This is a genomic window from Streptomyces sp. NPDC096311 (assembly GCF_044763085.1).
Taxonomy (GTDB): domain Bacteria; phylum Actinomycetota; class Actinomycetes; order Streptomycetales; family Streptomycetaceae; genus Streptomyces.
This window is the reverse complement of sequence record NZ_JBIWFN010000019.1, coordinates 1-55712: the sequence shown is the minus strand read 5'-3', so window position 1 is coordinate 55712 and position 55712 is coordinate 1. Positions and strand designations below refer to the sequence as shown.

The 55712-nt window shown below is 70.3% G+C and carries 57 protein-coding genes and 2 pseudogenes (1 of these 59 running past the window's edge); 39 read left to right on the top strand and 20 right to left on the bottom strand.

The window, feature by feature from the left end:
* Positions 1–1727: the 3' portion of an AAA family ATPase gene (locus tag ACIRA5_RS38390; protein WP_403698973.1), read on the top strand. Its footprint begins 1282 nt before the window's first position; only the last 1727 of its 3009 coding nucleotides appear in the window; its start codon lies beyond the left edge, outside the window; the stop codon is at positions 1725–1727.
* 845 nt (positions 1728–2572) lie between these two features.
* Positions 2573–3544, top strand: a complete 972-nt coding sequence (locus ACIRA5_RS38385; RefSeq protein WP_403698971.1) for a hypothetical protein — start codon at positions 2573–2575, stop codon at positions 3542–3544.
* Between the two features lie 345 nt (positions 3545–3889).
* Here the strand turns inward: ACIRA5_RS38385 and ACIRA5_RS38380 are convergent, their stop codons facing one another.
* The 3 genes from ACIRA5_RS38380 to ACIRA5_RS38370 all read right to left on the bottom strand — a co-directional run bounded on the left by ACIRA5_RS38380 (position 3890) and on the right by ACIRA5_RS38370 (position 7241).
* Positions 3890–4828 carry a sigma-70 family RNA polymerase sigma factor gene (locus ACIRA5_RS38380; RefSeq protein ID WP_403698969.1) on the bottom strand — a complete coding sequence of 313 codons (939 nt, stop codon included), beginning with the start codon at positions 4826–4828 and terminating at the stop codon, positions 3890–3892.
* A gap of 10 nt (positions 4829–4838) precedes the next feature.
* A complete protein-coding gene (locus tag ACIRA5_RS38375; protein WP_403698967.1) occupies positions 4839–6023 on the bottom strand; it encodes an NAD(P)/FAD-dependent oxidoreductase in 1185 nt (394 codons plus the stop codon).
* A 261-nt stretch (positions 6024–6284) separates the two neighbouring features.
* Positions 6285–7241, bottom strand: coding sequence for an ankyrin repeat domain-containing protein (locus tag ACIRA5_RS38370; RefSeq protein WP_403698965.1), 957 nt, complete (start codon positions 7239–7241; stop codon positions 6285–6287).
* A 255-nt stretch (positions 7242–7496) separates the two neighbouring features.
* Here ACIRA5_RS38370 and tap point away from each other — a divergent pair, with 255 nt between their 5' ends.
* The 5 genes from tap (at position 7497) to ACIRA5_RS38345 (ending at position 12265) form a co-directional block, all read left to right on the top strand.
* Positions 7497–9770, top strand: a complete 2274-nt coding sequence (tap, locus tag ACIRA5_RS38365; RefSeq protein WP_403698963.1) for a telomere-associated protein Tap — start codon at positions 7497–7499, stop codon at positions 9768–9770.
* 16 nt (positions 9771–9786) lie between these two features.
* Positions 9787–10365 (top strand): telomere-protecting terminal protein Tpg, encoded by a 579-nt coding sequence (gene tpg / locus ACIRA5_RS38360; protein ID WP_403698961.1) that lies wholly within the window; start codon positions 9787–9789, stop codon positions 10363–10365.
* A 410-nt stretch (positions 10366–10775) separates the two neighbouring features.
* Positions 10776–11327, top strand: a complete 552-nt coding sequence (locus ACIRA5_RS38355; protein WP_403698959.1) for an AAA family ATPase — start codon at positions 10776–10778, stop codon at positions 11325–11327.
* A 159-nt stretch (positions 11328–11486) separates the two neighbouring features.
* Positions 11487–11729, top strand: a complete 243-nt coding sequence (locus tag ACIRA5_RS38350; protein WP_403698957.1) for a hypothetical protein — start codon at positions 11487–11489, stop codon at positions 11727–11729.
* A 95-nt stretch (positions 11730–11824) separates the two neighbouring features.
* Positions 11825–12265 (top strand): hypothetical protein, encoded by a 441-nt coding sequence (locus ACIRA5_RS38345; RefSeq protein ID WP_403698955.1) that lies wholly within the window; start codon positions 11825–11827, stop codon positions 12263–12265.
* Here ACIRA5_RS38345 and ACIRA5_RS38340 read toward each other — a convergent pair.
* On the bottom strand, positions 12217–13656 hold the full coding sequence (locus ACIRA5_RS38340) for a transposase (RefSeq protein ID WP_403698953.1): 1440 nt from the start codon (positions 13654–13656) through the stop codon (positions 12217–12219). The two genes, ACIRA5_RS38345 and ACIRA5_RS38340, sit on opposite strands and share 49 nt — an antisense overlap.
* Positions 13657–13755: 99 nt before the next feature.
* Between ACIRA5_RS38340 and ACIRA5_RS38335 the strand changes: the two genes are divergently transcribed.
* Positions 13756–14352 (top strand): GNAT family N-acetyltransferase, encoded by a 597-nt coding sequence (locus ACIRA5_RS38335; RefSeq protein ID WP_403698951.1) that lies wholly within the window; start codon positions 13756–13758, stop codon positions 14350–14352.
* Positions 14353–14698: 346 nt separating this feature from the next.
* On the top strand, positions 14699–16669 hold the full coding sequence (locus tag ACIRA5_RS38330) for a SpoIIE family protein phosphatase (RefSeq protein WP_403698949.1): 1971 nt from the start codon (positions 14699–14701) through the stop codon (positions 16667–16669).
* Positions 16670–17029: 360 nt separating this feature from the next.
* Here ACIRA5_RS38330 and ACIRA5_RS38325 read toward each other — a convergent pair whose 3' ends face one another.
* From ACIRA5_RS38325 to ACIRA5_RS38300, 6 genes and pseudogenes are all read right to left on the bottom strand, one after another.
* Positions 17030–17947 carry an NADP-dependent oxidoreductase gene (locus ACIRA5_RS38325; protein ID WP_403698947.1) on the bottom strand — a complete coding sequence of 306 codons (918 nt, stop codon included), beginning with the start codon at positions 17945–17947 and terminating at the stop codon, positions 17030–17032.
* 54 nt (positions 17948–18001) lie between these two features.
* Complete coding sequence (locus tag ACIRA5_RS38320; protein WP_403698946.1) at positions 18002–18295, bottom strand: nitroreductase family protein; 294 nt, start codon at positions 18293–18295, stop codon at positions 18002–18004.
* Positions 18292–18570, bottom strand: a complete 279-nt coding sequence (locus ACIRA5_RS38315; protein ID WP_403698944.1) for a hypothetical protein — start codon at positions 18568–18570, stop codon at positions 18292–18294. The genes ACIRA5_RS38320 and ACIRA5_RS38315 overlap by 4 nt, the downstream gene beginning before the upstream one ends.
* A gap of 354 nt (positions 18571–18924) precedes the next feature.
* Positions 18925–19206 (bottom strand): DUF6510 family protein, encoded by a 282-nt coding sequence (locus tag ACIRA5_RS38310; RefSeq protein WP_403698943.1) that lies wholly within the window; start codon positions 19204–19206, stop codon positions 18925–18927.
* Between the two features lie 29 nt (positions 19207–19235).
* Complete coding sequence (locus ACIRA5_RS38305) at positions 19236–19991, bottom strand: ferredoxin reductase (RefSeq protein ID WP_403698941.1); 756 nt, start codon at positions 19989–19991, stop codon at positions 19236–19238.
* Positions 19961–20197 (bottom strand): annotated as a pseudogene (locus ACIRA5_RS38300) (molybdopterin-dependent oxidoreductase); the annotation flags it as partial. The pseudogene ACIRA5_RS38300 and the gene ACIRA5_RS38305, both read right to left, overlap by 31 nt.
* Between ACIRA5_RS38300 and ACIRA5_RS38295 the strand changes: the two are divergent.
* A complete protein-coding gene (locus ACIRA5_RS38295; protein ID WP_403698939.1) occupies positions 20198–21877 on the top strand; it encodes an APC family permease in 1680 nt (559 codons plus the stop codon).
* On the opposite strand, the pseudogene ACIRA5_RS38290 reads toward ACIRA5_RS38295, so the two are convergent.
* Positions 21842–22267 (bottom strand): annotated as a pseudogene (locus ACIRA5_RS38290) (TetR/AcrR family transcriptional regulator); the annotation flags it as partial. The gene ACIRA5_RS38295 and the pseudogene ACIRA5_RS38290 sit on opposite strands and share 36 nt — an antisense overlap.
* Before the next feature lie 168 nt (positions 22268–22435).
* Between ACIRA5_RS38290 and ACIRA5_RS38285 the strand changes: the two are divergent.
* The 3 genes from ACIRA5_RS38285 to ACIRA5_RS38275 all read left to right on the top strand — a co-directional run bounded on the left by ACIRA5_RS38285 (position 22436) and on the right by ACIRA5_RS38275 (position 25602).
* The gene (locus ACIRA5_RS38285) at positions 22436–23467 is read left to right on the top strand and encodes a medium chain dehydrogenase/reductase family protein (protein WP_403698937.1); all 1032 of its coding nucleotides are present in this window, start codon (positions 22436–22438) and stop codon (positions 23465–23467) included.
* Positions 23468–23561: 94 nt separating this feature from the next.
* Positions 23562–24152: an ester cyclase gene (locus ACIRA5_RS38280; protein ID WP_403698935.1), complete on the top strand. Its 591-nt coding sequence runs from the start codon at positions 23562–23564 to the stop codon at positions 24150–24152.
* Between the two features lie 259 nt (positions 24153–24411).
* Positions 24412–25602: a PP2C family protein-serine/threonine phosphatase gene (locus ACIRA5_RS38275; RefSeq protein ID WP_403698933.1), complete on the top strand. Its 1191-nt coding sequence runs from the start codon at positions 24412–24414 to the stop codon at positions 25600–25602.
* 10 nt (positions 25603–25612) lie between these two features.
* Here the strand turns inward: ACIRA5_RS38275 and ACIRA5_RS38270 are convergent, their stop codons facing one another.
* The 3 genes from ACIRA5_RS38270 to ACIRA5_RS38260 all read right to left on the bottom strand — a co-directional run bounded on the left by ACIRA5_RS38270 (position 25613) and on the right by ACIRA5_RS38260 (position 26963).
* Positions 25613–25873 (bottom strand): hypothetical protein, encoded by a 261-nt coding sequence (locus ACIRA5_RS38270; protein WP_403698931.1) that lies wholly within the window; start codon positions 25871–25873, stop codon positions 25613–25615.
* Complete coding sequence (locus tag ACIRA5_RS38265) at positions 25860–26126, bottom strand: DUF6400 family protein (RefSeq protein ID WP_403698930.1); 267 nt, start codon at positions 26124–26126, stop codon at positions 25860–25862. Before ACIRA5_RS38265 ends, ACIRA5_RS38270 begins: the two co-directional genes overlap by 14 nt.
* Positions 26127–26258: 132 nt before the next feature.
* Entirely contained in the window at positions 26259–26963 is a 705-nt protein-coding gene (locus ACIRA5_RS38260; RefSeq protein ID WP_403698928.1) for a GAF and ANTAR domain-containing protein, read from the bottom strand.
* Positions 26964–27221: 258 nt separating this feature from the next.
* On the opposite strand from ACIRA5_RS38260, the gene ACIRA5_RS38255 reads away from it, so the two are divergent.
* The 4 genes from ACIRA5_RS38255 to ACIRA5_RS38240 all read left to right on the top strand — a co-directional run bounded on the left by ACIRA5_RS38255 (position 27222) and on the right by ACIRA5_RS38240 (position 28987).
* Entirely contained in the window at positions 27222–27482 is a 261-nt protein-coding gene (locus tag ACIRA5_RS38255) for a WhiB family transcriptional regulator (RefSeq protein ID WP_403698926.1), read from the top strand.
* Between the two features lie 113 nt (positions 27483–27595).
* Positions 27596–28030, top strand: coding sequence for an ATP-binding protein (locus tag ACIRA5_RS38250; protein WP_403698925.1), 435 nt, complete (start codon positions 27596–27598; stop codon positions 28028–28030).
* Positions 28031–28127: 97 nt separating this feature from the next.
* Positions 28128–28526 (top strand): hypothetical protein, encoded by a 399-nt coding sequence (locus ACIRA5_RS38245; protein WP_403698924.1) that lies wholly within the window; start codon positions 28128–28130, stop codon positions 28524–28526.
* 125 nt (positions 28527–28651) lie between these two features.
* On the top strand, positions 28652–28987 hold the full coding sequence (locus ACIRA5_RS38240; protein WP_403698922.1) for a hypothetical protein: 336 nt from the start codon (positions 28652–28654) through the stop codon (positions 28985–28987).
* A gap of 36 nt (positions 28988–29023) precedes the next feature.
* Here ACIRA5_RS38240 and ACIRA5_RS38235 read toward each other — a convergent pair whose 3' ends face one another.
* Entirely contained in the window at positions 29024–29482 is a 459-nt protein-coding gene (locus tag ACIRA5_RS38235; RefSeq protein ID WP_403698920.1) for an ATP-binding protein, read from the bottom strand.
* 402 nt (positions 29483–29884) lie between these two features.
* Here ACIRA5_RS38235 and ACIRA5_RS38230 point away from each other — a divergent pair, with 402 nt between their 5' ends.
* The 3 genes from ACIRA5_RS38230 (at position 29885) to ACIRA5_RS38220 (ending at position 32407) form a co-directional block, all read left to right on the top strand.
* Positions 29885–30679, top strand: coding sequence for a lamin tail domain-containing protein (locus ACIRA5_RS38230; protein WP_403698918.1), 795 nt, complete (start codon positions 29885–29887; stop codon positions 30677–30679).
* 133 nt (positions 30680–30812) lie between these two features.
* Positions 30813–31406 carry a helix-turn-helix domain-containing protein gene (locus ACIRA5_RS38225; protein ID WP_403698916.1) on the top strand — a complete coding sequence of 198 codons (594 nt, stop codon included), beginning with the start codon at positions 30813–30815 and terminating at the stop codon, positions 31404–31406.
* A gap of 92 nt (positions 31407–31498) precedes the next feature.
* The gene (locus ACIRA5_RS38220; RefSeq protein WP_403698914.1) at positions 31499–32407 is read left to right on the top strand and encodes a class I SAM-dependent methyltransferase; all 909 of its coding nucleotides are present in this window, start codon (positions 31499–31501) and stop codon (positions 32405–32407) included.
* 81 nt (positions 32408–32488) lie between these two features.
* On the opposite strand, the gene ACIRA5_RS38215 is transcribed toward ACIRA5_RS38220, so the two are convergent.
* The 3 genes from ACIRA5_RS38215 to ACIRA5_RS38205 form a co-directional block, all read right to left on the bottom strand.
* On the bottom strand, positions 32489–32893 hold the full coding sequence (locus ACIRA5_RS38215; protein WP_403698912.1) for a hypothetical protein: 405 nt from the start codon (positions 32891–32893) through the stop codon (positions 32489–32491).
* 71 nt (positions 32894–32964) lie between these two features.
* Positions 32965–33363: a hypothetical protein gene (locus tag ACIRA5_RS38210; RefSeq protein ID WP_403698910.1), complete on the bottom strand. Its 399-nt coding sequence runs from the start codon at positions 33361–33363 to the stop codon at positions 32965–32967.
* A gap of 172 nt (positions 33364–33535) precedes the next feature.
* The gene (locus ACIRA5_RS38205) at positions 33536–34426 is read right to left on the bottom strand and encodes an LLM class F420-dependent oxidoreductase (RefSeq protein ID WP_403698909.1); all 891 of its coding nucleotides are present in this window, start codon (positions 34424–34426) and stop codon (positions 33536–33538) included.
* Between the two features lie 141 nt (positions 34427–34567).
* On the opposite strand from ACIRA5_RS38205, the gene ACIRA5_RS38200 reads away from it, so the two are divergent.
* From ACIRA5_RS38200 to hypE, 16 genes are all read left to right on the top strand, one after another.
* Positions 34568–36199: a family 43 glycosylhydrolase gene (locus ACIRA5_RS38200; protein WP_403698907.1), complete on the top strand. Its 1632-nt coding sequence runs from the start codon at positions 34568–34570 to the stop codon at positions 36197–36199.
* A gap of 160 nt (positions 36200–36359) precedes the next feature.
* Entirely contained in the window at positions 36360–38171 is a 1812-nt protein-coding gene (locus tag ACIRA5_RS38195) for an enoyl-CoA hydratase-related protein (RefSeq protein ID WP_403698905.1), read from the top strand.
* A 49-nt stretch (positions 38172–38220) separates the two neighbouring features.
* Positions 38221–39309, top strand: coding sequence for a hydrogenase expression protein HypE (locus tag ACIRA5_RS38190; RefSeq protein ID WP_403698903.1), 1089 nt, complete (start codon positions 38221–38223; stop codon positions 39307–39309).
* 83 nt (positions 39310–39392) lie between these two features.
* Positions 39393–41177, top strand: coding sequence for a nickel-dependent hydrogenase large subunit (locus ACIRA5_RS38185; RefSeq protein ID WP_403698901.1), 1785 nt, complete (start codon positions 39393–39395; stop codon positions 41175–41177).
* Positions 41174–41785: a hypothetical protein gene (locus tag ACIRA5_RS38180; protein WP_403698900.1), complete on the top strand. Its 612-nt coding sequence runs from the start codon at positions 41174–41176 to the stop codon at positions 41783–41785. The genes ACIRA5_RS38185 and ACIRA5_RS38180 overlap by 4 nt, the downstream gene beginning before the upstream one ends.
* On the top strand, positions 41782–42438 hold the full coding sequence (locus ACIRA5_RS38175) for a DUF5947 family protein (RefSeq protein ID WP_403698898.1): 657 nt from the start codon (positions 41782–41784) through the stop codon (positions 42436–42438). Before ACIRA5_RS38180 ends, ACIRA5_RS38175 begins: the two co-directional genes overlap by 4 nt.
* On the top strand, positions 42435–43133 hold the full coding sequence (locus tag ACIRA5_RS38170) for a DUF6084 family protein (protein ID WP_403698896.1): 699 nt from the start codon (positions 42435–42437) through the stop codon (positions 43131–43133). The genes ACIRA5_RS38175 and ACIRA5_RS38170 overlap by 4 nt, the downstream gene beginning before the upstream one ends.
* Positions 43130–44572: a hypothetical protein gene (locus ACIRA5_RS38165; protein WP_403698894.1), complete on the top strand. Its 1443-nt coding sequence runs from the start codon at positions 43130–43132 to the stop codon at positions 44570–44572. Before ACIRA5_RS38170 ends, ACIRA5_RS38165 begins: the two co-directional genes overlap by 4 nt.
* Complete coding sequence (locus tag ACIRA5_RS38160) at positions 44569–45129, top strand: hydrogenase maturation protease (RefSeq protein WP_403698892.1); 561 nt, start codon at positions 44569–44571, stop codon at positions 45127–45129. The genes ACIRA5_RS38165 and ACIRA5_RS38160 overlap by 4 nt, the downstream gene beginning before the upstream one ends.
* A gap of 11 nt (positions 45130–45140) precedes the next feature.
* Entirely contained in the window at positions 45141–45245 is a 105-nt protein-coding gene (locus tag ACIRA5_RS38155; RefSeq protein ID WP_388393894.1) for a DUF6893 family small protein, read from the top strand.
* A gap of 186 nt (positions 45246–45431) precedes the next feature.
* Positions 45432–45827 (top strand): hydrogenase maturation nickel metallochaperone HypA, encoded by a 396-nt coding sequence (gene hypA, locus ACIRA5_RS38150; RefSeq protein WP_067360395.1) that lies wholly within the window; start codon positions 45432–45434, stop codon positions 45825–45827.
* A 3-nt stretch (positions 45828–45830) separates the two neighbouring features.
* Positions 45831–46601: a hydrogenase nickel incorporation protein HypB gene (hypB, locus tag ACIRA5_RS38145; RefSeq protein WP_403698889.1), complete on the top strand. Its 771-nt coding sequence runs from the start codon at positions 45831–45833 to the stop codon at positions 46599–46601.
* On the top strand, positions 46598–49078 hold the full coding sequence (gene hypF / locus ACIRA5_RS38140; RefSeq protein WP_403698887.1) for a carbamoyltransferase HypF: 2481 nt from the start codon (positions 46598–46600) through the stop codon (positions 49076–49078). Before hypB ends, hypF begins: the two co-directional genes overlap by 4 nt.
* Positions 49079–49098: 20 nt before the next feature.
* Positions 49099–49407 carry a HypC/HybG/HupF family hydrogenase formation chaperone gene (locus ACIRA5_RS38135; protein ID WP_054232499.1) on the top strand — a complete coding sequence of 103 codons (309 nt, stop codon included), beginning with the start codon at positions 49099–49101 and terminating at the stop codon, positions 49405–49407.
* Entirely contained in the window at positions 49404–50528 is a 1125-nt protein-coding gene (gene hypD / locus ACIRA5_RS38130) for a hydrogenase formation protein HypD (RefSeq protein ID WP_403698885.1), read from the top strand. Before ACIRA5_RS38135 ends, hypD begins: the two co-directional genes overlap by 4 nt.
* The gene (gene hypE, locus ACIRA5_RS38125) at positions 50521–51609 is read left to right on the top strand and encodes a hydrogenase expression/formation protein HypE (protein WP_403698883.1); all 1089 of its coding nucleotides are present in this window, start codon (positions 50521–50523) and stop codon (positions 51607–51609) included. Before hypD ends, hypE begins: the two co-directional genes overlap by 8 nt.
* 127 nt (positions 51610–51736) lie before the next feature.
* Here hypE and ACIRA5_RS38120 read toward each other — a convergent pair whose 3' ends face one another.
* On the bottom strand, positions 51737–52531 hold the full coding sequence (locus ACIRA5_RS38120; protein WP_403698881.1) for a hypothetical protein: 795 nt from the start codon (positions 52529–52531) through the stop codon (positions 51737–51739).
* Between the two features lie 272 nt (positions 52532–52803).
* On the opposite strand from ACIRA5_RS38120, the gene ACIRA5_RS38115 reads away from it, so the two are divergent.
* Entirely contained in the window at positions 52804–53325 is a 522-nt protein-coding gene (locus ACIRA5_RS38115) for a VOC family protein (RefSeq protein WP_403698880.1), read from the top strand.
* Complete coding sequence (locus tag ACIRA5_RS38110; RefSeq protein ID WP_403698878.1) at positions 53322–54158, top strand: SDR family oxidoreductase; 837 nt, start codon at positions 53322–53324, stop codon at positions 54156–54158. The genes ACIRA5_RS38115 and ACIRA5_RS38110 overlap by 4 nt, the downstream gene beginning before the upstream one ends.
* A 49-nt stretch (positions 54159–54207) precedes the next feature.
* Here the strand turns inward: ACIRA5_RS38110 and ACIRA5_RS38105 are convergent, their stop codons facing one another.
* Positions 54208–55194, bottom strand: coding sequence for an LLM class flavin-dependent oxidoreductase (locus ACIRA5_RS38105; protein ID WP_403698876.1), 987 nt, complete (start codon positions 55192–55194; stop codon positions 54208–54210).
* A gap of 67 nt (positions 55195–55261) precedes the next feature.
* Here ACIRA5_RS38105 and ACIRA5_RS38100 point away from each other — a divergent pair, with 67 nt between their 5' ends.
* Complete coding sequence (locus ACIRA5_RS38100) at positions 55262–55573, top strand: DUF1330 domain-containing protein (protein ID WP_403698875.1); 312 nt, start codon at positions 55262–55264, stop codon at positions 55571–55573.
* Positions 55574–55712 lie beyond the last annotated feature (139 nt).

Here is a 55712-nt window from a genome sequence, read left to right as displayed (position 1 = left end):
GCCGCACCCTCGAAACCCGGCGAGAAGCCGCCCGTCAGGCCGAAGAAGAAAGCCGCCGCCACCAGACCACCCTGGACAGCCTGAAGACCCGCCTCGAAGCCGCAAGCCGCCGCGACACCCACCTCGCCAAGATCGCCGAAGCCGAACAGCAGCTGGCCGATGCAGAAACAGCCACCGATAAGACCGGCCACACGTACCTCATCGTCCGCCGCCGACGCACCGAAGGCATGGCCGCCGAACTCGCCTCCACCCTCACCGACGGCACCCCCTGCCCGGTCTGCGGATCCTGCACCCACCCGGCGCCCGCCGCTCCCCAGGACGGGCAGCCCACACGCCAGGACGAACAGGACGCCGAAGCCCTCCACGAGCAGGCCAAGGCCACACAGAAAGCCGCCGCAGCCGTGCTCCACGGGCTCCGCGAACAGGCTGCCACCGCCACCGGTGAAGCCGGCGACACCCCACTGACCGACCTCCAAACCCAGCACGCCGCGCTCACCACGGAGTTGACCGACGCCTTGGACCGCGCTGCCGACCAGGGCACCGTCCAAGAAGAACTCCTCACGCTCGACGGCGAGCACACAGTCCAGACCCAGCAGCACAGCACCGCCACGGCCGGCCTGTCCGCCCGCAACGCCCACTACGACACCCTCACCCAGCAGCTCACCGAATTGACCGCCAAGCTCACCGCAGCCCGCGGTACCCATCCCACCGTCGCCGCCCACGCCGACAACCTCACCCGCACCGCCGACCGCCTCAAAGACACCGCCGACGCCTCCCGCAGCCTCGCCGCCGCCGTCCAGACCCTCACGCACCGCACCGACCAGGCCACCCTCGCCGCCAAGGACCAGGGCTTCGACACCCTGGCACTCGCCCAGCAGGCCCTGCTCAAAGACGAAGACCTGCGCGCCATCGAAGAAGAGATCACTCAGTGGCGCGAGGCCTGCGCCGCGCACACCGCAGTCCTGGAGAACCCGGCACTGCAGCAAGCCGCCGCGCAGCCTTCCGCCGACCTCGACGCCGCCACGGCTGCACGGGCCGCCGCAGATGACCAGCACGCCGAGGCGGCCGCCGCCGCCAGTGCCGCCCACACCCGCAGCCAGGCACTCACCGCCCTAGCCGCCGACCTCGACGCCGCCACCCAGCGCCTGCACCCGCTCGAGCAGGCTCACCACACCGCCCGCCACCTGGCCGAACTCGTCACCGGCAACTCACCCAGCGCCCGCGTGCGCATGCAGCTGGAGGCCTACGTCCTGGCCGCCCGCCTCGAAGAAGTCGTCACCGCCGCCAACACCCGCCTGTACATCATGTCCGAAGGCCGCTACACCCTCTCCCACTCCGACCACCAAGCCGCCCGCGGCGCCCGCTCCGGCCTCGGCCTGGAGATCACCGACTCCTGGACCGGCCGCCCCCGCAAGACCGACACCCTCTCCGGCGGCGAATCCTTCTTCGCCTCCCTGTCCCTCGCCCTCGGCTTGGCCGACGTCGTCACCCACGAAGCCGGCGGCAACCCCCTGGACACCCTCTTCATCGACGAAGGCTTCGGCACCCTCGACGAAGACACCCTCCACAAGGTCCTCGACGTCCTCGACTCCCTGCGCGCCCACGACCGCACCGTCGGCGTCATCAGCCACGTCCCCGAACTCAAGCGCCGTATCACCCACCGCCTCCACGTCCGTAAGAGCCCTGTCGGGTCCAGCCTCGCCCACCTCACCGAGGCCTCCGACTGACCCACCCCTCCACACCACCTGCTGCCCCAGGTGCCTCTACGGGGAGATCCGCTGCGGCAAGGCCGAGGACCCGTGGGGCGAATCTCCGGCCTGCCGCAGCGGTACCGGAGATGCCTGCTCCGGCTGCCGGCCTCGCGGCGATGGACGTGTGAGTGATGCTGCGGGGGCCCGGCGTACCGACGGCGCAGCCGCAGCCTGCGTCGTTCCTGTTTGGCGTCCGCCTGAATGGCGGTGGAGGAGAACGCTGTTGTGTGCTGTGGACGCTGGGGCCGTCCGTCGATCGCGCTCAGGCGGGCGAGCGCGGTCACATACGACTGTGAGCCCCTTGAACAGGTGTATGTGTAGGGGGGTGTGCAGGTCACTGCCGGAGAACCGTTCATGTGAGTGCACCGAAATACGTTCGGCTCGGGCATGCTGCGCTGTGAAGCGGCGGGCACGGTGACATGTCACCGATGTCGGCGTCATCGGGGGAACAGGTATGAATCGACGTGCGCGTGGAAGCAGTTGGCGCAGGCTGTCCGTCAGCTCAGCTTGCTGCGGGGGAATCAGCGGCACCCGGGCGTGCCTGGCAGCCAGTCCGGTGGCGAGCTGCAGGCAGAGCGGATGAACGCCCGGTGCACTCAGCCGAGGGTAGGTGCGGCGGCTTGCACAGCGGCAGGTTTGCCGCCTTCGCCGCAGGCCCTGCCGGCTGCGGGAACACGGCTGCAAGAAGTCCGTGTCTTGGTCGCCGACTTCACGCCACCACTCCCGCCGCTGTAGCGATGACGGTCCATGCCTTGGTCGAATTGTGCTGTTGACCGCGCTGCCGCACTCGGCTGCAGCCGGCCCACGAAAGGATTCCTCCCATGATCCTCATCTATGCCTTCCGTGATGAACGCGGAGCCTGGCACGGCGATCCGGATGCCGTCATCCTCGAGACCGAACCCCGCAAAGGCACCCTGACCGTCCCGGCCGGCCCCGGGGAGGCGACCGGCGTGTTTGCCGGCCAGAGGCTGACGGTTCTCTACGCGGACTGTGAACTGGAGGCCAGCCACAATGCCTACCGGCTCGACGGGGGAGAGCGCTTACCGGCCTCCTGGCACGTCCACGAACTGCTGGCCCCCGCCTATCAGCCCGACAGCCCTGCAGCCAAGGCCCTGCCACCCGCCCGCACGCCCCGCGGTACTGCTGCACCCGGCGTCAAACTGGAAATCGGCGATGCACACCGCCGCTACTGCCTCAGCGCGGACCCCGTCGACGATGGCCGGGTGGAACTGACCGTCATCATCTGCTCGTCCGACGGGATCATCCACGGCGAACTCACCGGCGAGATCGACAGCGGTGACCTCGACAGTGTCGCTCGCCTCATCACCTCCGCGGCGAGCGCCTGCCTCGTTCCCGTCCTGCCCGCTGCACCGCCTTCTGTTCCGGCCGGAGTCAAAGCGGCCCACCCCGGTGCTCCCTGGACGCACGAGGCCGAGCTGTACCTGCGCGAGGGCCACCACGCAGGGAAGAGCCCTGCCCAGCTGGCTCAGGAGCTCGGACGCAGCGAGAACTCCATCCGCTGGAAGCTGTATGGCCTCAAACTAGTCCCCTACCCCTCGGACCTCGTGCCCGCCCAGAAGGCCGTGACGGCACCCGAGCAGCCCAAGGCCTACACGGTGGAGGAGAAACGACAGGCCCATCCGCGCGCCTACGAACGCTGGACACCGGAAGAAGACGCGCGGCTGAGCGAGCTCCACGCCTGCAATACGCCGGTGAGCGACATGGCACGGGAACTGGGCCGCAACGAAGGAGCCATCACCTCACGGCTCGAACGCATCATCTCCCCGTTCTGAAACCGGCACCGGCCCTCCGTCAGTGGCTGCCTTCGGTAGCCACTGACGGCTGCTCAGGGAATCGAACCGGCCACCGGCCGACAGGACCTCCGAGCCGAACGAGAAGTTGACTTCGAGAGATAGGTGGCCAGGGGCGCTCGGATCCGCCCTGGTCGGCCCTCCGTGACGATTCGTAGTCGGCCACTGTGTCGACCGATAGTCGGCCATCGGGGATCCGAGCTGCATGGCCGAGTCCGAATCGGGAGACCGACGTGCTTAGGCCCCGCGCTGCTGTGCGGCGCGGGGCCTAAGGGGCGCAGCGCAGTCCTCGCTCCGACTCAGGTCACTGGATTCCGGTGGCTCTGGTCACCATGCGTTGATGACCGGCGCGTCGGGTTCGTGCTGCCGCCAGGCCTCGTTGAGGCGCGCGAGCCGGTCCGCGGCGGCGATGCCGTGCAGGGACGCGACCTTGCCACCGCTGACTTCGAACGCCACGGCGCCCACGACCCGGTCGTCGACCACGGCGAGGACGGCCGGGGAGCCGTTGACCAGCGCGATATGCATCGCGGGCGAGCCGCCGGCCAGCCGCCGCTTCGCCGGCGTGGGCTTGAAGCCGGCCCGCACGTAGGAGGCGACCCGCTCGCGCGTCTTGTACCGCAACAGCCGCTTGCCCAGTCCGGCGCCGTCCGAGACCGCCGTCACGTCGGCGGTGAGCAGCGCCACCAGCCGTTCGGTGCGCCCCGACGTGGCGGCGGCGAGGAACTCCTCGACGACCCGGCGCGCGGACGCGGGGTCGGCCTCGCCGCCGGGGCGGCGCTCGGCGGCGACCCGGATCCGGGCCCGGTGGACATGCTGCTGGCTCGCGGACTCGGTGATGTCGAGGATCCCGGCGATCTCGGCGTGGCTGTACGAGAAGGCCTCACGCAGGACGTAGACGGCCCGCTCGACCGGCGAGAGGCGCTCCAAGAGGGTCAATACGGCCAAGGACACCGATTCGCGCTGCTCGAAGGTGTCGGCCGGGCCGAGCATCGGGTCGCCCTCGAGGAGCGGCTCGGGCAACCAGGCACCGGCCGCTCGCTCGTGACGCGCCTGCGCCGAGCGGAGCCGGTCGAGGCAGAGATTGGTGACGACCTTGGTCAGCCATGCTTCCGGCATCTCGACCCGTTCGCGGTCTGCGGCCTGCCAGCGCAGGAACGTGTCCTGCACGGCGTCCTCGGCGTCGGCGGCCGAGCCGAGCAGACGGTACGCGAGCGAGGCCAGCCGGCCCCGGCTGGCCTCGAACCGATCGATGGCTGCGCTGTCCATGCGGAACAGCCTATGCAGCCGCCCTTGCACCGGCCCGGTCAGGCGCGGTGGCCAGGCGGCGCTTGCGCTTCGGCATGCCGAAGGTCGGGTGGGCGATGCCCCACCCGGCCCCCTTGAGCACGCCCGACTTGAGCCGCGCGGCGGTCCGGCCGCCCAGGTACCAGGACTTCGACCGGACGTCTCCGTCCACCATCTGGAAGATCGCGTCCCGCCGCCCGAGGCTGATGTGGTTGCCGTAGTACTTCAGCCCGGTGGTCGGGACCCCGCTGCCCGTCAAGCGCGCGATGATCGCGGCGGTCGCCTGCATGTTGGTGAAGCCGGCCGAGGCGCAGGACATCGGCAGCGGCCGGCCGTTCTCGCCGATCGCGTAGGCGCAGTCACCGGCGACGTAGACGTCCGGGTGCGAGACCGAGCGCATGGTGCGGTCGACGACGATCTGGCCGGTCTCGGCAACCTCCAGGCCGCTGGCGGCCGCGAGAGGGTGCACGGCGAACCCGGCCGACCACACGGTCACGTCGGCCGGGATGGACGTACCGTCGGCGGCGATCGCCCGTGTCGGCTCGACGGCTTCGATGCCGGTGTGCTCGTGGACCGTGATGCGGAGCCGGTCGAAGGCCTGGCGCAGGTGACGGCGGGCCCTCGGGGAGAGCCAGGCGCCCAGCTCGCCGCGGGCCGCGAGCGCGACCGAGAGGTCGTGCCGGGACTCAGCGAACTCGGTGGCAGTCTCGATGCCGGTCAGCCCCTCACCGACGACCAGCACGGTGCCGCCCTCACCCAGTCCGGCCAGGCGCTCGCGCAGACGCAGCGCCGAGGACCGGCCGGTCACATCGAAGGCGTACTCGGCCACGCCAGGGACGCCATGGTGGGCTACGGAGCTGCCGAGCGCGTAGAGAAGCGTGTCGTACGCGAGCTCGCCGTCCTCGCCGGTCACGGCGACGGTCCTGCGCTCGGGGTCGACGCCGGTGACACGCGCCAGGCGCAGCCGCACCCCGGTGCCCTCGAATACATCGGCGAGCTTGCGGAACGCGAGGTCCTGGCCGATCGCGAGCTGGTGGAGCCGCATCCGCTCAACGAAGTCGGGCACGGCGTTGACGACGGTGATCTCGATGTCGGCGGGGGAGAGCCGGCGGGCCAGGTTCCCGGCGGCGAAGGCCCCGGCATATCCGGCGCCGAGTACGACGATGCGGTGCTTCATGGCGTTGCTCCTGTCTCGTTCGCGTGCCCTTCGAACGAGACGGCGCCCGGATTGCTGACAGGAGTCAGGTGTGACGCGGGTCACCGAACCAGGACGAGTGACTGAGCCTCCGCCAGACGCATGGGCCTGTCCTGGGCAGTCGAAACGGGGCGATGGCCAACTACGGATCGAGATGGCTGTCCCGTGCCATCGAACTTTGAGTGCGTGCCACCGAAATCTGAGCGACAGGTGTGACAGCACGGCGACGATGGTCTGTTTGAGTCAGTGGCTCCAGTAGTCGCGGCGGGGCAGTTCGCCCCACACATCGGGAGGCCCGACCACGGCACGCCTGTCGGCCAGACGCAGTCCTGCAAAGGCGCAGGCGTAGGCCACGGCGCTGTGCTGGTAGAGGTATGAAGCCAACACTTCCTCGGAGGTGTCGTTCTCGTGCGGTCCCCCGCCCCGGTGCAGGTCCCAGCCCTCGACAGTTCCATGACGGGCGATGCTGCCTTGGTTGCCACTCTTGGGATTGGCGTACAGGCCGTAGCAGACCGTGCCGGCAGACATCCGGGTCAGCACGCCCAGCATTTGCGGCGCGTACCCCCAGGGCTGTGTTAGGACGCAGCCGCCCGGCACGGACGTCACGCCGATGATCTGCAAGCTCTCGTCCCTGTCGTACTCGTACGGATCTTCCAGCAGCTCATCGATGACCTCGTCCTCCACCGGCGCCGCCTCCAGACGGCGCACCGCCTCGGCCGCGTCGATTCCGGCCACGCAGGCCAGCCCCGTACCGTCGTAGTCGAACGCGCCCAGCGCCGTGATGAGCCGATTGGCCTCCTCCGCTGCCGCATGCTCCGTGTCGGTCAGGCGTACCCATTCCGGTACCGGGAACAGGCCCGGCGTCGGTCCAGCCAGGCTCAGCCGCCCCGGTGACCAGCCGCCGATCGACAGCCGCCAAGGATCAGCCCCGGCAGCGGCGAGGGCTCGTGCGCTTTCCGACTTCCTGGACACGACGGCCTCCCAAAGCGCCGTCACCCCGTTCTCCAGCGCGTCCACATCCGCAACTCGACCAGCCAACTCCGCGACGACCTCCGAGGACCCGAACACCGCTGCGCGATGCAGCGGTCGGCCCCCGCTCCATTTCTCTGGATCGGCGCCTTCGCCGAGACGCCGGCGAATGTCGTCGACATCCGTCCAGTCCCAGCCCATGCCAGCCCAGCTGTCACTCACTGCTGCCACCGACCCCCCTCCAACACGTCGCATGCTTTCGCGCTACACGCTCGCACACGGGTCCGACACCAGGGACCGACCAGCGCGATCAAACTTCGATGACACGAACGCACGTCCACTCAAAGTTCGATGGCACATGGTCAAGGTTCGGTGGCACCGGACAATGGCCGACTATCGGTCGGCGTCACAAGAAGGCGCGCGCCACACTCTGAAGGGTTAAGACCAAGGCTAAATCAGAAGTTAAATCCTGCTAGGGTCGTGGGTATGCCGACCGAGGAAGAGCTGTTCGCGGCCGTCGACCAACTGTTGCAAGGTGAGGCGCAGTTGCCGTCACCCGCGGAGCGCGCCCGGCTACGTGAGGCGGCCGGCGTGACGCAGGCCCGCCTCGCCCAGGCGCTGAAGTCGACAACACAGACGGTCAAGAACTGGGAGGCCGGACGAAGCGAGCCTCGCCCGCCCCGTCTCCAGGCATACCTGCGACTGCTGGAAGGCTGGGCTGCGCAGCACCCTCCCTCCACGGTAGGCGAGCCGAGCCCGGCCAGTATCACCGCGGCCGCGGCCCCACAGACGTCCATCTCGGCAGCTCCGTCCCCTGCGGACCGTACGGCAGCCGAAAGCCCCACCGCGTCCTATCCAGCCCTGAACCAGGCCCCAGCGGCAACCACCCCAACAGCAACCGCAGCCAGGAACACGCCCCGCACATCGACCTTTCGGCGTCCGGCGACGACGAGGGCCGCCGGGCCCGCCGCTGATCCGCGGTTTCCGAACGGGCCGCTGGCCGTACTGGACGGCGACGGTACGGCCTACTGCCTGGGCGGCGTGCTGCTGGAATGCCCGGCGACGACGGTTCCGCAGCTGGTCGACTGGGTGCTGGAGGAGGCCGGGATCGGCGCGCCACGGCTGAACAAGAACGGCAAGGACTCCGATCCGCTGATCGTGCTGACCGAGGCGGCCGCCCTACGGTTCGGGCTGCCCGCACGGCTGGAGGGCCCGGAGGCCCGCCGCAGCCTGCGGCTGCCGCAGGACCACCCGGTCGTCAAGCAGATCACGAAGGCGAAGTGGCAGCTCACCCAGCGCGGCTTCGGCCCGTGGGCCCGCATCTACCGCCCCGCCAAGGGCAACCAGCGCCAATGCGTACAACTGGCGATCCTGTCCTGGGACGCCCTCGACACCCGCGCCTGGGGCGACGCGGCAGACCTGCATCCTGCGGACCTGGCCCGGGTGCTGGGCGTGTACGCGTCCCGGGTCATCACCCCGCGCGGCTCCACAGCCGTCTCCGGGCTGGAGCTGATGACCGCGACCCGGCCGCCCACCCGCGCGGTCAAGGACGACACGACGGGGGAGTGGATGCCCGGGCCGAACCCAGGTGCGCTCACCGAGCCCGTCGACCCGGCGCCGCCAGAAGCCCCGCTCGAACATCCCGTCGCCCAGGGCTGGGACGGTGGCTTCCTGGACGAAGAGGCCTACCAGTGGGTGCGCGACCCCGAGCTACTCACCGGCGACGAATGCACGCTGCGCTACGCGGTGGGCCTCGACATCAATACCGCGTTCCTCGCGGCCGCCGCCCGACTGACCGTCGGTTTGAGCGAGCCGGTCCACATCACCTCCCCGGCCTTCGACAAGAAGATCCCCGGCAGCTGGCTGGTGGACCTCTCCCACATCGAGCTGGACCCACGCCTGCCCTCGCCGTTCACCCCCTCCGGGCAGCGCCCGGAGGGGCCGGCCTGGTACGCCACCCCAACCGTGGCGTATGCCGCCGAACTCGGCTACGAGGTACGGCCGATCGAGGCATACCTGCGCCGTGAGACCGGTGCATACCTGGACCCCTGGCACGACCGTCTCAAAGACGCGTACGTGACGACGACCGCCGACATGGGCATCCCCGTCGACAAAGACACCGACGCGACCGCGTTCCTCACCGCGATGGCCCTGCACAAGGCCTACCGCGCCGCCAACGACGACAACCTCGAAGCGCTGCGCACCGTACTGCGCGAACTCGCCGCGGACCACACCGACTTCCTGCATCTGGCCGACCAGAGTGACGAAAACCTGGAGGCGGCCATCCGCCGGCACCGGCAGGGCGCGATGGTGCTCTCGGCCATCAAGTCGACTATCAAGGGTGGTATCGGCAAGCTCCGCGAGCGCCCACAGGGACGCCACTACACCGACGGTGAGCGCTGGCCCGCGCTGGAGCGCCCGACCTGGCGCCCGGATGTCCGGGCCGCGGTCATCGCCAAGGCGCGGGTGAACATGCACCGCAAGATGGCCAAACTCACGGCCCTGACGGGCCGTTACCCTCTCGGAGTGCTGTCCGACTGCGTCGTCTACGCCAGCGAGGGGGCCTCGCCGCTGGACTTCCTCCCACACACCAAAGACGGCAAGCCGGTGCTCGGCACGTTCCGCCTCGGTGCCACCCCGGGCCTGGCCAAGGTGGAGGGCGTCCAGGAGATGGCGTGGGCGGTCGACCTGATGGAGCAGGGCTACAACCCCGCCCGCCACATTAAGGGCGGCGACGCCGTCATGGACGAAGGGGAGTAGAGCCGTGGTGCGACGGATGCGAACGAGCAACGCCGGTGCCGACGACACCCTGGTCAACGACGCCATCGAACGCGCCAGCCAGGAAACCTTCACCCGCGAGCCTCCCAAGACCCTCCAGGCGCGCATCAAATTCCTGATGAGGAAGCTGAAGACGACCAAAGCGGTCGCCCAGGAGATCGGCGTCACCGCGGACTCCGTGAACCGCTACCGCCGAGGCGCCCGCAAGAATCCGCCCGACGAGATCGCCGCCAGGATCGACCTGGCGGTCCGCGCCCGCTGGCAGCCCCAGGTCCGTAAGCGGAACCGTAAGAAGGCCGCCACCACGACAGGGATCACTGTGGAGACCCGAGCCCGGTTCGGCTACACCGCACCCATCGGCACGACCGACGACGGACGTCAGCGCCGCATCACCGTCCACCTCCCCGCCGACTACGCCCGGCGGCTCTTCGACGCCCAACAGGGCATCGGCGACCAAACACCCAATGAAGTCATCGCCGAAGGACTTCAGGAAACGTATTTCAAAGACCACGGAAGGCGCGCCGACAACCTCGAAGTCGAGTTCACGGACATCGACTACATCGACTTCTCGTTCTAAACAGCTTCGTCCACGCCCTGCCCATCGATGTCCGTTGAGCCGAAGCACGACAGTCGACACAGAAGCAGGCTTGTTGATACCCGATAGGCCACCGTAGTGAGCAGGGCCGCGCATTCGGGCCGGTGCCCGGGGCGGCGGTCGGCCCGGGCACTCAGGTCCGGATATCTACTCCATTGAGCCCAGGACCACATCGCCTGCGACGGAACACGGGCCAAGGCTTGCAGGTTCCGCTGAACGTGGGTGGCTTCGACAACGTGAGCTGGTTCCGCTCGGCGGCGGGTTTCGGCCCCACTTAGCGATCTTTCGGACCTGATCTGGGAGTGGAAGTTGGCCCCACCCAGACCGCGCGGCATGCTGATCCGACATGCCGGGCCCGACACGGGGCATGGCAACAGGGTGGGAGGATCGCGTTGATCGTCTGGGTGAACGGTGCGTTCGGCAGCGGGAAGACCACCCTGGTGGATGAGTTGCGTCCGCGCTGGCCCGAGGTGCTGGTCTATGACCCGGAGATGGTCGGCTATGTGTTGCGGGAGATCGTGGAGGTGCCGACCGGCGACTTCCAGGACCTTCGGCTGTGGCGACGCCAGGTCGCCGACCTGGCGGTGGGACTGGTCGAGGAGCATCGCCGCCCGGTCCTGGTCCCCATGACCTTGGTCAACTCTGGCTATGTCGGTGAGATCTTCGGCGCGTTGAAGGACGCGGGAATCGACGTCCACCACTTCTTCCTCAAGGTCTCCGGAGAGGTTCTGGAGCAGAGGATCGACGGCCGCAGTTTCACCCCGGACAGCCCTGAGCAGGACGAGAAAGTTCGGCGCTGGTGCAAGGACAGGATCGCGCCGTGCATGGCCGCGGCCGACACCTTGCCCAGCGACACGGTGTTCCTGGACGGCGAGCTCACTCCGCAGGAGCTGGCCGACCAGGTGCTGGCCCGGGTCCGAGCCGGAGGAACGTCCGGGGACTGAGCGCGGCCGTGGCCGCTGCAGAGCAATGATCTGGACCCGCGGGCGAGGACCGCCCGGCTCGGCGAGCGCCCGCATCCGGTCCCCTTGGACCCGGCGTCATGGACAGTGCTGGAACGCTGTCTGGCTCACCGTGAATCTCAGCGGACCGACAATCCCCACATGATGGTCACCCGCCAAACGAAGTCCGGCCGGGGGGCGGCGTCCACTGCCTATGCCAGCCACGTTCTGGATGCCTGCGGCTTCCCGCCCCGCATGATCCGATGCACTCGGCTGCTCGACCTGGTCAACACTATGGATCCCAAACTCGTCGCCGCCGCCTTCGGTATGGACCCCGAAGCCACCATGATCTACCTCGCCGATCGCATCGATCCAGGCCGTCTGCCCGGCCCGGAATCACGGTGACGGCGGGTGACCTCTGACCTACTGTTCAGCCGGTGAGTATCTGTCCGCTCTCGCCGCCGATCTCCGCCACTTCTGCCACGAGAATTGCAGCGATCATGGCTGACCTGCCGACGAATGAGCGTCTCTATATCTGGGGGCGGAACTTGTTCCAGCAACAGCAAGAACCCGTCGTTTGGGCAGGCAGCGTTCTTGCTGCTACGGCCCGGAAGATGGGGCGGTCACCAGAGATCGACGAGGCCCTGATCCTGGCAGAACGTGAAGACCAGTGGCCGCGGGGCCGCGAAGTCTTCGACCGAATCCGGCGACGGAGCCTGAGCAGAGAAGACCCGCTGGCTGAGGAACACGCTCTGTACTTTGCACTCGCGGAACTGGTGGCCAAGCTCGCGCATAACGCAGCGGGACAGCAACCGCCTTTCGATCACGATTCGGGTTGGCGCGTCGGTCCGACTGCCTATCGCCTCGCCGCGACGACGGACGATCCGGAGCTTCACGAGCGTCTGGCGCAGGCCCTGGGCGGATGGCCACAGGACGTCTGACTACGAGAGCTCCCGCTGTGCCTCGTCGAACCTGCCGCAGTTCGGCAGCACCTTGCACGGGTTCGCCGGAACATGTGCGCTTTGCTGAAACTCTCGTTCGAGGCGATGGCGACGCTGTTCTTCTCCTCGCGCTCCGTCAGAACCTGGAACAGCAACTCAGCGCCCCTGCGGTCCAGCTCCATATCGCCCAGCTCATCAATGCAGAGAAGATCGACACGGCCGTAGCGGGCGATGGTCTTGGTCAACTGCCGTTCGTCGGCGGTCTCGACGAGTTCGTTGACGAGTTTGGCCAGCACGTAGCGGACCCTGAAGCCCGACATGGCGGCCTCGGCGCCCAGCGCGATCAGCAGGTGCGACTTGCCGGTGCCGGAGTCACCGATCAGGCAGAGCGGCTCGCCCTTCTTGATCCACTCGCGGGAGGCCAGGGTGTGGATGGTGGCCGGGTCAATGTTCGAGTCGGCCTCGAAGTCGATGAGGGGGAGTTCGCCCTCATGGTCGATCCGCGCGGAGCGGGTGGTCAGCCGGGGGTGAATACGGTCCCGGCCCAGGGCCTGCGCGGAGCCGTACCGGTCTGTGACCTGCACAGTCGCCGCGTCCGGCTCACCCCAGGTGTCCGGCTTGGCGAAGCGGAACTCCTTGCCGTGCTTCGGGGGTCGTCCGCCCTGCGGCAGCGAGATCCACGGGGCAGGGACGGGCTTGCGCATCACCCGGTCCGAGCGCATCCGGCCGAGCACGTCGACCGGGAGGCCGCCGAGGAGGTAGGCCGTGCGCGGGGCGTCATAGCCGGCATCGAAGACGATCAGGATGTCGGCGTCACCGTCTTCCCACTGGCCGCCATCGATCAGGTCGGTGATGACGCGGCGGACCTGGGCGGCGGTGACCTCGGCGACATCGTCGTCGGGGCCGAGGCGGACCGCGTCCAGCAGCTGGCACCAGGACGTGCGGCCCGTCTCCAGGGCGGCGACGAACGAGTAGGGCCAGCCGGGGATGACCTGGTCGCTGGAGCGTCCGTTGCGCCCGTAGACGTGGCAGAACAAGCGGTCTGGGCTGGTCGGCGCGTCTGGGCACAACCAGTTGCTCACGTCGACTGCGAGGACGAGCCGGTTGTCGGCGACCTTCGGCTGGGGCAGCACGGCCAGCGCGCGGCGAAGCCCGTCCACGTCGATACGGCCGCGGTTCAAGGCGTCGTATAACGCGCCGTGCCCACGGCGGTGTTCAGCCAGCAGCGTCAGGTCGACCGGCGAGGTCACCGGCCCGTTCTCGCAGAGCATCGCGTCCGTGAGCTCGAACAGCGTGTCACCGCGCCGGGTCAGGCACGCGTAGAAATCCTCCCGGAAGTGTGACGCGAAGTCGAACGCGTCTCGCTGGGCATCGTGATGCAGCAGACTCATTCCCCCACGGTCTTCGTACTGGTCAGGTGCATCTTTGGTCGGAGCACAGGATCAGTCGAAGGCCGTGTTCACGTCCGGGAAATCCCCGTACGGGCGATCATGTTCGGCGCATTGTTCGAGGCTCAACCGTCACGGGCGGCCTCAGGGCAGAATGACTTGGTCATGGACACGCATCCCCTCCAGCTCACCGCCCACGGCCTCGTGCTTCGTGAATGGACGAGCGATGACCTCGCCGTCATGCAGGAGCTGTTCGACGACCCTGATGTCGCATACCGGACCCCGTTGGCGTCACCGTTCGGTCAGGCCGCCGCACTGCGATACCTGCACAGCGCAGAACGAGCCCGACGGGACAACGACCGGATCCACTTGGCCATCACCACCGATGGGCACCAGGCACTGGGAGAAGTCCTGCTCAACCGTGCAACTGGCAGCATCGGCTACATCGTCGGCGCCGCCCACCGGGGGCAACGACTGGCCGTGCGCGCCCTTCGAACGATGACCGAGTTCGCGCACACCACCCTCGCCCTGCCGAAGGTGATCCTTGAGATCGAACCTGACAACCAGCCCAGCATCGCCGTCGCACGATCGGTCGGCTTCCACCCGTCCGGCTCGGCCCCCGAATCCGTCACCGACAAGGGCCGGACCTACGGCCTACTCGCCTGGGAACACAACCTGATCACCGCCGATCAAGGTTAAAAAAACAAGCGTAGAGGCCGTTCTCAAACCCGTAGTAGAGGGTTTGCGTGACTCCGGCCGTTAGCGCTGCCGTCACCCCGACGATGAGGATTCGCAGCAAGCTACGGCGCCTGGTGAAGCTGCGCAGGCCCCTCCGGTGCACACGGACGGGAGGGGTCAGGGGAGCCCGGGCTGCAAACGCACCTGCTATTACGGCCGCAGTGATCACGATGGGCGAACCACAGCGACGACGACAAGCTGGCGGAGCCCGGCCGGGTGCCTCGATCGGGTTATGCGGAACCCCCGGAGAGTCAAAGTAGGATAAATAAGGACATAGCGTCGCTCGCCGATCGTCAGGGAGCGGTAGATGGACGCCTCGGACGAGCTCCTTCGAAGCACCGCCCCGTCGGCTCTTCTGACCCTGGACGGCACCATCCGCAGCCTCAATGCCGCGATGGCCAGTTCCCTGGGCAGGCCAGCGAACCAGTGTGTGGGTCGTGACATCGGTGATCTGTTGCCCGCAAGTCAGCGGATGTCAGCCAAGAGTCTCGTGGCCCACGCCGCCACCACGGGAACGGTCGCCATGCGGGTGCTGGAGTTCCCCGGGCCAGGCCATGCGTCCGTTGTCTGCTTGATCGAGGCGCAGGCAGTGAAGGATCCCGCCAGTGGCGAGCAGCTCGTTTGGGTGCACTCGTTGCGCGCCGAGAACGACCTGAGCGGTCTGCTGATTCCGTTCCGATTGGCAGCCAAGGCCGCCAAGCTCGGTCTGTGCATGTGCTCCCCTGAGGACCGCCAGGTGGAGTGGATGGGCGGCGCACCCGCCCTGGCGATGCTGTTCCCTGAGGGCTCAGTGTCCCTGTCCGGCGTGGTGCGGCGAGCCCACCCTGACGACCGGCAGGCGCTGCGCCGGCTCATACGTACGACCGCCCCCCAGTCACCCTGGATCAGGTTGCGGTACCTCGCTGAGCACGATGACTGGCACCATCTGGTCTGCCAGGCCCGTCGGATCCAACTAGGGTTCGGCGGCCCTGTACGGACTTTCGCAGTGGTCCGGGACGACACCCAGCAGGGAGCGCGACGACGGAGAGCGTTGGTCGCGCTGACTGCCGAGCGGCAGCGCGCCGACGAGGGCGCCGAATTCTCCTCCGCCCTGATCACTGCAGCCACGGAGCAAGAACTGCAGCAGGTCGTCCTGACACGGCTCGCCGCGACTTTCGGTGGTACCGGCGCGGTGCTGGCGTTCGTCGACGACGGCCGGCTACGCGTTCTCTCCGATGCCGGGTACCCGCTACCGCTGGCCAAGGCCCTGCAAGATCTGTCGCTGGATGCCCCGAGCCCGCTGTCCCATGCCATCCGAACCGGCAAGCCGCAGTTCATTCCCAACCAGAGGCAATACATCCGCCACTGGCCACAAGGAGTCATATTGCCGTGGATCGACCAGCTCGGGGCCGACTTCGCTGCCGTGGTCAGTCCCCTCAGCCTGCTGGGCGAACAACCGGTCGGAGCCTGGTCGGTCACCTACGACAGTGAGCACCACTGGTCCCCGCACGAGCGTGCCCTCATCAGTACTCTGACCGACCTGGCAGGCCAGGCACTGAAGCGCATCAGGTTGCAAAGGGCACGAATCGAGCTGGCCACGGCGCTCCAGCAGACCATGCTCCCCACGCTTCCTGAGCACCTCCCGGGCCTGGAGGTCGCCGCCCGCTACCGACCGAGCCAGGACGGGCTCGACATCGGCGGCGACTGGTACGACGCCTTCACCATGCCCGACGGCGCGATCGCCCTGGAGATCGGCGACGCCCAAGGGCACGACGTGGACGCCGCCGCCTTCATGGGACAAGTGCGCTCGTCCATGCGCGCGATCGCCGCCCAAGAACCAGATCCGGGAACCGTGCTGACACGCACCAACGACTTGCTCATCACGATGGGCACCGCACGATTCGCCAGCTGCACCATGCTGCACATCGATCCACACGACGGCCAGGTCACTGGTACCAGCGCCGGCCACGTGCCGCTGCTGTCCGCGCACAAAGACGGCAGCCACAACGTCTGTGAGCTGCCGGGCGGCCCGGTCCTGGGAGTCGTGCCCGACACCGACTACCACGAGGTGACCTTCACCCTGGACAGGGACAGCGCGCTGGTCATGGTCACCGACGGCGTGGTGGAAGGGCCAAGCTTGACGTTGGATGCCGGACTGGAGCAGATCGGAACACTGGCCGGCGAAGCCCTCCACGACGGACTGGACGCCGAGGCGACCGCCGACCGAATCCTCGACGCAGCCGTCCCGGTGGGCCATATCGACGATATGGCCCTACTGGTCGTCCGACGTACAGGATGACGTCCGCTACAGCGCGGAGCGCAGGCCGCGAGACTTTTCCATACCGACCGATGCCCGAGACGTTACCCCTTGACAGAGCTGGGCACGGACGGCGCTAGCCTGCGGCCCCTTGACCGACGCGGCGGCACATACGCGTATGGCATCCGCACCGGTGACATCAGGTCCCCGGCACAGCGTGCCGATCTGCTGACGGATCGTGGGCGGGGCCGGTCGCGGGTGCAGCCGACCCCGGCGTCCCGCCGGAACGGGACCTGCCCGATGATCTACGCCATGGTCATCGGCCACCGCCCGGTGCACGTACCCGAACCGCCACGCACACCAGGCCCCTGACCATCCCGTCGGACGGTGGCCATCCACTCCCTACGGGCGTACGCGGATGACTGTCTTCCCGTTGCGTCGCGTGGTCGGGTTGAGGGCACCGATGGCATCATCGAAGCTCGCGACGTGACCGATGTTCGTCCGCAGCCGTCCGTCCCGCACCCGCTGCACGATCTCACCCAGTTCGGCACGATCGGCCTCGACAACGAAGTCCACCGCCAGACCGTCGGTGGGCCGCGCCTCGACCGGGCCGACGACGGACACCAGCGTTCCTCCGGCCTTGATCAGGGCAGCGGACCGCTTCTGAACGTCGCCGCCGATGACATCGAAGACCAGATGGACGCCGCCGACGTCTTTCAGCGCGTCGTTCTCCAGGTCGACGAACTCATGCACGCCGAAGTCGAGTGCCTTCTCACGGTCGGCGGCGCGTCCGGTGCCGATGACGTAAGCGCCGGCCTCACGTGCTAGCTGGGTCACCATCGTCCCGACTGCCCCGGCCGCGCCATGGGCGAGGACGGTCTGGCCGGCCTGAAGGCGGCCGTGCTGGAACAGCCCCTGCCACGCGGTCAGACCTGAGATCGGCAGGGACGCGCCTACCGTGAAGTCGACATCGCCGGGCAGCGGTGCGAGGTTGCGTGCTTCGATCGCCACGTACTCCGCGAGGGTGCCGTCGCGGTGCCAGTCGCCGAGGCCGAACACCCGCTGCCCGACCGACAGCCCCGTCGTGCCGTAGCCGAGGGCGGTGACCACTCCGGCCAGCTCGTGGCCGGGGATCGACGGTGTCTTGTCACGGCCGGCGCGATCGGTCCAGGTCGATGGCCACTCCATCTCAGTCGGGACGAAGCCCGATGCATGAATCTGAACGATGACGTCGTTGATCGCTGCGGACGGCTCAGGCCGCTCCGTCAGCGTCATCCCGGCCGTTCCCGCTGCCTGGTCGGTCACCACAATGGCTTTCATGGAGATGGTCCCCTTCCTCGTAGGTGTGGTGGGTTTTGGTTTCCGGGTGGGTTTTCAGATGAAGGTGAACAGCTGGTCGGGGTTGAATCGCGAGATGGGGCTGGTGCACACCCTCTCCGGGTCGGGGTAGCCGAGGGCCAGCAGCACCGTCGTGCTGTGTCCGGTTTCGCGGATCTTGAACGCCTTGTCGACACTGGTCGGGTCGAAGCCCTCCAGCGGCGTGGCCTCGACGCCGAGCTCAGCGGCCGCCATCATGGTCAGGCCCACCGCCATGTAGGTCTGCCTTTCCATCCAGTGGTTCAGGTCCTTGTAGCCATAGTTGCGCAGGTTGAGGAAGTCCCGGGTCATCGACTCCCACAGCTCCTTGACGGGTCGGGGAACCGGCCGTCGGCCTTCTCCTTCGTGAACACCGCCTCGAGGTGGCTGTCAGGCAGATCTGCCCGGGTGGTGAGGATGATGGTGTGCGACGCGTTCAGGATCTTCTCGGCGTTGTCCTGGAATCGTTCGCCCAGGTTGTTGGCGAGCTGCTTCTTCCCCTCGGGCGTGGCGAGGACGTAGTGCAGGTCCATGTACGCCGGCACCTCGGAATCGTCGGCGACCGGTACTTCGCCCAGCCGGCTCACCGGGACGCAGCTGTGACCATCATGGCGGTAGAAGGCCTGCCCACGGGTATCGACCCGGCCGTCGCCCTCCGGCAGACGCGACGGAACATCCTGCTCCGAGGCGTGGACATCGACTCCTACGTCGGCTGGACTGTCGAACTCGACACCGGCGACGGCCCCGTTGCGTTCGCCGTCAACCGCGCTGCACGGCCTTGTGCGTGGATGGATGCCGTCATCGGGCCCGGGGCGCAGCGTGCGCTGCGGGGTAAGGGCGGCGTACGGTGCACGCCGCTGCCAGACGGCGTGCTCCGTGTCGGTAGGGCAGGCTTCCGCGCAGTCGGACCGACCGTCGCCAGCACGGCGGCGCCCAGGCCCTCAGGCCTCCCCCAGTGGAATTGCCAGCGAGGCCGCGCCGCTCATGTCGAGCCATACCGCGTCCCTCGTGCGCGTCGTACGCAGCACGACTCTCCCGCACTGCTGGCAGCGTGCGACGAGGCCCGATGCGTGCCTGTACACGTGCAGGCACGCAAGGGGGCCCGTGCAGCCGCAGTGGCCGCATCGGCTCGTCGCGGCGGTCACGTCAACGGCGAAGACCTCGGACAGGGGCCCTGCCAGCGCGTTTCCGTCGACATACCCGCCGTGGGCACCCCCCCTCATTTGGGCCGCCGGCCTCTTCGGACGCCATCTCAACCTCCACTGCCGCCGAAGCGCTCGGTACGTACTCGCTCAGGTGCATGTCCCAGGAGCACCAGGTAGGCAGCCGTCTTCTCGACGAACGCCGTGGGCCCGCAGACATAGCAGGTCGGCTCGAAGTCGGGGGGCCAGCCGCCACGGACCAAGTCCTCGGGGGCGATGCGCCCCGGCGGACGCGGTGAGTCCGCGGGGGCCTCTCTGCTGTAGAGGAACGTCGTATCCAGCCCCGGCGCCCCCTCGCGGAGCTCCGTGCGGTACAGCAGGTCCGACGGGGTCCGCAGTGCGTACAGCAGCCGGAACGGGGTCCGGCTGCCGGCCGCCTCCCGCGCGCGGATCACGCACATCACAGGCACGAGTCCCGATCCGGCCGCCACCAGCAGAACCGGCTCGGTCTGCTGCTGCCTCCAGACGAACCAGCCGCCGACAGGCCCGCGCAGCTCCAGCTGGTCCCCCACCACGAGCTCGTCCACGAGGTAGGGCGACACTTCCCCGCCGGGCGTGCGTTGGACCGTCAGGTCGAGGCCCCGGCCGTTGGGGGCCGAGGCGATCGAGTAGCTGCGCTGGGTGCTGTAGCCGTCCTCTGCGGTCAGTCTGACGTCCACATGCTGGCCGGCCAGGTGCCCGGGCCAGCCCGGCAGGTCCAGTGTCAGGGTGACGGCCGTCGCCGACTCCACGCGCCGGCCCGTTACCTCGGCGGTCCGCCACCGGAGCCGGTCGCCTAGTCTCCCTGGTACCGCTGCTCTCGCCATGGGTCTCCGTAGTTGTGGTAGCCGGCGCTCTCCCAGAACCCGGGCACGTCGCTCTGCCCCAGCTCGATCCCGCGCACCCAGTTCGCGGACTTCCACAGGTACAGGTGCGGGACCAGCAGCCGAGCGGGGCCACCGTGTTCGGGTGCCAGGTCGCTGCCCCCGTAGTAGGCAATCCACGCCTTGCCGTCGAGCAGGTCGGCGAGGGGGTGGGCACTACCGAAGCGGCACCCGCCACGCAGGCCGGACCCCCCGGCCTGAGACGAGAAGTCGGATTCATCGGGCTGATCTGGGCCTCGGAGGGGTCGATCATCGGCTCCGGCTGGCTGTTCGGCGCACAGGGCGCCCTGGCGGCGGCGGGCCCGGCCGCGATCATCTCCCGGGGGATCGGCGGCGTCGCGATCCTCATCCTGGCCCTGGTGCACGCCGAACTCGGCGGCATGTACCCGGTGTCCGGCGGTACGGCCCGCTTCCCGCACTACGCGTTCGGCGGCGCGGCGGGAGCGTCGTTCGGCTGGTTCTCCTGGCTCCAGGCGGCCACGGTGGCGCCGATCGAGGTGCTGGCCATGATCACGTACGGCCAGCACTACTCATGGGCGAACGGCTGGATGAAGACCCAGGGGGGCCAGCACATCCTGACCGCTTCCGGGATCGCCGTCGCGGTCGGGCTGATGGCGGTGATCACCGCCGTCAACTTCCTCAGCATCCGCCTGCTGGCCCGCACCAACAGCGCGGCGACCTGGTGGAAGGTCGGCATCCCGCTGCTGACGATCTTCGTGTTCGCCCTCGCCCAGTTCCATGTCGGCAACTTCACCGCCGCCGACGGGTTCAACCCCTACGGCGCCAAGGGCATCCTGTCCGCGGTCTCCTCCAGCGGCATCATCTTCGCGCTGCTCGGATTCGAACAGGCCGACCAGCTCGCGGGTGAGAGCGCCCACCCGAAACGTGACATCCCGCGTGCGGTGATCGGCTCCATCGTGATCGGCGCGATCATCTACATCCTGCTTCAGGTCGCGTTCCTCGCCGCGCTTCCCGCCTCCCAGATCCAGGGCACCTGGGCCACCGCCGCCTTCAACACCCTCACCGGTCCGTTCGCGCAGGTCGCCACGCTCATCAGTCTGGGCTGGCTGGCCACGGTCCTCTACCTCGACGCGGTGGTCTCGCCCGCGGGCACCGGCCTGATCTACCTCACCGGCTCCTCGCGGGTCTCCTACGGACTCAGCCGCAACGGCTATGTGCCGTCGGCCTTCGAGGCGACCAACCGGAGCGGGGTGCCGTGGGTCGGTCTCATCGCCGCCTTCGTGGTCGGCTGTGTGTGCTTCCTGCCGTTCCCGAGCTGGCGCTCGCTCGTGGGGCTGATCACCAGCGCCAGCGTGCTGATGTACGCCGGTGCGCCCCTGTCCCTCGGGGTCTTCCGCCGCCGCCTCCCGAACGTCGACCGTCCCTACCGGCTGCCCGGCGGCTGCTGGATGTCCCCGGCGGCCTTCGTCGTCGCCAACTTCCTGATCCTGTGGTCGGGCTGGACCACGGACTGGAAACTGGGCATCGCGATCCTGTTCGGCTACGTCATCCTCATCGCCAACCGCGTGTTCCGGATGAACCCGATCACGCCCCAACTCGATCTGCGTGCCGCTCAGTGGCTCCCCGCCTACCTGATCGGCATGGGCCTCATGGTCTGCGCCAGCGACTTCGGCCCCCTCAAGCATCCGTGGTTCCCCTTGTGGTGGGACATGGCGGCGGTCACGGTCCTCAGCCTCGCCGTCTACTACTGGGCCATGGCGGTTGCCCTCCCCACGGAACGGATCCAGCGCATGGTCGACCAGGTGGTCGTTCCGGAGGAGGCCGCGCTTCACGGCGCAGGTGTCGAGCAGGGTCGTCATGATCTCTGACGTGATCCCGGTGACGTCGTCGGGCGCGTGGTAGCCGGGGACGGGCGTGCCGTAGGCGAGGAAGTACCGCTGGGGGTCGTCCAGGGCCCACCCGCGCAGGGCATGCGCCAGAGCGGCCAGTCCGGGACCGGACCCGAGGGCCGCGGTCGCGCGGAAGGCGTCGGCGAGGCTTCGGTACGCCTCCCTGACGAGCTCGGTGATCAACTCGTCGCGCTCGGCGCAGTACCGGTAGAGCGCGGGTCCGCTCATGCCCATCTGCTTGGCGATCGCGTTGAGGGAGAGCGCGGAAGCCCCCGCGGCGGCGATCTGCTCCCGTGCGCGTTCCCTGATCTCCGCACGTACGTGGGCGCGGTAGCGCTCGCGCGGGGTCTGCGTGCCCGTGTCGACCATGACCAGCAACCTTTCCGCGGTCGCGAGGTTTCCGCAGTCACGAAGATAGAGGCTCAAGGTGTAGTTAGAAGGTATCACTAAACTTCTTGACTCTCCCCTTCACGTTGCGTTATAACTTCTCACGAACGCAAAAGTGAGTAACCAACGCGGAGAGCAGTGGAGGTCGTCATGAACGCCGAAGGACTCGTCGAGGTCGTACTGCCGGGCAAGGTGGAGCCGGAAGGGCTGGAGATCCGGCACGGAGCCGTGCCCGTCGCGGGCCCCGGCCAGGTCGTGATCCGGATGGAGGCGACCGGGGTCTCCTTCGCGGAGCAGCAGATGCGCCGCGGCCGGTACTACGACCAGCCGGCGTTCCCGTTCGTGCCCGGCTACGACCTGGTCGGCACCGTCCTCACGACCGGCGAGGGCGTCGAGCCCGCTCTGGCCGGCACCCGGGTGGCCGCACTGGTCAAGGTCGGCGGCTGGGCGAGCCACGTGCTCGTCGACGCGGCGGACGTGGTGCCGGTGCCCGAGGGGATCGGCGCGGCGGAGGCGGAGACCGTGGTGGTCAACGGCATCACCGCCTGGCAGATGCTGCACCGCAAGGCACGCGTCCGCGCGGGGCAGACCATCCTGGTCCACGGTGCCAACGGCGGCGTCGGCTCGGTCCTGGTCCAGCTCGCCCAGGCCGCGGACGTGAAGGTGATCGGCACGGCGTCCGCGCGTCACCACGACGCGCTGCGGGAGCGGGGCGTCATCCCCGTCGACTACCGCACCGAGGACGTGGCCGCACGGGTCCGCGAGCTCGCCCCCGCCGGGGTGGACGCCGTCTTCGACCACGTCGGCGGTCGCAGCGCGGTCGACTCCTGGCACCTCCTCGCGCCCGGCGGCACGCTCGTCTCGTACGGGAGCGCCTCCACCCGGGACGACGAGGGCTCCAAGCAGTGGCCCGTGCTCAAGCTGCTCGGCCGGGTGTGGCTGTGGAACGCGCTGCCCAACGGCCGCCGCGCCTACTTCTTCAACGTCTGGGCCGGACGGGCGCTGGCCAAGAACCGGTTCCGGGCCCAGCTGCGCGCCGACCTCACCCAGGTCTTCGGAGCCCTCCAGCGCGGTGACGTCACCGCCCAGATCGCCGCCCAACTGCCCCTCACCCGCGTCGCCGACGCCCTGCGACTGGCCGAGTCCGGCACCGTCGCCGGGAAGGTCGTACTGAACCCGTAGCAGGTTCTTCCGCAGCCGCCGATCGCGCACCTTGCCGCCGATCGCACACCTTGCCCCTGCCGTCCCTCCCTCATCCGAAACGCGAGGAACCGCCATGACCGCCACCCTCGCCACCCACACCGCCACCCCGAAGCGTCGCCGGGCACGGCTCCTCGTCCCCGCGGCGATCGCCGCCCTCGCCTTCACCGCCACGACAGCCGCCGCGGACACCTCACCGACCCCCGCGGCCGGGCGGACGGCCACGGCCCACGACCGTCGGGCGGCCGAGCACGAGCCGAAGGCGATGCTCGACGCGTGGCTGCGGCTCTGGAACGGCGATTTCGCCCAGGCCCCGGGGATCGTCTCCCCCGGCTTCCGGGTCCACGCCGCCCTCCTCGACGGCGGTGACGGCAGCTCCATCCGGGGCGTCGACGGCCTGGTGGCCTGGATCGGCCAGACCCGCGCGGCATTCTCCGACCTGCGCTTCACCATCGAGGTCCCCCCGCTGGTCGACGGCCGCTACGCATCGGTGCGCTGGACGGCCACCGGCACCTACGCCGGCGGCTTCCCCGGCGCCAAGGCCCGGCCGGGGACCGTGGTCACCTTCACCGGCACCGACACACTCCGCATGCGGGACGGCAGGTTCGCGGAGTACTGGGTCAACTCCGACACCCTGAGCCTGCTCACCCAGCTCCAGGCACTCTGAAGCACGCACTCCCCGAGGCAGGGGCGGTGACGGGTGTCGTCGGCACGGTCCGGTGCCTGACATGCCGCTGAGTGGAGCAATGACGGGTACGCCGTGCCGAGGCGCAGCAGGCTGGGCGTCTTGCCGAAACCGTGTGCCAGGAGTTCCGTGTGAACAGGCTGCATGAAACGAGCCGTCAGTCGTGTCGTCCGCTCTCGGTGCACCCCCCTGCCTCGCTGGTGTCAGAGCTTCCGCCTCTCACACAGCGTCCCGGGACACCGTGAGGTGGCGAGGCCGTGGCGCGGAGGCGGAGAACGCCGCGCCGCACCCGAACAGCACGGGCCGCTCGCTGCCGGCACCCCCCATGTGGATGCGCTGGCTCCCCGTCTTCTACGTCGCGGCCGTCCTTGTGATCGAGCCCATCACGCCCGTGGAGTGGCCGGTGAGCTTCCTGCTGATCGCTCTCCCGCTGGTGGCCGCCTTCGCCCACGGCCCCGTGATGGTCGTCTGTGTCACCGTCTTCGCCGTGGCGTTCGAAGGGGTTCTGGCCGGTACCCCGTGCTGTGCGGGACGTTCCGTCGGCTACCTGTGGGACCGCCACTACGTGGCCGCCTACTTCTGCACCGCTCTCATCGGCACCCTGGGAACCATCCTGGCCGTCAGCCGGATGCGACGGGAGCGCACGCTGGCCACCGTGCGCTTCGTGGCCGAGATCGCCCAGCGCGTCCTGCTCAGGCCCGTTCCGCACCGCGTCGGTGACATCCTGGTGGAGAGCTTCTACCTCTCCGCCGACGCGGAGGCACGCGTCGGAGGCGATCTCTATGAGGCGGTGCCCACGACGCACGGCCTCCGCCTCGTGATCGGCGACGTCCGGGGCAAGGGTCTGTTCGCCGTGGAGACCGCCGCCACCCTGCTCGGCGCCTTCCGCGAAGCCGCCCACGACGAACCCGACCTCGCCGCCCTGGCGGAACGGGTGGATACCAGCATGAGCCGCCGGGCCGCCGACTACGCCAGCAGCGACATGGCCGAGCGCTTCGCCACCGCGGTCTTCGCCGAAATCGTGAGCTCCGACCGTGTGGTGCGGATCGTCAACTGCGGCCACCCGCCCCCGCTGCTCATCAGCGCCGCCGAAGTCACCGAACTGGAGACGGACCAGGCCTCACCGCCCCTCAACCTCGGCGTGCTCGTCGCAGAGCCCTACCGCGCCGAAGAACATCCCTTTCGGCCGGGCGATCAACTCCTGCTGTACACCGACGGCGTCACCGAGACACGCGACGAGGACGGCGCCTTCTACCCGCTCGTCCAGCGCATCCGCTCCTGGGGCGTCCTCCCGCCCCGGGAGCTCCTCGACCGGCTCCACCACGATCTGCTCGCCTACAGCGACAACCGTCTCAACGACGACACGGCCGCACTCATCGCCTGCTACATCCCCGACGAACCGCGGGCACCCACCGACCCGCACGCGCTCTGAGCCGGATCGATCAGCGAGGGTCGGGGCGGCCGCTCGTGATGCGGTTCCACAGGGAGCGGGTGGCACCGAAGCCGCTCTCGTGGACCCACACATGCGTGCACGACGGGCACTGAAGGTGGAGCAGGCTGCCGGTGTTGGACAGCAGATAGCGCCAGTGTTCGGAGCAGGTGCGCCGCTCCTCGCACGGTGCGCAGCCGCGACTGTCGTTGCAGTTCGGACAGCTCACCCAGGCACGGCGCCCGCGGTCCGCCTGCGGGTCAAGCGGCAGCATGGCCGCCTCCGCGCGGGGGCAGCACGCCGGCCGCGACCAGGTCGTCGTAAAGGCGCTGCTGCTCCTCGTCGAGACCGGAGTACAGCAGGTCGTACGCGGCCTCCTCGCCGCGCATGACCTCCATAGGGTCCCAGTCGGGGCCGAGAGCGGCCAGGACCTGGGCCTGTCGTTGCACCTCCTGCGCGCTGAGGTCTACGGAGAAGTCGACCAGCGCGGGGGTGTCGTCGGGAGGCGGGGGGTCATGTGGGGCCATGAGACGAAACTTAGGTATGCCTTCTTTGCCGGGGCAAGAGGGGGTGGCCGAAGTCACAGCAGGTCGGCGGCTGTTTCGACGGTCTCCGCCGGGCCGTTCGTTCTGGATCGCCGCCCGTGGCGACCGGAGCGGTCAGCTGGGCTTTTCGCCGGTTTCGCAGATGCGGCGGGCGATCTCGCGCAGTTTGATGTTGTGGTCCTGGGACGCCTTCTTGAGCACCTTGAACGCCGCGTCCTCGGCCAACGAGTAGCGCTCCATGAGGATGCCCATAGCCTCGCCGATCTCGTGACGGGTCTCCAGGGCGTCACCGAGCTGCTGATGCGTACGGGCCGCGGAGAAGGCCACGGCCGCGTGCGAGGCGAGGATCCAGCCGGCCCGCTGAGCGGCCTCGTCGAAGGTGCGCGGCCGGCGGGAGTACAGATTGAGGGCCCCGAGCTCGTCGTCCTCGGTGAAGAGGAGGAAGCCCATCACGCTCCCCATGCCCAGCCTTCTCAGCTCGGGGGCGAAGTGGGACCAGCGCTCATGCGGCCGGCTCAAGTCCTCGATGGTGTAGATCTGCTGACGGTCGGTCACGGCGTCGAAGCACGGGCCTTCCCGCAGATCCTGCTGGATCCGGTCCGCCCGTCGCACCACGTCGCTCGTCGCCGCCAGAGGACGCACCTCGCCCCGCCGCACGGTGAGGACGCCGGCGTCGTCACAGCCGTTGATCAGAACCGTCGCATGCTCCACGACACGGTCCAATGTGCCCTGGACCGTGTCCTGGGCCAGCAGATCCCGCGCCATTTCCGCCAGCGCGACGGCGAACCGCTCCCAGACCTCGCCGGGCTCGTGCGACATGTGTCACCTGCTCGTTCGTCGAAGCGCCGCCGACGCTCATCCGCGGTCCCATTTTGCCACTCGGGCGTCCCGGCCGCGCCGGGCGGGCGTGCGGGGGCGCCGTGCCCGTACACGGCTGTCCCCGTCGTTCCTCGTTCACACCGTGCTGTCCCCGCGAAACCGTCTGTTTCGCAGGTGCGATCAAGGGTGACCCGGAGGAGGACCGAAGTCCCACGAACAACAGATCGCGCAAGACCATCGCGATCACAGGAGGCCCCCATGAACGACTGGCGCGAGTCCGCGGCCTGCCGGAACGTCGACCCCGATCTGTTCTTCCCCATCGGCAGCACAGGCCCCGCGCTGCCGCAGATCGAGGAGGCGAAGGCAGTCTGCCGACCCTGCCCCGTCCGTGAGGAGTGCCTGAGCTGGGCGCTCGAAACGGGGCAGACCATCGGCGTCTGGGGCGGTACGAGCGAGACCGAACGGCGCGCGCTGAGGCGGCGTACGGTCGCCCGCAGGTCCCGGGACACCGGATCGTAGGCACGCGGGTCGCGAAGGGTGGGAGACGCCCGCGCGGTGCGAGGACACCCTGCGTGAAGGCGCGTGGGGCGATGTGGAGCAAGACATCCCGCCGACGAGACCGGGGAGGCGCGATGGAAAGCGACCCGAACGGGGACGAGAAGGTGCCGAGCGACGAGCCACCGGGCCTCACCAGCACCTTTCCCGGACAGCTGCGCGACGTGACCGACGCCCGCCTCATGGCGGACGATTATCTGTGCGAACTCGCGCGGACGTCACCGCCGGGAGCGGCCGAGCACTGGGACGACATCCTGCTGGTGGTGACGGAGCTGGCAGCCAACACGGTCCAGTACGCTCCCGGCCCCTTCGAACTCCGGATCCGCCCCACCTTCGACGGCGTGCATGTCACGCTCCGCGACAGCAGCACGACGCCGCCCGCGCCGCGCCGCGTCGACCCGGCCCACGGCGCGGGCGGAATCGGCTGGCACCTCCTCCACGCGCTCTGCCACCAGGTGAGCGTCGTGGTGCGGCCCGACGGCAAGGATGTGCATGCCTTCCTGCCCTGGTGAGCGCTTCTTCGCCGCCGGCAGGTGTCGGTTCGCGCGACCGGGGCACACGGGACTGCCGAAGGACACATCAGCCCCCGCACCCGAACGAGGTGGAGCAGTGAGCCTGGAGCAGCAGCGCGCGTCCGGTCCCGTCGACGACACGGGTGACGAGGTGCCGGAGCCCTCCGGCGAAGAGCGTGCTGCCTGGGCTCGGGTACGCCGCTCGGCCACGGGAATGCGCCACCACGAGGCGAGGTCCGCGCTGGCCACCGCCCGGAAGGCGGCGCGTGGCGGTTCGCCCACCGGCAGGAGCGCGGTCGTCGCACGGGCGGAGGCCGAGGAGTGGGAGCGGGTCACCGGGACGCTCGCCGACCACGCGGGACCCTACGACCCCGCCGACGACCCCTTCGTCCAGGGCGAGCAGGACGCTCGCGACGGCCGCGCCCCCGTTGCCCCTCGCGCACGGACCCCAGAGCAGCCCCGATCGCATTGTCAGTGCCCTCCGCAACAATGCTGAGCAGCGAGAACGTCACCGCTCCCGGCGGTACGCGATCGAACCCGTCCGTCGAAAGGCCGCCCGCACATGACGCCCGCTCTCCGACGCCGTGCCGTGCCGCGAGCGCTGGACGGAGACCGCTGACGATGCTCCGATCCCTCCCGCGCACGCCCGCTCCGCTCGGCCCCGGCGGTGCCGAGGTCCTGCGTCTGATCACCGTCCAGCGCGTTCCCGTCTGCCTCACCGTGCATGCCAACGGGCGGCGCCGGTACGGCTACTGGCAGCCTCTCAGTTCCGGTTCCGGGCGCGGTGGTTGTTACGTGGCGCTGCCCACGGACGAGTGCGACGCGCTGCACGCGGCGGGCCGGATCGAGCTGGGCGACCCGGTGGTGGATCCGGCGAAGACCACGTACCCGGTGCGCCCCGTCGTACGAGGCGCACCCTCCGCGACCTGCACACCCCGCCAGGCCCTCACGGCGTGATCCGCCGGACGGGGCCCAGCCCCGGTGATCCCCGTTCTAGTGCGGTGAGAGCGGTACGACGGCCGTGATGCGCTTGCCGCCGGCGCGGAGCTCCGCGATGGTGATGTCGCGGGCGAGGCGGCAGATGATGGGCCAGCCATGGCCTCCGATCCTCACGGATCCCGGCTCGTCGGGGTGCTCTGCCGGTGTGGGCAGTTCCCGGCTGTGGTCGCTCACCGACAGGCGTATTTCCCGGTCGCCCAGCATCACCTCGAACTCGGTGACACCGCCGCCGTGCAGTATCGCGTTGGTGGTGAGTTCCGAGGCGACGAGCAGCGCGTCGCCGACGGCGACGGCATCGCCCGCGCCGTCGTGCCCGCCGGACCGTCGTACGTCCTCTCCGAGCGCGTGCCTGACCGCCTCGCGCACCTCGGCCGGGCTGCGCGGTCCAGGTGAACGCAGCCGGCCGGTAACGGTCCTGGTGTCGGGGGAGTTCGTCCGGTGCTCCGCACACATGCCTCTCTCCTCTGCGCTCCACCACTACGCCTGACCTGGGAAGCTCAGCGCAAACCTGTCCGTTGGGGCAGGACGCCCTCCGGGGCCGTGATCCACTTTCGGGTGATGGCCGGGTCGAGCATGGAGGGGCGGGGTGTCACATGGACCCGTCCGAGGCGTGTGCCCGCAAGGAAAAGCCGCCTGACGAAAGGGCAAATCTTTGCATTCAGGACATAAATGGACGTTACATGTGAGTGTCACGGAAATGTGGATGATCGGTAACAGAGCTCATGTACCGCCCGAATCGTCGAGGGGTGAGAGCAATGTGTGCGCGTCGGCCAGTAGGCCGCACACCCGCACACGCACCCCGGAACGGACCGCGTAGAACGGCCGCGGGATGCCAGTACCCAGTAGGAGGGCTTTGTGTCCGCTTCTGCGTTTGTGACCGTTCGTCGTCTCGCCGCAGCCACGTTGACGGTGGTGGCGGTGGCCGGCGCGGCGACGCTGCCGGCGTCCGCGGCCGACCGCACGGATCGCCAGGCCGCCGTGCGAATCGCCGACGTGCAGCACGGCCTCGTGGGCCACGGGGTCCGCTCCAACCGGTCGCTCAACAGCGAGTGGGTGGAGGTCACCAACGGCGCCCGCCGTGCGGTGAACCTGAGCGGCTGGACGCTGTCGGACCGTGACGGTCACACGTACACCTTCCACCACTACCGGCTGGACGGCCGCTCCGTCGTCCGTGTCCACACCGGCATGGGTCGCGACACCTCCCGTGACCTCTACCAGGACCGCCGCACCTCCGTGTGGGGCGACCGCTCCGACACGGCCGCCCTGCGCGACGAGCACGGCCGCCTGGTCGACACCCTCTCCTGGGGCGCCCGTCGCCCCGGGAACCGTGACGGGGGCCACCGGGGCGAGCGCGGAGTCGAGTACCGCGGCGGGCGTGTCGGTGAGCACCGGGGTGAGCGTGGTGGCGAGTACCGCGGCGAGCACGATGGCCGTCGTGACGTCGGTGGGCGCCACGACGTCGGTGGGCGCCATGACCTCGGTGGCCGCCATGACCTCGGTGGGCGCCATGACCTCGGAGGGCGCCACGACCTCGGTGACCGTCGTGATGTCGGTGGGCGTCATGACCTCGGAGGGCGCCACGACCTCGGTGACCGTCGTGATGTCGGTGGGCGTCATGACCTCGGTGGGCGTCACGACGGCCGCCGTTGATCCTGTTCCGCCGCTGACCGTATAGCCGTACGGCGGCTCGACCGGCATGGTGGAGGACCCCGCCCTGGTGGCGGGGTCCTCCACCGCTTACGACGCTGACCGCACCTTGCCGCAAAGGCATATGATGTTGCCCATGGCGCAAGACGACGGTGAGCTGGACAGCCTGGTACGCAAACGCATCCGCGCCCTGCGCGTGGCCCAGGGCTGGTCCCTGGAGGAGCTGGCCGCCCGCGCCCGGGTCAGCCAGTCCACACTCAGCCGCATCGAGAACGGCCGGCGTCGCCTGGCGCTGGACCAGCTCGTCACCCTCGCCCGCGCCCTGGACACCTCCCTCGACCAACTGGTCGAGACCGCCGCGGACGACGTCGTCTCCCACCCGATGATCGACGCGGCCCACGGGCTGATGCGCTGGCCCATCAAGGCGGAACCCGGCATGACCGTCGTACGCCAGCGCATGACCGACCCGCCGCCCGACAACCCCTCGCGCATGCGCGCCCACCCGGGCCGCGAATGGCTCGTCGTCCTCTCCGGCACCGCGAGCCTGCTTCTGGGCAATCGGCGCTTGCGGATCGAGACCAACCAGGCGGCGGAGTTCCCCACGATGCTCCCGCACGCCATCGGCGCCGAGGGCGGACCGTGCGAGATCCTGGGCATCTTCGACCGCGACGCCCGCCGCGGTCATCAGCGTGGCGATGACGTCGGGAAAGCGAACCGTCCGTCACTGTGACCGTTTGCGTGTTCCGCAGCCCAGCGGGCCATCGTCTTGCGCATTCAGCAACCCATCACGTCACCCGTGGACGGCCCGCCTAGCGTGGCCGCATGAACCACCCCTCCCCGCACGCAGCGCCCCACGGCACGCACCATGTCCACGAGCACGAGCACGAGCACGAGCACGAGCACGAGCACGAGCATGAGCACAGTGCAGGCGATCAGGTGGAGATCCTCGACCTGGACGCGGAAGTGCTCGCCGAACACATCGCGTCCATCACCGCCTGGCTGCCCATCGGGACCGTCCCCCGCCGCATCGTGGATCTGGGCTGTGGGACCGGAGCCGGCACCCTCGCTCTGCTCGAGCGCTTTCCCGAGGCGGAGTTGACGGCCGTCGACCTGTCACCCGCCCACCTGAACCGTCTGCGGGAGAAAGCAGCCGCAGTCGGTGCGGCCGACCGCGTGCGCATCGTGCGGGCCGACCTCGACGGGACGGCGTGGCCCGAACTCGGTACGCCGGAGCTGGTCTGGGCATCGGCCTCCATGCACCACATGCCCGACCCCGACCGCACCCTGCGCCAGGTCCACGACCTGCTGGCACCGGGCGGGCTGGTCGCCGTCGTCGAGCTGGCCGGCTTCCCCCGGTTCCTGCCCGAAGACGCCCCGGAGGACGCTCCCGGTCTTGAGGAGCGCTGCCATGCCGCACTCGACCACCATCACGCCGAGCAGGTTCCCCACCGCGGCGCCGACTGGGGAACCAAGCTGACACAGGCCGGCTTCACCGTCGAAGGCGAGCGCACCGTCACCGTCGACATCGGCCCGCCCTGCACCGACGCGGCGGGCCGCTACGCACTCAGCAGTCTGCGCCGCATGCGCGGCGGCGTCGCATCCGCCCTGACGGCCGGGGACCTGGCCGCTCTCGACCGGTTGCTCGACACCGGCAGCCCGCAGAGCATCCTGCGCCGCATCGACCTGAGTGTGCGCACCGAGCGCAGGGTGTGGGCCGCACGCCGCACCTGACCCTCGTTCACCGAGTCCTCCCGGGCCACGCCGCCTGTCGTGAAGTTCCTTCTCGGCGTCCGAGCGGCCGTCGGGGCGCCGTTACGACGTGCAGGCGGTCCTCAGCTCGTCGGCCGCGTCATTGATCTTGCTGGAGTCCGGGTTCGTGTCGCCGTTCAGGATGGCTTCGTTGTAGTCGGCGACGGCCTTGTCGAGCTTGTCGACCGCCTTGTCGACCTTGCCGTCGTCCGTCTTGTCGCCGATCCTTTCGAGGTTCTTGTTGATGGTCTCGATGGACTTGTCGGTCCGGGTGGGATCCTTCGCCGCGTCCAGGCCGGCCTCGTTGATCGCCTTGAGGCTGTCGGCGATCGTGTCGGCGTTCTGCAGGCAGTCCAGCGAGTTGTCGACGCCGTCGCAGCCGGTGGCGAGCCCGGCGGTCAGGGCGACGCCGGCCAGGGTGGTGGCGAGGGTGGCGACGCGGCGTCCACGTCGGTGGTCGGCGGGCATGGGAGGGTCCCTTCAGAGGAATTCGTGCGTGACGCGGCGAGGGAGCAGCGGAAGCGGGGTGGGCCGGCCGGTCAGTACCAGGGCTGGTCGACCGCCTGGACCGGCTTCTTCCGGCGGCCGGCGACGAGGCCGCCGGCGGCGCCCAGCGAGACCAGACCCATGCCGACGGCGGCCATGATCCCCTTCACGCCGTCCATGGTGACGTAGCAGACCGCGGCCACGGCGCCGTTGAACAGGAACAGGAACCACAGCACCGGCGGCGTCGACAGGAACGCCTTGATCTTCGGCTTCTTCGCGATGCGTGAGCCGGCCACCAGTGACACGGCGATACCGGCGTACGTGGCCACGTCCTTCCGCGTGCCGTCGAGGACGGCGCCGGAGGCGGAACTCGCGGCGAGGCCGCCCACGAAGAACGACCAGAGCAGCAGGTTCGCGACGAACGACCGCACGGCGGCGAGCAGTGACTTCACGGGATTTTCCTTCGGCAGGGGACGCGCACGTCCGTTGCGATCTCTGCCGTCAACGATCCCGTTGCCCGCCCGCCGCCACGAGGGACCGGCCCCCCGGATCGATGGTGTAGCGCGTTACACCATGTGAGCCACCACGGAGGGGCCGGCGAGGACCTGGAAACGCGGGGGAGAGTCAGAGCAGGATGCCCGCCAGTCGGCGCCACTCCTCGCGCGGGAGGGAGTCGGGGGTCTGTCCGGTCACCACCTGGAGCGCCACATGGTCGGCGCCCGCCGCGTGGAAGGCCTCGACACGGGCGCGGATACGGTCCTCGTCGCCCCAGGCGAACATCGCGTCCACGAGGCGGTCGCTGCCGCCGTCCGCGAAGTCGGACTCGGCGAAGCCCAGCCGCAGAAAGCTGTTGGTGTAGTTCGGCAGCGACAGATAGAAGGCGAGGACGCCCCGGGCGTGAGCGCGGGCGCGGTCCGGGTCCCTCTCCAGGACGACCTTGAACTCCGGTGCCAGTAGCGGGACTTCGCCCAGGATCTCGCGGGCCTGCGCGGTGTGCTCCGGCGTCACGAGGTAGGGGAGCGCCCCGGCGGCGCGGTCCCGTGAGAGCTCCAGCATCTTCGGGCCGAGGGCGGCGAGCATCCGGCGTCCCGCGGGCACTCCCTTCGCGTCCAGCTCGTCCAGATACGCGACCATGCTCGCGTAGGGGCGACGGTACTGGTCTGCCGTCTTGGCGTGGCTCACCCCGAGGCCGAGCACGAAGCGGCCGAGATGGGCCGTCTCCAGCTCCGCGAAGCCCGCCGCGCTCGCGAAGGCGTCCTGCGTCCAGATGCTCTGGATGCTGGTCCCCACGACGAGCCGCTCGGTCGCCGCGAGGAGCGGCGCCGCGTTCTGCGCGGTGCCGCTGCCGCCCAACCAGGCCGCGCCGAAGCCGAGTTGCTCCAGCTCGGCGGCTGCCTCGGCGCGCTCGCCACGCCCCTGCGGATCCTCCGAGCGCAGGCCCGTGCTCCAGATGCCGTACCGCCCCACGGCCTCCTTGAGCGAGCGGACCTGGCTCTCGGTCGTGACGTCGTTCATCGATTCCGATCCCTTCGGTGTGGACGGGCCGCCGGCGGCGGAACCACCGTTGCCTGCGAACGTGTTCGACACTACGGTCCTCTTTGATCACCCGCTCTCGATCACCACCCGCTCTCGATCATCGCCCGTCGAAGGAGACGCATGCGGCAGCGGACCGCGCAGGTCGTCCGGAACCCGGTCCTGGCCGGCTCGCATCCGGACCCGTCCATCCTCCGCGTGGGAGCCGATTTCTACCTGGCGACCTCGACGTTCGAGTGGTGTCCGGGGGTACGGCTGCACCATTCCAGGGACCTCGTGCACTGGCGGCCCCTGGGCGGCGCCCTGGACAGCACCCGCTTGCTGGACCTGACCGGGTGCCCCGACTCCGGCGGGGTGTGGGCGCCGAACCTGAGCCACGCCGACGGCTTGTTCCACCTCGTCTACAGCAATGTGTCGACGTACGCGGGCGGCTTCACCGACAGCCCCAACCACCTGGTCACCGCGGAGTCGATCGACGGGCCCTGGTCCGACCCGGTGCCGCTGCACGCGCGCGGCTTCGACGCCTCCCTCTTCCACGACGGCGCCGACAGCCGGCTGGTGAACCTGGTCCACGACTGGCGTCCGGGCCATGGCGGCTCGGCCGGTCTGGAGGCGACCCGCTACGACCGGGCCACGCGTCGCCTGGTCGGCGAGCCCGAACCCGTCGTGCTGCCGCCCGGGGCCGGCTGGATCGAGGGCCCCAACCTCTACCGCCGCGGCCCCTGGTACTACCTGCTGACCGCGGACGGCGGCACGGGCTACGACCACCAGGTCACCGTCGCCCGCTCGCGCACCTTGACCGGCCCCTACGAACGCGACCCCGCGGGCCCCCTGATCACCGCCCGCCACCACCCGGACCTGCCCCTCCAGAAGGCCGGGCACGGCAGCCTGGTGGACACCCCCGGCGGCCTGTCGTACCTCGCCTACCTCGTCGCCCGGCCGTACACACGGCACGGACCGTGCGTCCTGGGCCGCGAGACCGCGCTGGCACCCGTCACCTGGACCCCGGACGGATGGCCGCGCACCCCCGGCGGCCTGCCCGCCCTGGAGATACCGGCCCCCGACCCACGTGTCGACGGCACGGGCCCACGCCCGGACGACCACGACGACCTGGGGGACCCGGCGGATTCCGACGGCTTCGACCGGCCGGTGTTGGGACCCCAGTGGTCCACACTGCGCCGGCCCCCGGCCCCCGACTGGCTGTCGCTGACCGACCGCGCCTCCCACCTGCGGCTGAGCGGCGGCCGCTCCCCGCAGAGCCTCATCGCCCCCAGCCTGGTGGCACGCCGGGTCACCGCCGCGCGCTGCGCGTTCGAGGCCACGATGGAGTACCGGCCCCGGACCTTCCAGCAACTGGCCGGGATCACCGCGTACTACAACACCCGCAACTGGTACTTCCTGCATGTCACCGCGGACGACGAGGGGCGTGCGGTGCTGCGCGTGGCGGCCCGGGACCGGGGGGAGCTCACCGTCGACGAAGCGGGCGGGGAACCCCTCGGCGACACCACGCGGCTGCGCCTCGGTCTCGACCTCGACGGATCCGCCCTGCGCTTCCGCTACGACACGGGCGCCGGCTGGCGGCCCCTCGGCCCGACACTCGACGCGACCGTGCTCTGCGACGAACACGCCGAGGAGATGGAGGGCGAGCGGATCCGCGTCCTCGGGTTCACCGGCGCCTTCGTCGGACTCTGGGCCTGGGACCTGACGGGGGGCGGTCTGCCCGCCGACTTCGACGAGGCGACGTACCGCACTTAGGGCCTGTCGTCCGGATCAGGACCGGGCCGCCGGGTGGCGGGTAGGCGGCCGCTTTCGGGTGACCCCTCAGCCTGTCGCCGGGGCCCGGCGGTCCGGCGTGTCCGAGCATCGCAGTCGACCGGGGCGTCGCCGCCCGCACCGTCCGCCGCCGGAGCTCGCCGTGCACATCCTGCTCGTGGCCAGCGCCTTCAACAGCCTCACCCAGCGCGTCCACATCGAACTCCGCGACCACGGGCACACGGTCGCGGTGGAACTCGCGCTGCCCGAGCGCCCGTTGGCCGAGGCCGTCCGACGGCACGCGCCGGACCTCGTGCTCGCGCCGATGCTGAAGACGGCGATCCCCCGCGAGGTGTGGGCCGCGTACCCGTGCTTCATCGTCCACCCGGGGCCCTTCGGGGACCGGGGGCCGTCCTCGCTGGACTGGGCGATCCAGCGGGGTGCCGACCGGTGGGGGGTGACGGTCCTTCAGGCGGTCGAGGACATGGACGCCGGGGACGTCTGGGCGTCCGTCGACTGTGTGGTGCCGCCGGTGGGCAAGAGCGACCTGTACCGGGGCGAGATCGCCGACGCCGCGCTCACGGCCGTCCTGCTCGCCGTGGAACGCTTCGCCGGCGGGACCCACACCCCGCGCCCACAGGGCCCGGCCCACGCCGAATACACCCCGGTGCGCATCCGCCCGTACCTCGACCAGAGCGTCCGGCGGATCGACTGGGACGCCGACTCCACGCAGACCGTCCTGCGCAAGCTGCGCGCGGCGGACTCGCAGCCCGGCGTGCTGGACGTGCTGTGCGGCGCCGAGTGGTACCTGCACGGCGGACACCCCGAGGGCGGCCTGCGCGGCGCCCCGGGGGAGTTGCTGGCCACCCGGGCCGACGCGATCTGCCGGGCCACGACGGACGGCGCCGTGTGGATCCCCGAGCTGCGGCGCAGGCGCGCTCCGGGACAGCCGCCCACGTACAAACTGCCCGCCGTACAGGCTCTCGGCGACCGGCTGCCGTCCCTGCCGGAGCTCGCCGCACCGGACTGCGCGGACCCGCGCCGGCACACCTGGACGGACGTCGGGTACCGGGAGGAGGGGAGCGTCGGAGTCCTCTCGTTCTCGTTCCCCGGCGGCGCGATGAGCACCACGCAGTGCCGACGCCTGCTCGACGCCTACCGACAGGCGTGCGCGCGGCCCACCTCGGTGCTGGTGCTGGGCGGGCAGCGGGACTTCTTCTCCAACGGAATCCACCTCAACGTCATCGAGGCCGCCGAGGAGCCCGCCGCCGAGTCCTGGGCCAACATCAACGCCATCGACGACCTCGTCGAGGCGGTGCTGACCACCACGGACCGCCTCGTGGTCGCCGCGGTCGCGGGCAACGCCGCGGCGGGCGGGATGATGCTCGCCCTCGCAGCCGACGAGGTCTGGTGCCGCGCCGGCGCCGTACTCAACCCGCACTACCGGCTCATGGGCCTGTACGGCTCGGAGTACTGGACGTACACCCTGCCGCGCCGCGTGGGTGCGGCGACGGCCGACCGGCTGCTGGGCGAGGCTCTGCCGATGAGCGCGGCGAGCGCCCGCGACCTCGGGCTCGTCGACCGGGTGGTCGACTGCGGCCCCGGGGACTTCGCCGCCGAGGTCGGCCGCCTCGCGGCCCGGCTGGCGGCGCTGCCGGGATCACCGTCCCGGATCGCCGCGAAGAAGGCCGAACTGGAACGCCTGGAGTGCGGCGAGCCCCTGGCCGCCTTCCGGGAGCGGGAGCTGAGCAGGATGCGCCGCACCTTCGACGACCCGGACGCCTCCTACCACGCACTGCGCCGCGCGTTCGTCCACAAGCGACGACCGGAGTCCACCCCGCCGCACCTCGGCCTCGCGGTGACCACGGCCACGAGGACGGCGGCGGGAGCGGACCGGTCCACGAGGGCGCGTGTCACCGGAACGGCCCTGGATGACCTCTCGCGTCGGCCGGACGGCTGGTATCAAGAGAGCTGATGGTCGAAATATAGGCTTTTGTCCCTCACCTCCCCGAGGAGGCGGTCCCATGACAGCGGCGACACCCAGTACGGCCGGCGCGACGAACGCCGGTGGTGCGCCCGCCGACGAGACGCCCACGATCCACGTCCTCTGGATCAATGCCGGGCTGAGCTGCGACGGCGACTCCGTCGCGCTGACGGCGGCCATGCAGCCGAGCATCGAACAGATCGCGCTCAGCGATCTGCCGGGTCTGCCCAAGATCGCCGTCCACTGGCCCCTCATCGACTTCGAATGCGGTCCGGTCGGCGGCGCGGACACGTTCATCGAGTGGTTCTTCAAGGGGGAGCGGGGCGAGATCGATCCGTTCGTGCTGGTCGTCGAGGGGTCCATCCCCAACGAGTCGATCAAGCCCGAGGGCTACTGGTGCGGCTTCGGCGACAACCCTGAAACAGGCCAGCCGATCACGACCAGCGAGTGGATCGACCGGCTCGCGCCCAAGGCGCTCGCCGTGGTAGCGATCGGCACCTGTGCCACGTACGGCGGCATCCACGCCATGGCGGGCAACCCGACCGGCGCGATGGGTGTGCCCGACTACCTCGGCTGGGACTGGAAGTCGCACGCGGGCATCCCCATCGTGTGCGTCCCGGGCTGCCCCATCCAGCCCGACAACTTCGCCGAGACGCTGACCTACCTGCTCTACCAGGCGGCCGGCTCGGCCCCGATGATCCCGCTCGACGACAAGCTGCGCCCGTCCTGGCTGTTCGGCGCCACCGTGCACGAGGGCTGCGACCGCGCGGGCTACTACGAGCAGGGTGAGTTCGCGACGACCTACGACTCGCCCAAGTGCCTGGTGAAGCTGGGCTGTTGGGGACCGGTCGTCAAGTGCAACGTGCCCAAGCGGGGCTGGATGAACGGCATCGGTGGCTGTCCGAATGTCGGCGGCATCTGCATCGCCTGCACCATGCCCGGGTTCCCCGACAAGTTCATGCCGTTCATGGACGAACCTCCGGGCGCGAAGTTGTCCTCCAAGGCCAGCGGCGCCTACGGCGCGGTGGTCCGCAGACTCAGGTCGCTCACGATCAACACCGTGGACAAGGAGCCGAAGTGGCGCCACACGGGAGACAAGATCACCACCGGATACCGGCCGCCGTGGTGAACCCCCGGCCCACCTGAGACGCAGCTCCACCACCCTGGCCACACCCTCCCGGACCACCCGCGAAGAAGGGCACGACACACACGATGGCACCGAAGACGAAGCCGGCCGGCGACGGTAGCGGCCTGATGGAGATGGCCTGGGACCCGATCACGAGGATCGTGGGCAGCCTGGGCATCCACACGAAGATCGACTTCAAGCAGAAGCGGGTCGCGGAGTGCTACAGCACCTCGTCCGTCTTCCGCGGCTACAGCGTCTTCATGCGCGGCAAGGACCCCCGCGACGCGCACTTCATCACCAGCCGCATCTGCGGGATCTGCGGGGACAACCACGCCACCTGCTCGGTGTACACGCAGAACATGGCGTACGGCGTGAAGCCCCCGAACCTCGCTGAGTGGATCATCAACCTCGGCGAGTCCGCCGAGTACATGTTCGACCACAACATCTTCCAGGAGAACCTGGTCGGGGTCGACTACTGCGAGAAGATGGTCAAGGAGACCAACCCGGGAGTCCTCGAACTCGCCGAGCGCACCGAGGCGCCGCACGCCGCCGAGCACGGCTACCGCACGATCGCCGACATCATGCGGTCCCTGAACCCCCTCGAAGGCGAGTTCTACCGCGAGGCGCTCCAGGTGAGCCGCTACACCCGGGAGATGTTCTGCCTCATGGAGGGCCGCCATGTGCACCCCTCCACGCTCTACCCGGGCGGCGTCGGCACCATCGCCTCCGTCCAGCTCTTCACGGACTACCTCAGCCGTCTGATGCGCTACGTGGAGTTCATGAAGCGGGTCGTCCCCCTCCACGACGACCTGTTCGACTTCTTCTACGAGGCTCTGCCCGGGTACGAGGAAGTGGGACGCCGACGGGTGCTGCTCGGCTGCTGGGGCGCGCTCAACGACCCCGAGTACTGCGACTTCACCTACGCCAACATGACGGACTGGGGCCGGCGGATGTTCGTCACCCCCGGCGTGATCGTCGACGGCAAGCTCGTCACCAACGACCTCACCAAGATCAACCTCGGTATCCGCATCCTGCTGGGCAGTTCGTACTACGAGGACTGGGAGGGCCAGGAGCAGTTCGTCACCCACGACCCGCTCGGCAACCCGGTCGACCCGCGCCACCCGTGGAACCAGCACACCATCCCCGCCCCGCAGAAGCGGAACTTCGACGACAAGTACAGCTGGGTCATGTCGCCGCGCTGGTTCGACGGCAAGGACCACCTCGCCCTCGACACCGGCGGCGGCCCCATCGCCCGTCTGTGGTCCACCGCCCTGTCCGGCCTCGTCGACACGGGCTATGTGAAGGCGACCGGCCACAGCGTGGTCATCAACCTGCCGCGCACCATGACCAAGCCGGAGACCACCTTCGAGTGGAAGATCCCGCGCTGGAGCAACGCGCTGGAACGCAACCGCGCGCGCACCTACTTCCAGGCCTACACTGCCGCCGTCGCCCTGCACTTCGCGGAGAAGGCGCTGGAGGAGGTCCGCGCCGGACGCACCCAGACCTGGGAGAAGTTCGAGGTGCCCGACGAGAGCATCGGCGTCGGCTTCACCGAGGCGGTCCGCGGTGTCCTCTCCCACCACATGGTGATCCGCGACGGCAAGATCGCCAACTACCACCCGTACCCGCCGACCCCGTGGAACGCCAGCACCCGGGACACCTACGGCACGCCCGGCCCGTACGAGGACGCCGTGCAGAACACGCCGATCTTCGAGGAGAACTCCCCGGAGAACTTCAAGGGCATCGACATCATGCGTGCCGTCCGCAGCTTCGATCCCTGTCTGCCGTGCGGCGTGCACATGTACGTCGGTGGCGGCAAGACCGTCCAGAAGATGCACATGCCCACCGGCCTGAGCGGACTGGGCGGATGAGCGCGGGCACAACCATCGACGCGGCCAAGGCGGCACCGGCGGTCGACGCGGTGCGCACCGGGCAGCGGATCGAGGACGTACTCGACCGGCTCGCCACCACCGGTGACCCGGCCGCCCGCGCGGCGGCCGAGGAACTCGTCCAGGCCCTCATGGACTTCTACGGTGCGGGCCTGGCCCGGATGCTCCACCTGCTGTCCACGCCCGTGGGCCGCAGAACCCCCGGTGACCCCCTGGCGGCCCTGCTCGGCGACGAACTGGTCGCGAGCCTCCTCGTCCTGCACGACCTGCACCCCGAGGACCGGACGACCCGCATCACCCGCGCGCTCGACAGCATCCGCGACCACGAACTGGACGTCGTGGACTTCGACGAGGAGACGGGCACCCTCCGGCTGCGGGCGGCCGGAGGCGGCGGATGCGGCTGCGCGGCGAGCGGTACGACGGCCCAGCAGGCGGCCGAGGACGCGCTGGCCTGCTTCGCGCCGGAGGTCACCACGGTCGAGCTACAGGCCGCCGGCCGATCGGGGGAGCCCACGCTGCTCCAGATCGGCACCGGCCCCGCAACCCGCGCCGCCACCACCGCAGGCCCGGCCCCGGCGAAGGCCCCATGAACGCGCCCCCGGCTTCCCGGCCGGCCACGCGCGACTTCGGGCTGCGCAGGTTCCTGACCGGACGTGAACCGCGGCCGGAGCGGTGCGGACTGTGCGCGGTGGCGGTGGACGAGGAACGCCACCGCCACCTGGTGGACACCGAGCAGCGGGCCATCGTCTGCGCCTGTACGTCCTGCGCCCTGCTGATGGAACAGCCGGGCGCCGCACGCGGCCGATTCCGCGCGGTTCCGGACCGCTTCCTCACCGACCCGGACCACCACCTCGACGAGGGTGCCTGGGAGGCGCTGCAGATCCCGGTCGGCGTCGCCTTCTTCTTCCGCAACGCCGCGCTCGACCGGCTGGTGGCCCTCTATCCGAGCCCGGCCGGGGCCACCGAGAGCGAACTCGATCCGGCGACGTGGAGCGCCGTCCTCGGCGACAGCCGCCTCGCCGAACTGCTCGAACCCGATGTGGAGGCGCTGCTGCTGCGCCGTCACGAGGGCCGCTGCGAGTGCTATCTCGTGCCCGTCGACATCTGCTACGAACTGGTCGGCCGGATGCGCCTGTTGTGGCAGGGCTTCGACGGCGGCGCCGAGGCCCGCGCCGCCCTCGACACCTTCTTCGCACACGTCGGACGACGCGCCCGCGCCGTACGCGAGGAGGGCCCGGCGTGACGGAATTCGCCTTCACCTGCACCGGCGTGCGCGCGGACCGGTTCGCCGCCGGACCGACCCTGGTCTTCCGGCTGCGCATCACCGCGACCGGCGGCGAACCGGTCCACGCCATGGCGCTGCGCTGCCAGATCCGTATCGAGCCCGCCAAGCGAGGCTACGAGACCGCGGAGGCCGAGGGGCTCACCGATCTCTTCGGCGAGCGCTCGCGCTGGGGCAGCACCCTCCAGCCGGTGCAGTTCGCCCAGGTCTGCGTCATGGTCCCCGCCTTCACCGAGGAGACCGAGACGGACCTCGTCGTGCCGTGCACCTACGACATGGACATCGCCGCGACCCGCTACTTCGACGCGCTGACCAGCGGTGAGGTGCCGCTGCTGATGCTGTTCTCCGGCACGGCGTTCACCGGAGCCGGCGGCTTCCGCGTCGAACCCGTCCCGTGGGACCGGGAGGCGGTCTTCCGGATGCCCGTGGCCACCTGGCGGGAGATGGTCGAACAGCACTTCCCCGGCTGCGGCTGGATCCGGCTGCCCCGCGACACCATGGACGCCCTGCTCGCCTTCCGCTCCCGACGGGCCCTGCCCTCCTGGGAGGCGACCGTGCGGGTCCTGCTCGACGAGAGCGGCGGGGCGGCTCCCGCACCACCCCGAAGATTCAGTCTCACCGGCATCACCAGCACCACCGGAAGGACCGCTCCGTGAGCGTGACCACGTTCGCCCCGGAGACCGAGGCCCGCCTCGCCGTCGCCCGGCAGGTGGCCGATGCCGTCCTCTTCGAGGGCTACGTGCTCTACCCGTACCGTGCCTCCGCGGCCAAGAACCGGCTGCGCTGGCAGTTCGGCGTGCTCGTCCCGCCCGCCTGGGGCGCCGACTGCGAGGAGCACGAATTCCAGCACACCGAATGCCTGATGGAACCCAAGGCGGACGCCACTCTCGCGGTCGAGCTGCGCTTCCTGCGCGCCCGGCGCCGCACGGTCCAGCAGGCGCGCCCGGACGGCGGCTTCGAGACGGTTCCCGAACTCCGGCTCGGCGACCGGACGCTGGTCCCCTGGGACGAGGGAACGGAGGAGCGCGTCGAGGCCTTCGTGCCCGTCGACGAACTCCTGGGCGACGGCGTGCGGGTCCCCTTCGACCGCCCCGCGGGTGAGGACACCGAGCCCGTCCTCGACGAGAGCGGTCGCGTCGTCGGCCGGATGGTCCGCCGCTACGAGGAGACGAGCGGCGTACTCCGGTTGTCCGCGAGCGAACTCGACGGGCCCTACCGCGTGCTGCGGCTGACCGCGATCGTCGAGAACACCAGCACCTGGACACCCCCGGACGGCACCGCGGCCGACCGGGACGCGGCCCTCCCGCGCTCCCTGGTCGCCACCCACCTCCTCATGGGGCTCGGCGCGGGGTCGTTCCTGTCGATGACGGATCCCCCCGAGTGGGCGAAGGGCGCGGTCGCGTCCTGCCGCAATCTGCACACCTGGCCGGTCCTCGCCGGTGAACCCGGACGCCGCGACGTGGTGCTGTCCTCGCCGATCATCCTGGAGGACCACCCGGCGATCGCCCCGGAGAGCCCCGGGGCCCTGTACGACGCCACCGAGATCGACGAGATTCTTGCCCTGCGCACCGCCGCGCTCACCGACGAGGAAAAGCGCGAGGCCCGGGGCACCGACGACCGGGCGGCCGCCGTGATCGACCTGGCGGACACCATGCCGCCCGAGGTCCTGGAGCGCCTGCACGGGGCGGTGCGCAGTCTGCGCGAGGTGACAGGAGCGGGCGCGGGAACGGCGTCCGCTCCGGCCGTGGACGGCTTCCCCGACGAGTTCGGCGTGCCGCGTCCCGACACCCCGTGGTGGGACCCGGCGAGTGACGCCGGTTTCGACCCCGGGCAGGACCGGATCGTCGTCGACGGCCGTTCGCTGGGCGCGGGAAGCAGGGTGCTGCTGCGGCCCGGGCTGCGCCGCACCGACGCACAGGACCTGTTCCTGGCGGGCCGTACGGCGAAGGTCGAGGCCGTGCTGCACGACGTGGACGGCGGAGTGCACCTGGCGGTGACGGTCGAGGACGATCCGGGCGCCGACATCCGCCGCGAACATGGCCGTTTCCTCTACTTCCAGCCCGACGAGGTCGAACCGCTGGAGGACGAGACATGAGCCCACCCTCGGACCCACCCCGCCAGGAGTGCGGCAAGGTCCTCGTCGCCGGGATCGGGAACATGTTCCTCGGGGACGACGGCTTCGGCGTGGAAACCGTGCGCGCGCTCGCCGGGCGGCAACTGCCCCCGCACGTCGAGGCCGTGGACATCGGCGTACGGGGCGTGCACCTCGCGTACCAGGTCCTCGACGGTTACGACACCCTGATCCTGGTGGACGCCACCGCGCGCGGCGAGTGCCCCGGCACCCTGTACGTCATCGAACACGACAGCGCCGACGCGGGCGAGCCGCACGGCGTCCCGCTCGACGGCCACCGGATGACCCCCGACACGGTGCTCGCACTGCTGGGGACCCTCTGCGCCGGAACGGGCGGGCGGCCGCCGCGCCGCACGCTGGTCGTGGGATGCGAACCCGCGTCCGTCGAGGAGGGCATCGGGCTCAGCCCGCCGGTGTCGGCCGCCGTGCCGGAGGCCGTCCGGCTGATCGAAGAGTTGCTGCGGGCCGACGAACCGGGAGAGTCCGCGCCGCGGGCCACGGTCGGCGAAGCCGCGAAGTGAGGAGAGAAGCCATGATCAAGACCCTCGTCGGCGGCGCGCTGGCCGCCGCTGTCACCGCCGTCCTCGTGCAGATCCTGCCCGACCTCAGACGCTACCTGCGGATCCGGAGCATGTGAGCCGACCCCCGCCGCTCGTACGCCCTCTGCCGTCTACTGCCGCGCTCCGCCGTCTTCTGCCGTGCCGTGCCGTTGCGGCGAACGGCGTACGCGGCCGGCCGGCGACGGCGTGCCGGTCCGCCGCCCTCGGACGCCTCCCCTCTAATGAGGGGCGGCGGACGCCCTGCCCGAGACGGAGACCGGTCGATGCACGAGATGTCCCTCGCGATGGCGGTGATCGGCCAGGTGGAAGAGGCGGCGCAGCGCGCCGGCGACGTCACGGCCGTGCGCTCGGTGCGGCTTCAGGTGGGCGAGCTCGCCGGTGTCGTACCCGACGCCCTCTCCTTCTGCTTCGAACTGGCCTGCGCCGGAACCGTGCTGGAAGGCGCCGAACTGGTCACCGAAGCCGTGCCGGGACGGGCCCGCTGCGCACCTTGCGCGCACGAATGGGCCGTCGGCATGCCGCCCGCGCTGACCTGCCCGCGGTGCGGCGGAGCCACCACGGAGCTGCTGGCGGGCCGGGAACTCCAGATCCTCAGCGTGCAGTGGGAGGACGGCCCGACGCACGCCCACCCCCGCGAACCGATCTCCGAGGAGCGCTGAACCATGTGCCGTGTGGTCGACCTGCAGCAAGCCGTCCTGGCCAAGAACGACGAGACCGCGCACGCCCTGCGCGCCGGCCTCGCGGCCCGCGGCACCACGGTCGTCAACCTGCTCTCCAGCCCCGGCAGCGGCAAGACCGCCCTGCTGGAACGGGAACTGGGGCTTGCGCGCGAGCGGTCCGTGCCGGTCGCGGCGCTCACCGCCGACCTCGCCACCGAGAACGACGCGCAGCGGCTGGCCCGCTCGGGCGTCCCGGTCAAGCAGGTCCTCACCGACGGGCTGTGCCATCTGGAGGCCGGGATGCTCGGCCGCCACCTGGAGGGCTGGCTGCCCGACGACATCCGGCTGCTGTTCGTCGAGAACGTCGGCAACCTCGTCTGCCCGGCCTCCTACGACCTCGGGGAGACTCTGAGAGTGGTGCTCGCCTCCGTGACCGAGGGCGAGGACAAGCCGCTCAAGTACCCGACCGCCTTCGGCCTCGCCCACCTGGTGGTGGTCACCAAGACCGACATCGCCGAGGCCGTCGAGTTCGACGAGGCGGAGTTCCGCGCGAACGTCGAGCGGGTCAACCCCGGGGTGGACGTGCTGCTGACCTCGGCCCGCCGGAACCGGGGCGTCGGCGCCCTGCTCGACCGGGCGCTGGCGGCCGCGGACGGCGTCCCGCTCCATGAGCCCGTCATGGCACGCCGACCCGACGGCGCCTCACCCACCCACCGACATCACGGCCACGAGCACCCGCACGGCACCGGCGCCATGGCGCACTCCCACTCGTGAGCGGTCCGCTCTCCCCGGCCGCCGTCGCCGACGGGACACCGCTGCGCCGACGGGTCACCGTACGGGGTGTGGTGCAGGGCGTCGGCTTCCGCCCGTACGTCTACACCCTCGCCACCGGCCTCGAACTGTCCGGCCATGTCACCAACACCCCCGAGGGCGTCATCGCGGAGGTCGAGGGCGCCCCCTCGGCCGTCGCCCGCTTCTGCGACCGCATCGCCGTCCAGGCACCGCCGCTGGCCCGCGTGGACTCCGTGCACCACGACGACGTACCCGTCACCGGTGACGCCGCGTTCACCATCCTCGCCTCCCGTACGGGCGGCCCGGCGGGCACCCTGATCCCGCCGGACACCGCCACCTGCGCCGACTGCCTGCGCGAACTCGCCGACCCCGCCGACCGGCGCCACCGCCACCCCTTCATCAACTGCACGCACTGCGGCCCCCGGTTCACCATCGTCACCGGCCTGCCCTACGACCGCTCCCACACCACCATGGCCGGCTTCCCGATGTGCTCCGACTGCGCCCGCGAGTACGCCGATCCGGCCGACCGCCGCTTCCACGCGCAACCCGTCGCCTGCCCGGCCTGCGGCCCGCGACTGCGGCTGCTCGTCCCCCGACCGGGCGTGAGCGGCCCTCCGGAGCCCGTCGCCGGAGCGGACCCGGTCGCCGAGGCCCGCCGGCTCCTGGCGGACGGCGCGATCCTCGCGGTCAAGGGCCTCGGCGGCTACCACCTGGCCTGCGACGCCACGAACCCCGAAGCCGTCGCCCTGCTGCGCCGCCGCAAGGCCCGAGGGGACAAACCCTTCGCCGTCATGGCCCGGAGCCTCGACGACCTCTGGCACCTGGTAAGGATCGGCGCCGAGGAGCGGAGCCTGCTCGACGGCGCCACCCGGCCCATCGTGCTGCTGCGCCGCCGTAGGGAGGTACCCGTGGCGGGGGCACCACGGCCCGCCGACTCCGTCGCGCCCGGCAGCCCCGACCTCGGCGTCATGCTGCCGTACACCCCCCTGCACCACCTGCTGTTCGGACTGCCCGGCGACCCCGATGGGCCCTCATTGCTCGTCATGACCAGCGGCAACGTGTCCGGTGAGCCGATCGTCACCGACGACGGGGAGGCGCTGGAGCGGCTGGAGCGGCTGGCCGACGGCTGGCTCACCCACGACCGTCCGATCCATGTGCCGTGCGACGACTCCGTGGTGCGCGTGTGCGACGGCGCGTTGCTGCCGCTGCGCCGTGCCCGCGGCTATGCGCCCCTGCCGCTGACCCTGCCGGTCCCGGTGCGTCCGGCCCTCGCCGTCGGCGGGGACCTCAAGAACGTGCTCTGCCTCGGCGAGGGCCGCCGGGCCTGGCTGTCCGCGCACATCGGCGACATGGACGACCTCGCCACCCAGCACGCCTTCGAACGCGCCGTGGCCCAGCTGGAGTCCATCACCCCCGTACGTCCCGAACTGCTCGCGGCGGACCGGCACCCCGCATACCGTTCGGCGCGCTGGGCCGACCGGAACGCGTCGGGCCGGCCCGTCGTACGCGTCCAGCACCACCACGCCCACGTCGCCGCCGCGATGGCCGAACACGGGCTGGACGGCAGCAGACCGGTGATCGGGGTCGCCTTCGACGGCACGGGTTACGGCGACGACGGGGCGGTGTGGGGCGGGGAGATCCTGCTCGCCGACTACGACGGCTTCACCCGGTTCGGGCACCTCGCCCCTGTGCCGCTGCCCGGCGGTGACGCGGCGGTGCGACGGCCGTACCGGATGGCGCTCGCGCATCTGCGTGCGGCGGGGATCGACTGGTCGGAGGAGCTGGCCTGCGTGAGCGCCTGTCCGTGCGACGAACGGCGCGTGCTGGAACGGCAGTTGGAGCGCGACCTGAACTGTGTCCCCACCTCCAGCATGGGCCGCCTCTTCGACGCGGTGTCCTCCCTCGTGGGCGTGTGCCATGTGGCCGGCTATGAGGCCCAGGCGGCGATGGAGCTGGAGGCCGCAGCGCTGGAGGCTCCCGCCGGGGACCCTGTCGCGTACGCGTTCGCCCTGCGACCGGCAGGACCGACCGACAGTGCGTCACCGGCGGCCACCGCCCCGGGGCCGGGCGGAGGCGCCCGCCCCGCGCAGGGTTCACCCGGCGGTGTGGATGAGGGCCCCGTCCTCGCGGATCCCGCACCTGTGCTCGCGGCGATCGTCGGGGACCTGCGGTCGGGGGCCGGACCGGCCGTCGTCGCGGCGCGCTTCCATCGGGCCGTCGCCGGTCTCGTGCACCGCTTCTGTGTGCTGGCGCGCGAACGGCACGCGGTGGAGACCGTGGCCCTGACCGGCGGGGTGTTCGCCAACTCGCTGCTGTCCTCCGCCTGCGCGGCGGCCCTGGGCGCGGACGGTTTCACGGTCCTGCGCCACCGCCTGGTCCCGCCGGGCGACGGCGGTCTGGCCCTCGGGCAGCTCGTGGTGGCCGCGCGCGCCGAGGACCGTATCCGAGCCAACGACTGACCAAGAGCGAGGAGAGGCTCATGTGCCTGGCGGTACCCGGCAGAGTGCTGGACATCGAGGAACGGGACGGCACCCGGATGGCCAACGTCGACTTCGGCGGTGTGGTCAAGGAGGTGTGCCTGGAGTACCTGCCCGACCTTCAGGTCGGCGAGTACGCCATCGTGCACGTCGGATTCGCCCTGCAGCGCCTCGACGAGGAGTCGGCGAAGCAGACGCTCGAACTGTTCGCCACCCTCGGCCTGCTGCAAGAGGAGTTCGGCGACCCCTGGGAGATGGCCGCGGAGGCGGGCGAGGCCCTGCCGTCCGCGGGAGAGGAGGCGCGCAAGTGAAGTACATCGACGAGTTCCAGGACCCCGACCTGGCACGTCGGCTGCTCGACGACATCCACTCCACGGTGACCAGGCCGTGGGCGCTGATGGAGGTCTGCGGCGGACAGACGCACACCATCATCCGTCACGGCATCGACCAACTCCTGCCGGACCAGGTGGAGTTGATCCATGGGCCGGGGTGTCCCGTGTGTGTGACCCCGTTGGAGGTCATCGACAAGGCGCTGGAGATCGCCTCCCGGCCCGGGGTGATCTTCTGTTCCTTCGGCGACATGCTCCGGGTGCCCGGCACGGGACGGGACCTGTTCCAGGTGCGGGGCGCGGGCGGCGACGTACGGGTCGTGTACTCCCCGCTCGACGCCCTGCGGATCGCCCAGCAGAACCCCGACCGCGAGGTCGTCTTCTTCGGCATCGGTTTCGAGACGACGGCGCCGCCCAACGCGATGACGGTGTATCAGGCCCGCAAGCTCGGCATCCCGAACTTCAGCCTGCTGGTGTCCCATGTCCGCGTACCGCCCGCCATCGAGGCGATCATGCAGTCACCGACCTGCCGCGTCCAGGGCTTCCTGGCGGCCGGGCACGTGTGCAGCGTGATGGGGGTGGGGGAGTACCCGGAACTGGCGGAGCGCTTCCGGGTTCCGATCGTCGTGACCGGATTCGAACCCCTGGACATCCTCGAAGGCGTACGCCGGACCGTGGCGCAGCTGGAGCGCGGCGAGCACACCGTCGACAACGCCTACCCCCGTGCCGTCCGCCCGGAAGGGAACCCGGCGGCGCGGGCCATGCTGGAGGATGTCTTCGAGGTCACCGACCGGGCCTGGCGCGGCATCGGGGTGATCCCCGACAGCGGCTGGCGGCTGTCCTCGAAGTACCGGGAGTACGACGCCGAGCACCGCTTCTCGGTCGACGGCATCCAGACCCGCGAACCGGCCGCCTGCCGCAGCGGCGAGGTCCTGCAGGGCCTGCTCAAGCCGCACGAGTGCGAGGCGTTCGGCACACTCTGCACCCCCCGCACCCCGCTCGGCGCCACCATGGTCTCCAGCGAGGGCGCCTGCGCCGCGTACTACCTCTACCGGCGCCTGGACCTCACCCCCGCGCCCCGGGAGGCGACCCCCGTTGTCTGAGACCACCGGCACCACCGAACTCCGCACACCCGTACTCGACCCCGCCGCCTGGACCTGCCCGGCCCCGCTGCGCGACCAGCCGCGGATCGTCATGGGCCACGGGGGAGGCGGAGCCCTGTCCGCCGAACTCGTCCAGCACGTCTTCGTGCCCGCGTTCGGCGGTGACGTGCTCGCCCAACTGGGCGACGCCGCGGCACTGTCGCTCGGCGGTGTCCGGATGGCCTTCTCCACCGACTCCTTCGTGGTGCGGCCACTGTTCTTCCCCGGCGGCAGCATCGGTGACCTCGCCGTCAACGGCACCGTCAACGACCTCGCCATGAGCGGTGCCCGGGCCGCGTACCTCTCCTGCGGCTTCATCCTGGAGGAGGGCGTCGAGATGGAGACCGTCGCCCGCGTGGCCGCGGCACTCGGCACGGCGGCGCGGGCCGCGGGGGTCGAGGTCGCGACCGGCGACACCAAGGTGGTGGAGGCCGGTCACGGCGACGGGATCTTCATCAATACGGCCGGTGTCGGGCTCATCCCGGCGGGCGTCGACCTGCGCCCGCAGCGGGTCGTGCCCGGCGATGTCGTGATGGTCAGCGGTGCGATCGGCGTGCACGGCGTGGCGATCATGAGCGTGCGCGAGGGCCTGGAGTTCGGGGTGGAGATCGAGAGCGACTGTGCGGCGCTCGGCGGTCTGGTCGACGCCATGCTCGCCGTCACCCCGGATCTCCATGTGCTGCGCGATCCCACCCGGGGCGGGCTGGCCGCCGCCCTGAACGAGATCGCGGCGGCCTCGGGCACCGGCGTCGTCATCCGGGAGCGTGACGTGCCGGTCCCGCCGGCCGTCGCCAACGCCTGCGCCGTGCTGGGCCTCGACCCGATGTACGTGGCCAACGAGGGCAAGCTGGTGGCGTTCGTGCCCCGCGAGCACGCCGACGCCGTCCTGGACGCCATGCGGGCGCACCCGCTGGGTACGGAGTCCAGGATCATCGGCGAGGTCGTGGACGCCCATCCGGGCATGGTGGTGGCCCGCACCGGGCTGGGCGGCACCCGGGTGGTCGACCTGCCGATCGGGGAGCAGCTGCCGAGGATCTGCTGACGCGTGGCGGGACGGCGGCGCGGGCGTCAGGTGGCGAACCCCACGTGGACGACCGCGCGCCCGTCGATCCGCGGTCGTCCACCACTTCGGGCGCGGCCCCGCCGGTCGCACCCGCACGGCCGCTGTCCTACGCGAGGCGCTCGGTGTCCCCGACGTCGTTGCGGGACACGGCCAGGTAGCCGACGAAGCCGATGATGGCGACGGTCCAGGACAGGGTGACCGGCCCCAGCCCGAGGTCGAGGCCGCCGCGGGCGTGGCTCAGGGCCATCCAGTCGGCGACCGAGGCGCCGAGCGGGCGGGTGAGGACGTACGCGGTCCAGAAGGCGGCCACCGCGTTGAGGGCGCCCCACTGGTGCAGGACGGCAGGGACGGCGATGGCGACGGCGTACAGCACGGCCGAGCCGAGGTAGCCGAGGCCGACCGTGGCGGAGAGGTCACCGGCGGCGGTGCCGAGCGCGAAGGTGGCGAGCACGGTGGCCCAGTAGAAGAGCTCGCGGCGGCGGGTGTGGATGCTGTGGATGGAGAGGGTCTTCTCGCTGGCGTACCAGACGGCGAAGACGGCTGCCAGCGCGGCCATGAAGAAGGGGGTGGAGATCGTGTACGGGACGCCCAGGCCGACGTGCAGGACGTCCGCGGCCATGGTGCCGAACACGCTGACCATCACGATCGCCGTCCAGTAGATCCAGGCGACGTAGCGACGGGCCTTGAGCTGGACGCAGAGCGCCACCACGAGGGCCAGGCCGCCGAGGCCGACGGCGGGGATCGGCCCGAGCTTCTTGGCGAGGAGGTCCGAGGCGGTCTCACCCATGCCGGTGGTCAGCACTTTGATCACCCAGAAGTAGACGGTGACTTCTGGAACCTTGCTCGCCAGATGGGTGGGGCCGGCGACGCGACGGCGGCGGGTGAGGTGCTCTGTGCTCATGCCCGCACGATGACATGGCGAACAGCGCTGGCCACAGGGGTCTTTGCCATTGCTTTGGGGCTTCTGGTGCAGGAGTTGCCAGGGCCCGCGAGGAGCCTGAACACAACCTGAACACCCACGCCGTGAACCCCGGATCCATGGGGATTCGGCACGCAGGCGATGGTACGAAGGAAGGTCGTCGCCGGGCCTCGCGACGGCCCCCGTCCCTCCATTGCGCTCCCCGACCCCACGTGAGAATATTGTTCTCATTTCGAAGAATGAACTTCTTTGCTGTGGTTGAACTCAACGACGAGGGAGACACGTTGGAAGCGACGGAGTACGGGCAGGCGGCCGTCGGCCGGGTGCTGAAGGCTCAGGACCAGTTCCATCTCGGTATCGTCGTCGAGGACTTCGAGACGACCCTGGCCGAGTTCTCTTCCCTGTTCGGGTACAAGTGGTGCGGCGAGATCAGCGGACCGGTCCCGGTCACGCTGCCGGACGCAGACGCCGTGGTCGAGCTCGGGTGCGTGTTCTCGACGACGACTCCCCGTCTCGAGATCGTCCGGCGCGTCCCGGGGACCCTCTGGGAGCCGGCGGCCGGCGGCGCCGTTCATCACGTCGGCTACTGGTCCGACGACGTCGCCGCGGACGCCGCCGAACTGGAACGCCACGGTTTCGTCCGGGAGGCGACGCGCAAGGGTGCCGACGGCGCCCCGTTCGCGTTCCTCCGCAGTCCGGCCAGCGGCTACCGCGTCGAGCTGGTGAGCCGGGTGGCACAGCAGAGCCTGGAACAGTTCTGGGGGATGAGCGCATGACGACCGTCGGAATCGTCACCGGTGCCGGCCGCGGGATGGGGCTGGCCTGCGCGCACCGGCTCGTCGACCAGGTGGACAGGCTGCTCCTCGTCGACCGGGACGAGGCGACCGTGACCGCGGCAGCCAAGGACCTCTCCGCCACCGGGCGGGGGGCCGTCGTCGAACCGTTCGTCCTCGACATCACCGATGCCGCGGGACTGGCCGGGCTCGCCGCACGCGTCGGCGAACTGGGTACCCTGCGCGCCGTCGCCCACGCCGCGGGCATCTCGCCCACCATGGCCGACTGGCGTCGCATCTTCACCGTCGACCTCGTCGGGACCGCCCTGCTGGCCAGGACGCTCCGCCCGCTCGCCACCGAGGGCACGGCCCTGGTGTGCTTCGCGTCGATGGCCCCGCTGCTCGGCGGCACCGATCCCGACCCGGCCGTCGACGCGGTGCTGGACGACCCGCTCGACGAACGGTTCCTCGACCGCGTCCACGAGGCCCTCGGGCCGGGCATCGAGGACACCGGTATCGCGTACGCGTGGGCCAAGCGCGGGGTGCACCGCTTCGTCCAGCGCGAGGCGGTGCGCATCGGGCCGCTCGGTGCCCGCGTCTGCTCGGTGTCCCCCGGGCTGATCGACACGCCTCAGGGGCGGCAGGAATCCGCGAGCCATCCGGGGATGGAGCTGCTGCTGCGGCAGACCCCGCTCGGCCGGCAGGGGCGGCCCGAGGACGTCGCCGCGGCCGTCGCCTTCCTGCTGTCGTCCGAGGCCGGTTTCCTCAGCGGGATCGACCTCCTCGTGGACGGCGGTGTGTGCGCCGCCGTCCGGACCCGAGCCGGCCGCACGTGAGTCCGCACGCGTGCAGGTGAGGCCCGTACGCCCCGGAGCGCCCGTGAGTTCAGCGGCCCGCCGCCGACCGCTGCCGGTGGGCGGTGGCGAAGGCGCGCAGCTCGCGGGCCACATCCGGCCCGCTGGGTGTGTAGACGACCTGGTGGAAGCCGAGGTCGGCGAGCCGCGCCAGGCTTCTGCCGACCCTGGCCGTGTCGCCGACCATCGTCTTGAGGTCGATGTGATCGAGGAGTCGGCGGTCGCGGTCGGGGAGGTGCGTGACATGGCCCTCGAAGGTGAGCAGATGGCGTTCGGCCTCGGGGGCGAGATCCTCGAGAGCCGCCCGCCAGGCCCGGCCCCCCGGCAGGGCGTCGACCGCCTGGGCGCCGCCCTTGGCGTACGCGTTGTGCCAGTCGACGACCCGCCAGGGTCCGATCGCCTCCCGGACGCGGTCCGCGTCCCGGTCCTCGCCGGGGTCGAGCACGGTGCCGGAGATGATGGTCGCGGTCGGGAGCACGGGGTGCGGAGGTCCGATGACGCCGTCGGCCACCTTCTCGGCCAGCGCGGTGCCCCGGGGGCCGAACACGCTGATCCAGAGCGGGACCTGGATCGGTCGCGAGGCGGTGAGACCGCCCGCGTGCAGCATCCGCACCGGCCTGCCGTCCGCGATCGCCGTCTCCCCGGCGAGCAGCCGGCGCAGAGCCGTCATGCAGTCGGCGAGGGCGTCCAGCGTCATCGGGCGCCGGCCCACCGCGAGCCGGGCCGTGAACCCCGTACCGAAGCAGGCCCGGAAGCGCCCGCCGGAGACACGGGCGACGGTGGCGATGCCGGAGGCCATGGTCATCACCGACCGCTGGCCGGGGATGAGGACGGCCGTGCTGAGCCCGATGCGGGTCGTCCGCCGCGCGGCGAGGGCGAGATGGACGAACGGGTCCTCCCACAGCGGCGCCGAATCGTAGCTCCACACCCTGGAGTAGCCGAGGTCCTCGGCCAGTACGGCGAGGTCCGCGAAGTCCGGGCCCGGCGGGAGCCCGCAGGACAGTTCGAGATCCCGCATGACTTAGTTCCCTCCCCTTCTTGACTTACCGTCATCAAATTGTGCTTATCGATGTAAAGGGGAACCAATGCCCAAGGGATATGTCATCCTCACCGAGGCCATCAAGGACGAGGCCGGAATGGAGGCCTACGGCCGGGCGTCCGCGGGATCGATCGCGCAGGGCGGGGCCGCCGTCCTGGCGGTGGATACAGAGCCCCAGGTCCTGGAGGGCAGCTGGTACGGCAACCGTACGGTCGTCCTCGAATTCGAGAGTGTGGAAGCGGCGCGTGCCTGGTACGAGTCGGACGCGTACGCGCAGGCGAAGCCGCTGCGGCTGGCCGCGGCCGACTGCAACGCCGTGATCGTCTCCGGGTTCGAGATGCCGTCGCGATCCGCGTGAAGGAGCCTTGCCGGGGGGGGGGGGGGGGGGGGGGGGGGGGGGGGCGCCCCCGCCGCCCCCCCCCGGGGGGGGGGGGCCGCCCGCCCCCCCCCCCCCCCCCCCCCCCCCCAGCACAAACCCCGGGAGCCCCGCGGAGGCA

Coding starts and splice junctions, on each gene's coding strand:
- ACIRA5_RS38110 (WP_403698878.1), top strand. CDS start 53,322: ATGACGACCGTCGGAATCGTCACCGGTGCCGGCCGCGGGATGGGGCTG.
- ACIRA5_RS38260 (WP_403698928.1), bottom strand. CDS start 26,963: ATGTCGCACGAGCCCGGCGAGGTCTGGGAGCGGTTCGCCGTCGCGCTG.
- ACIRA5_RS38385 (WP_403698971.1), top strand. CDS start 2,573: ATGATCCTCATCTATGCCTTCCGTGATGAACGCGGAGCCTGGCACGGC.
- ACIRA5_RS38180 (WP_403698900.1), top strand. CDS start 41,174: ATGAGCGCGGGCACAACCATCGACGCGGCCAAGGCGGCACCGGCGGTC.
- ACIRA5_RS38105 (WP_403698876.1), bottom strand. CDS start 55,194: ATGCGGGATCTCGAACTGTCCTGCGGGCTCCCGCCGGGCCCGGACTTC.
- ACIRA5_RS38175 (WP_403698898.1), top strand. CDS start 41,782: ATGAACGCGCCCCCGGCTTCCCGGCCGGCCACGCGCGACTTCGGGCTG.
- ACIRA5_RS38100 (WP_403698875.1), top strand. CDS start 55,262: ATGCCCAAGGGATATGTCATCCTCACCGAGGCCATCAAGGACGAGGCC.
- ACIRA5_RS38240 (WP_403698922.1), top strand. CDS start 28,652: ATGCTCCGATCCCTCCCGCGCACGCCCGCTCCGCTCGGCCCCGGCGGT.
- ACIRA5_RS38250 (WP_403698925.1), top strand. CDS start 27,596: ATGGAAAGCGACCCGAACGGGGACGAGAAGGTGCCGAGCGACGAGCCA.
- ACIRA5_RS38155 (WP_388393894.1), top strand. CDS start 45,141: ATGATCAAGACCCTCGTCGGCGGCGCGCTGGCCGCCGCTGTCACCGCC.
- ACIRA5_RS38265 (WP_403698930.1), bottom strand. CDS start 26,126: ATGGCCCCACATGACCCCCCGCCTCCCGACGACACCCCCGCGCTGGTC.
- ACIRA5_RS38255 (WP_403698926.1), top strand. CDS start 27,222: ATGAACGACTGGCGCGAGTCCGCGGCCTGCCGGAACGTCGACCCCGAT.
- ACIRA5_RS38380 (WP_403698969.1), bottom strand. CDS start 4,828: ATGGACAGCGCAGCCATCGATCGGTTCGAGGCCAGCCGGGGCCGGCTG.
- ACIRA5_RS38280 (WP_403698935.1), top strand. CDS start 23,562: ATGACCGCCACCCTCGCCACCCACACCGCCACCCCGAAGCGTCGCCGG.
- ACIRA5_RS38320 (WP_403698946.1), bottom strand. CDS start 18,295: ATGACCCGGGACTTCCTCAACCTGCGCAACTATGGCTACAAGGACCTG.
- ACIRA5_RS38215 (WP_403698912.1), bottom strand. CDS start 32,893: ATGCCCGCCGACCACCGACGTGGACGCCGCGTCGCCACCCTCGCCACC.
- ACIRA5_RS38160 (WP_403698892.1), top strand. CDS start 44,569: ATGAGCCCACCCTCGGACCCACCCCGCCAGGAGTGCGGCAAGGTCCTC.
- ACIRA5_RS38345 (WP_403698955.1), top strand. CDS start 11,825: ATGGCTGACCTGCCGACGAATGAGCGTCTCTATATCTGGGGGCGGAAC.
- ACIRA5_RS38225 (WP_403698916.1), top strand. CDS start 30,813: ATGGCGCAAGACGACGGTGAGCTGGACAGCCTGGTACGCAAACGCATC.
- ACIRA5_RS38285 (WP_403698937.1), top strand. CDS start 22,436: ATGAACGCCGAAGGACTCGTCGAGGTCGTACTGCCGGGCAAGGTGGAG.
- ACIRA5_RS38120 (WP_403698881.1), bottom strand. CDS start 52,531: ATGAGCACAGAGCACCTCACCCGCCGCCGTCGCGTCGCCGGCCCCACC.
- ACIRA5_RS38185 (WP_403698901.1), top strand. CDS start 39,393: ATGGCACCGAAGACGAAGCCGGCCGGCGACGGTAGCGGCCTGATGGAG.
- ACIRA5_RS38305 (WP_403698941.1), bottom strand. CDS start 19,991: ATGGCGAGAGCAGCGGTACCAGGGAGACTAGGCGACCGGCTCCGGTGG.
- ACIRA5_RS38235 (WP_403698920.1), bottom strand. CDS start 29,482: ATGTGTGCGGAGCACCGGACGAACTCCCCCGACACCAGGACCGTTACC.
- ACIRA5_RS38190 (WP_403698903.1), top strand. CDS start 38,221: ATGACAGCGGCGACACCCAGTACGGCCGGCGCGACGAACGCCGGTGGT.
- ACIRA5_RS38135 (WP_054232499.1), top strand. CDS start 49,099: ATGTGCCTGGCGGTACCCGGCAGAGTGCTGGACATCGAGGAACGGGAC.
- ACIRA5_RS38335 (WP_403698951.1), top strand. CDS start 13,756: ATGTTCGGCGCATTGTTCGAGGCTCAACCGTCACGGGCGGCCTCAGGG.
- ACIRA5_RS38375 (WP_403698967.1), bottom strand. CDS start 6,023: ATGAAGCACCGCATCGTCGTACTCGGCGCCGGATATGCCGGGGCCTTC.
- ACIRA5_RS38220 (WP_403698914.1), top strand. CDS start 31,499: ATGAACCACCCCTCCCCGCACGCAGCGCCCCACGGCACGCACCATGTC.
- ACIRA5_RS38340 (WP_403698953.1), bottom strand. CDS start 13,656: ATGAGTCTGCTGCATCACGATGCCCAGCGAGACGCGTTCGACTTCGCG.
- hypA (WP_067360395.1), top strand. CDS start 45,432: ATGCACGAGATGTCCCTCGCGATGGCGGTGATCGGCCAGGTGGAAGAG.
- ACIRA5_RS38330 (WP_403698949.1), top strand. CDS start 14,699: ATGGACGCCTCGGACGAGCTCCTTCGAAGCACCGCCCCGTCGGCTCTT.
- ACIRA5_RS38310 (WP_403698943.1), bottom strand. CDS start 19,206: ATGAGGGGGGGTGCCCACGGCGGGTATGTCGACGGAAACGCGCTGGCA.
- ACIRA5_RS38350 (WP_403698957.1), top strand. CDS start 11,487: ATGATGGTCACCCGCCAAACGAAGTCCGGCCGGGGGGCGGCGTCCACT.
- tap (WP_403698963.1), top strand. CDS start 7,497: ATGCCGACCGAGGAAGAGCTGTTCGCGGCCGTCGACCAACTGTTGCAA.
- ACIRA5_RS38270 (WP_403698931.1), bottom strand. CDS start 25,873: ATGCTGCCGCTTGACCCGCAGGCGGACCGCGGGCGCCGTGCCTGGGTG.
- tpg (WP_403698961.1), top strand. CDS start 9,787: ATGCGAACGAGCAACGCCGGTGCCGACGACACCCTGGTCAACGACGCC.
- ACIRA5_RS38325 (WP_403698947.1), bottom strand. CDS start 17,947: ATGAAAGCCATTGTGGTGACCGACCAGGCAGCGGGAACGGCCGGGATG.
- ACIRA5_RS38200 (WP_403698907.1), top strand. CDS start 34,568: ATGCGGCAGCGGACCGCGCAGGTCGTCCGGAACCCGGTCCTGGCCGGC.
- hypB (WP_403698889.1), top strand. CDS start 45,831: ATGTGCCGTGTGGTCGACCTGCAGCAAGCCGTCCTGGCCAAGAACGAC.
- ACIRA5_RS38205 (WP_403698909.1), bottom strand. CDS start 34,426: ATGAACGACGTCACGACCGAGAGCCAGGTCCGCTCGCTCAAGGAGGCC.